Below are 55,595 nucleotides of genomic sequence, written 5' to 3'. Positions count from 1 at the left end.
AAGGCGATGCTATCCTCGGCGGCGGCGTCGCCGCCGTCACCGTCGGCCTCGAAATCCTGCGCCTGCGCGCCGCACAGCAGAGCCCGGCCATTCCTTCCGAAACCGCGCTTTCGATCGCCAATTTCCTGCGCGGCCTAGCGCGGGAACTGCTGTTTCGCACACCCGGCGATCCGCAGACGGCGACCGTCGCCGTCGCCCGGCAATACGCAGCCAGCCTCAGCGAACGCAGCGGCAGCGCCGACACGCTGCAGATCGCAGCCTCGCTGCGCATCATCGCCGCCGCGATCGAGGATTTCCCGGATTTTTTCACCAAGGATCGCGACTAGGGTCTCAGGCCGCCGCTATCGCCAGCGCATGTCCACGCGCGTTTTCGCGCAAGGCGTCGAGATGGATGGACTTGACCAAACCGGCGAGATCGCCCTCGGTGGCCTGGCCGCCGAGCTCCTTCAGCATCAGCCAGCTGACTTCCTGCACGCCGGCGACGCGCTTGCCGTTGGCGACTTCGCGCCAGATCTTGAGCGCGCGCAGGATGATGGCGTGGGTGGGAGCGGCAAGGCCGGCACTGCGAAACAGCGCCTGCAGCGCAACGTCGTGTCCGCCGGCGAGCAGCGCCCGCACCCGCTGCTCCGACTGCTGGCTGAGCGCGACCAGGGTCGAGCCGAAAAAGTCGACCTTGCCATGGGCGATGGTGCGGATAATGAAGCTCGCGGTCAGGTCGCCGCGCAGGCGCAGATGTTCGATGAGTGCCGCATGTTCATCCGTGCGCGTGCCTTCAACCAGCCGCACCGAAGCCTTGACGCAGGCATCGCGCGTGACGCGCTCGGCTCTGGCCGCCCCCATCAGCGCCATCACCAGCGGCGAACCCTTCAGCGTTTCGCCGAGCTTGACCAGCAGCATATGCCGGCAGTCGGCAGGCAGCCGCACGTCGGTAACCATTGCCTCGCGCAAATGGGCGACATGGCCATGCCGCTCGGCCATGCGGCGAAAGCTGAGCGACGCGATCTCGGCACCGTCATTGGCGAGCAGCGCGGCGCACGCTTCCGGTTCGCCGATCTCGGCAATGGCAGCGGCAACCGCCATCGAGACGACCGGCCGGTCGGCGATCAGTTTTTGCGTCGCCTTGTGACCGGCGGCAACGCGGTCGATCAGGTCGGCATCGGTGAGCAGCGGCGAGCGCGCCAGCACCATGGCGGCCACTTCCGGTTGATCGGAGGCGAGCGCGCTGATGATCTGCAGCGGGGCGTGATGGCTCATCGACAGCGCCTCGGCCAGCGCCAGCCGCACCTTCGACGAGGCGTCGTCGAGCAGCAGCGTCAGCGCGGCCTCGGCGGCGCAGCGGTCCTCGAAAGGCAGGTCGGAATTGATGTAGGCGCGGGCCAGGGCGCTCGCCGCCGCGGCACGCTCAGAAACCCTCGCCGTGTAGATCCATTTGAGAAAATGCGAGACAACCATACTGCCTGCTTACGCCCCTTGCCGGAAAGCTTCCGGCCCCAGGAATGACCCTAGGCAGAAAAGGTTTACGAACGGTTCACCATGTTTATTAACTGGCTTGCGGGCGGGATAGGCAGCGCCTATCAACCGTCAATCGGATGAGGAGGAAACAATGGCCGGGCTTTATCTTGAAGAGTTCGTCGTCGGCCATGTCTTCCAGCACACGCTGCGCAAGACCGTCACCGAGAGCGACAACATGCTGTTTTCGGTGATGACGCTGAACCCGCAGCCGCTGCACATCGACTTCGACTTCGCCGCCAAGAGCGAGTGGGGCAGACCGCTGGTCAATTCACTGTTCACGCTCGGCCTGATGATCGGCATTTCGGTCAATGACATCACCGTCGGCACCACGGTTGCCAATCTCGGCATGAAGGAGACGGTGTTTCCCCACCCGGTCTTCCACGGCGACACCATCCGTGTCGAGACGACGGTGCTTTCGGTCAGGGAATCGAAATCGAAACCGGACCGCGGCATCGTCGAGTTCGAGCATCGCGCCTACAATCAGAACGACGTGCTCGTCGCCAAATGCACGCGCCAGGCGATGATGATGAAAAAGGCGGTGTGATGCGCTCGCTGCTGTTTGTACCCGGCGATTCCGAAAAGAAGCTGGAGAAAGGCTTTGGCGCCGGCGCCGACGTGGTCATCGTCGACCTCGAGGATTCGGTGGCGCCACAAAACAAGGCGTCGGCACGCGAGATCGCGGCACGCTTCATTGCCGGCAACAGGCGTCAGACAAGCTCCGCCATCTATATCAGGGTCAACGATCTCTCGACCGGATTGACCGACGGTGATCTGGCAGTGCTGGTGGCAGTCAAACCCGACGGCATCATGCTGCCGAAGTCGAACAGCGGCCAGGACGTGCAGCAGCTCTCGGCAAAGCTCCGCGTGCACGAAGCCGAGAACGGATTGCCGGACGGCGGCATAAAAATTCTGCCGATCATCACCGAGACCGCTGCCGGCGTGCTTGCCGCCGCGACCTATGCGGGCGCAAGCGCCCGGCTTGCCGGCCTCACCTGGGGTGCCGAGGATCTTTCGGCGGCGGTCGGCGCGCGCGCGGCGCGCGACGAGAGCGGCCGCTACACCGATGTCTTCCGCCTTGCCCGCACCATGACCATCCTCGCCGCCGGTGCGGCCGAAGTCGCGGCGATCGATACTGTTTTCCCCGGATTTCGCGACATGGCCGCCTTCGAAGCCGAATGCACCGAGGCCGAGCGTGACGGTTTTACCGGCAAGATGGCGATCCATCCGGCGCAAGTGCCGGTCATCAACGCCGCCTTCACGCCGTCGACCGAGGTGGTGGAACGCTCGCGGGCCATTGTTGCGGCCTTCGAGGCGGCCGGAAATCCCGGCGTGGTCGCCATTGACGGCAAGATGTACGACCGTCCGCATCTGCGACTGGCCGAACGGCTTCTGGCTCGCGCCAGGGCAGCCGGGGATTCCGCTTAGGGCGGTTTTCTTCTAGGCGGCGCCGAATTCCGTGGCCGCTGCGAAGATGAGGACGTCCTACAATAAGCGGCTGTCCTGACCGGCCGCCTCTTTAAGCCACTGGACGAAATGCTCTGTCTTCTGTCTCCCCGACCGGGGCACCTGCACTGCATAAATGTAGTTGCTATCCACTGACCCAAAGGGCGCGCGCAACCGACCGCAGGCAACGTCCTCAGCCACCAGATGCCAAGGAGCGATTGCGACGCCGAGGCTGTTGAGCACAGCCTCGATAGTCATGTGGTAATGGTCGAAAATTCGGGTCCCACCAATTTCATGGAGCCCCTCCTTACACGTCAGACGCGCCCATTCGCGCCAGGCATCAGGCCGTGTCCGTGTTTCCAAGCGAGGCAGCGAGAACACATCAGTCCGGTCATCCGCTGCAAGCGATGGCGCGACGACCAGCGCCAGCTTCTCGCGGAAAAGCGTTGAACAGTTTTCCGGCGGTGCTGCGTCCGGCGGCAGAACCAGAATCTGGGCATCGATGTGGCCGCGGGGGTGCCGGTCATCGGTTGCCAGACGCACATCATAGCGGGGATACTTGGCTGTAAAGTCGTGAAGGCGTGGAATAAGCCAGCGCATGGCAAAGGTACTGAGGCAGGCCACATCCAGAATGCTGCCATCGCCCCGGCCTATGATGCGAAGTGCGTCCTCGATCTGGTCGAATGCAGCAGTGAGCGCGAAGCCGAATACCCGTCCCTCTGCGGTGAGCTTCGGACGGTTTCGCGCTCCCTCAAATAGCGGTGCTCCGACAAACGCCTCAAGATGGCTGACATGGCGGCTAACCGCCCCATGAGTCACCCCGAGTTCTTCGGCTGCTGATGACATTTGGCCATTCCGTGCGGCGGCCTCGAAAGCTCGTAGAGCGGCAACAGGGAGGTTTTTACGATGTTTCATTGTGAGCCATACTCACGCTGAAACGGCTAAACTGTCAATAAATGGAGGGCATTGGGGATGATAGATCATGCCTCATTGGAACGATGAGGTCAGCCATGCCATTTGTCAGAACAGCGATGCCCAAAGGAACGGAGCAATCACGAAAGCTCCGGATCGTGCAGGGGATACACGAAGCCTTGGTCGAGGGCATCGGAATGCCGAAGGATGAGCTATTCAACCTTGCGACCGAATATGGAGACGGCGAGTTCTTCTATGATCGAAGCTTCAACGGCATTGCCCGTTCCGAAAACCTGATTGTCGTGGAAATCACGATGCGCAGGGGCAGAAGCGATGCCATGAAACGCGATCTCTATGCGGCCATCACCCGAAACCTCGAAGTGACGGCGACTGTGTCGCCCAAGGACGTCTTCATTTTCATGCACGAGAATGATTATTCGGACTGGAGCGTCGGAAATGGTGTGTTCGCTATGGCGATAGCCCAGCAACGCGGCGCCGACGGTCAGACTAATCCCGCGCCAGGACGATGACCCGGTCCTCCGGCAGGTAGGCCAGCGCTTCCGACTTCAGCGGATTGACGGTGACGCCGCCCAGCGCCCGCTCATCGGTCTGCGCGGCGCGGACGCGCCGGTACCCGATGGCGATCTCGCTACGCAACCGCGCCGATTCCGCGATCGTCCAGAAGGTAACCGGCTGGTCGATGGCGACATAGTCGCCAACCGGACGCATGTAGATTTCGGAGCCCTCCTCGTCGAGCAGGTCATCGAAGATCGCGGCGAGATACTGGTTCTCCGACGCCTGCGCCAGCATCAGGCTGACCAGCCTGTTGCTGACGACGAAGTCATCGGCCTTGGTCACCGCCGCAAGCTCGCGGTTGCGCACGTCGATCATCTCACTGACGATGCTGATATGCGTGCCGGCATCGTCCGAAATCTTGCGCAGATGCAGCAGCGTCACCAGCGTGCGCGTATCGGCGGGCTGCGCCGCCATGGTCTCGCTGTAGCCGAGGACGAGCACGTGATCGTAGGAAGGCACGTCCAGGCTTGCCAGCTCGGTGCTGCTCGACGTGTCGGTGATGCGGCAGGACACCGACAGATTGTCGCCGACGACCGGCAGTCCGGCAACTTCCTGCTCGAGGCCGGGCGTATCGGCGGCAATGGTCAGGATCGAACCCGGCGCGACGTAGCGCGACAGTTCATAGGTGATGATCGGGCCGCGCCGATTCCAGCCGAGGATCAGCGTGCGCTCCGGCTTGGCTTCGATGGGCTGATGGCCAAGGATCGCCGCGGCATCGATCTTTGCCCCGGCGCCTTCCAGCTTGATGGCGGCATCGTCCTCGGCAATGATGATGGCGCGCATGTCCTTGCCGATCATCAGATCCGACGACGGGTTCAGATTGACGCGCCCCTTCTGGTCGCAGAGCCCGATCAGCGTGCAATGCTCATACGCCATCACCGCCTCGCCGAAGGTCTTGCCATTGAGGTCCGGCTGCTCAGTCGTGTAGATCTCGCAGCCGTCGAAATCGAGCAGCTCCGAATAGACACCGCTGAGACCCGACTGCCGGCTCGAATGCACGACGATGCGCGAGATCAGCTGATCAGCCAGCACGAGCTGCACCTCGGCGCCGCCGACGACGCGGGCGACCTCGGCGTTCTTGCCGTCGCGGATCTCGGCGGCGATGTTATAGGGCGCCGTGCGCCGGTTCGGGTCGTTGGCCAGCGCCAGCACCGTCTTGATCACTTGCGAATCCGGATCGTCGCCGTTCGGCGACAGCACGATGACCGACCGCGAAGTCTGCGGGTTGACGATAGCGAGATCGTAGAGGTCAGTCGGGTCGCCGCTGCGGCAGATGATGCGTGTGTTGCCCAGTTTGTCGACCTTGGCCGCGATCTCGTCCTCCATCGCGACCTTGTCCATATTGGCCATGACGACAATGCGCGGATGGCGGCGGCTGGCATTGGCAATGACGAGCTCGGAGATGACGTCGAAGATCGACGGCGACCAGTTGAGGATGATGGTGTGGTCGCTCTCAAGCACCCGCGAACGGCCCTTGCGCAATTCATCGAGCTTGCTGTCGACGCCCGCGCTGAGCACGCCGATGAGAGCCGACACGACGAAGATGCCGGCAAGCGTGACAAACAGCATGACGAGGCGGAAGGCCCAGCCGGTGTCGCCGCCCATCGTGCCGGAATCGAGTGTACGCATCAGCGATTCCCAGAACGCTTCGAAGAAGTTCAGCGGTTCGCCACCCTCGGGCGCGATACGGGTCACTGCAAGGAAAGCCGCGGCGGCGATGATGATCAGCAGCGAAGCGACCGCAAGCCAGCCGATCAGCGCGATCGGGCCGGCGGCCATGCTCTTGTCGAACCCGTAGCGCAGCCGGGTTGCCAACGAGTCTCGTTTCTTCATGCCGCCGACGCCCCCGCAATCCCAAGGCCGATGCGCCAGCGCATCGCCCAAGCCGCCCTCTTAGCGTGTGTGTGGATGAAGGGCATCGCTTTTCGCGTGTGCACGGCTACGGAATCCACAGGAATGTCGAACCCGCCACACGCGCCCGGCAAGCCGCCCCGAACCGGCTCACCGTGGCTCTCTGACCATTCAGCCGTTCCAAGGTCCCGCATAATCGGCATAGAGCTTTGCCGGATCGGGCCGCGGCCGTTCCGGCGCCGGCCCCTGGTAGGAGCCGATATGGATGAAGCCGATGACACGTTCCTGCGGCGCCAGCCCCAGCAGCGCCCTGCCCTCGGCCACGTCGGAATACCAGTTGCTGATCATGTTGGTGCCGTAACCCAGCGCATTGGCTGCGATCATCAGGTTCATCGCCGCCATGCCGCCGGACAGGAACATTTCCCATTGCGGGATTTTAGGATTTTCCTTCGGGCTGGAGACCACGCCGATCACCAGTGGCGCACGCGAAAACCGCGCCAGCTCCTGGTTGCGGCGGTTTTCCGGTAGCGGCCCTTCGCGCTGTTCGGCAAGGGCGGCTAGCTTCCTGCCGATCTCGACGCGCGCCTCGCCGCGATAGAGGATGAAACGCCAGGGCTCCAGCCGTCCATGATCTGGCACGCGGCTTGCGGCGGCGATCATGGTCGCAACATCGGCATCGCTGGGCGCCGGTTCCTTCAATTCAGGAATCGGTGCGGAGTTTCGGGTCAGCAGGAAGTCGATGATCGGCGACGCCATGGGGGCCTGGTCTCCTAAAGCACTCGATTTTGAGCTGAAGCGCGCCGTTGCGGATCGGGGCGGCTCGGGCATTGGCGCGAAAGCGCCGGACGAAAGAGCCTGTTGCCAAGGCGGATCGGACTCTTAAGCCTTGAAATTGCCACCGCCTTGGGCTTCAACGCAAGGCATGTTTGAGGGGACATTGCGCCTTTTCCTGATTTGGCTCGCCGCAGCGCTGTTGATGGTGCCGGCCTCAATGGCCATGGCGCAGAATGCCGACGGCATCAGCAATCTGAAACTCCCCGATATTTCGAGCTATGCATCGCCCAAGAGCAGGACATCGTTGGCGCTCAGTGGCGGTGGCGCCATCACGCTGTCGGCCCAGCTTACCGACAAGGGCGCCGACATCACGCGCGGCATCGTCTGGCGCGTCTTCAAGCCCGAGGCCACCAGCGACGGCAAGCTGCCGATGGTGGCGTCCGCGCACGGCGGCACCGCGGTGTTCCAGCTCGAACCCGGCAGCTATCTGGTCCACGCCTCCTACGGACGCGCCGGCGCCACCAAGCGCATCACCGTCGGCAAGGACGCCAAGCGCGAAAGCCTGGTGCTCGATGCCGGCGGCCTCAAACTCGACGCGGTGCTGTCGGGCGGCGTGCGCATTCCGCCGAAAAAACTGCGTTTTTCGATCTATGAGGGCACCGCCGAGGCCAATGGCGACCGCGCTTTGGTCATCCCCGATGTCGAGCCGAACAGCGTCGTACGGCTCAACGCCGGCGTCTACCATGTCGTCTCCACCTATGGCGCGGTGAATGCCGTCATCCGCTCCGACATCCGCGTTGAGGCCGGCAAGCTGACCGAAGCCACGGTCGAACATCGCGCGGCCGAGATGACCATGAAACTGGTGCGCGAGACCGGCGGCGAGGCCATCGCCGACACATCCTGGTCGCTGCTCAACGAATCCGGTGATCCGATCAAGGAAGCCGTCGGCGCCTTCGCCTCGATGGTGCTGGCCGAAGGCCAGTACACCATCATCGCCAAGAACCGGGACCGCATCTACCAGAAGGATTTCACCGTCGTCGCCGGACAGAACCAGGAGATCGAGGTCCTGGCCACAGAGGCCTCGGCGATCGATCCCGAGGAAGGCGCCGACTAGAGCAGCTCCAGGAAAAGTGTGAGTGTTTGATCCCAAGCTTTGATGGGGCATCCTTATCCTCCGAATCGAGGGATGCACTATGGGCCAGGTTCTTCATGGGAGCGCCACGACGACAGAGGCAATCCGTCGAGCGATACAGCATAGTCAAGAGAGCCTGAGGACGCTGGCCAAGCGCTACGGCATCAATCAGAAGACTGTCGCCAAATGGCGGGAGCGGACTTCGGTGACCGATCTGCCGACCGGTCCGAGAGAGCCGGGATCGACGGTTCTGTCTGTCGAGGAAGAGGCCGTCATCGTCGCCTTCCGCCAGTACACGCTGCTGCCGTTGGACGATTGCCTCTACGCCTTGCAGCCGACGATACCATAGTGAACCTACGACCGAGGTCGTGACTGGCTGGGGTCACAAGCGTGGAAGATCACAAGTGGTCACTCAATACATGCCCCAGTCAACGGCACCACCTCTCCGGATGTACTTGATAAATAACATGAATCTGGTCATAGTGGTTTGATGCACAAGATGCCCGCGCGATACCCCACTCGCGTGCCCCGCCGCATCCCGCAGTTCGCGCATACGTCCGCTATTGATAGGAAAAAAGGAAGTAGTCGCCGTGAGCCTTTCAGTTCATCAAGGGCCGAGCGGGTCCGGAATGTCCGCTTTTGGGGTTAAACCGGATCTACGGCGGATATCGCAAAATCGACGCGATTGACCCATCGCGGAAGTCGGGTTGAATAGACTCCACGCCAGATTACCAATACATTCCAGATGCTGGGTTTTCTGAAAGTATTCAACCCACATGGCCGAGATTCGAACCCAACGCCGCCTTGCCGCGATTCTGGCCGCCGATGTCGTTGGCTTTTCGCGCCTCATGGAGCACGACGAGGCTGGCACACTGGCCGCTCTCAAAGCGCGGCGGCGCGATGTTCTGGTTCCATTGGTTGCCCAGCACCACGGCCGCGTGGTCAAGGTGATGGGCGACGGTGTGCTGGTGGAATTTGGCAGTGCGGTTGATGCCGTCCAATGCGCCGTCGAATTACAAAAGGGTTTTACCGGGGCCAACGAGAGCGTGGCGGAGGCCTACCGCATCGTCCTGCGTATCGGCATCAATCTGGGCGACGTCATCGTCGAGGGCAGCGATCTCTATGGCGACGGCGTCAACGTGGCAGCCCGGCTGGAGGGTCTGGCTGAGCCCGGCGGCATCTACGTCTCCGCCACCGTGCACGATCATGTCACTGGCAAGCTGACATTGGCGTTCGACGATCTCGGCGAGCACGCGCTCAAGAATATCGCAAAGCCGGTGCAGGTTTACCGCGCCGGAACAGGGGGGACCCGCAAACGCGCGGTGCAACCCGTGCCTCAACTCCCGGATAGACCCTCGATCGCGGTTCTGCCCTTTGTCAACATGAGCGGCGATCCCGAGCAGGAGTACTTTTCCGACGGCATCACCGAGGACATTATCACCGACCTTTCGAAAGCGTCCGGACTCTCCGTCGTCGCGCGCAATACCGTCTTTACCTTCAAGGGCAAGGCGGTATTGATCGAGGAGGTGGCGAAGAAGCTGAATGTCGCCTACGTCCTGGAAGGAAGTGTACGCAGGGCTGGAGGGCGAGTGCGTATCACGGCTCAGCTAATCAATGGTCGTGGCGGTGACCATATCTGGGCCGAGCGGTATGACCGGACGCTGGACGATATCTTTGCCCTTCAGGACGAGATATCCAAAAGCATTGTCGACGTGCTCAAAGTGAAGCTGTTGCCCGAAGAACTGGCGACAATTACAAACCGCTCGACCGACAACCCAGAGGCTTACGAGACGCTGTTGATGGGCAGGTCGTTCCTCAATAGGGGAGTCGAGACCAAGTTTATCAAAACAGCGCAGCGACTGTTTGCCAGAGCTGTTGAAATTGACCCAAATTATGCGCGCGCTTATGCCGCTTTGGCTGATTGTGAGTGGCTTCTGTTGACTTGCAACGATCCCGACGCCAGCTTCGAGGCAGTCCTTTCCAACAGCACACGGGCGCTGGAACTTGAGCCAGGTCTCGCCGACGCCCACGCATCACGCGGCGGGACCTTGTTCGTAAATGGCCGGTATGCCGAGGCGGAAGTGGAGTTCGAGCGAGCTTTAGAGTTAGACGCCAGTTCTTCCGATACCTATTTCTCTTACGGCCGGAATTGTTTCATTCAAGGTCAATACGAGAAAGCTGCCGCGCTGTACCAGCGTGCCGTATCGTTGTCACCCGATGACTATCGGATCTGGACCAATCTAAATATGGTCTATGTTTCACTTGGCCGCAGCGACGACGCCAAGGAAGCAGCAAGGCAAGGTGTGCTGGGAGTGGAAAAGGAAGTCAAAGCGCATCCCGACAATGCCACCGCGCTATGTTACGGCGCCTCAATGCTGGCGGAAATTGGCGAGATTGAACGCGCGCTGTCGTGGGTCTCCCGTGCTGAAATGTTCGCCGGAGACAACATTGCGGTTCAGTACAACATAGGCTGTTTTTATGCGAGGCTGGGCAAGGGGGAACAGGCTATCGATTGCCTGGAACGTCAGCTAACTGCATCACATGCCTACCTCATTTTGCGCATGCCTTGGATGCGCCAGGATAGCGACCTCGACTCGCTCCGCTCTCATCCCCGTTATGTCGCGCTTGTCAATCGGATGGAGGCCCAAATAGCCGCGACTAGAAGCCTGACTGAGTAGTGACTGGTCAAGAGGGGGCGAGTCTGATTCCTTGCTGGGTTATGAGCAAGGAATTTCGGCCCTGGAAGATCGATGAGGCACAGCTTCTGCCGGCGAGCGTGCACGACTACTATGAGAACCACGATCAGCTCCGGCAGCACCTCACCGACTTCGTCGCTGCGTACAACTTCGCCCGCAGGCTCAAGACAAAGGGCCTCACGCCCTACGAGTTCATTTGCAAGGCATGGGCTGCACAGCCAGAGCGCTTCAAGCTTGATCCGCTCCAGCAAATGCCGGGACTAAACATCTAGTCTAGCGGGCGTCTCTTCAGGCGGCCTTGCGCAGGCGGCGCGGCAGGAAATGGACGCGGCCACGCGGTGCATCGGGCGCCAGATCGAAGACGCCGCGATGAAGGCGGTCGAGCAAGGCCTTGCGGTCGCGCAGCGGCTCCAGTTCGTCCCAGCGCAGCACGTTGCCGACGCGCACGTCGATCGCCTTGCCGGACAGTCGCGCGAATTCGCGGATGAGCATCGAAAGGCGCAGCGTCAGCGACGCCTTGCCGACGAATTTCGCCACCCTTCCCTCACGCTCGGCCATGTTCATGGGACCGCTGACCAGATGGAACAGCCGCCCGTTCTGTCCGGAAAAATGCATCGGCACCACCGACGCCTTGGCGTCCTGCACGAGGCGCGCCGGAAACATCTTCCACGGCAGATCGCGCGCCCGGCCAAATCCTTTCGGCGCGGTGGCGACGCCGCCAGCCGGAAACACAACGATGGTGACGCCCTCTTTCAACAGCCGCACCGCCTCGTGGCGCACCGCCATGTTGTTCTTCACCGCGTCCTTGGTCTCGGAAAAGTCGATCGGCAGCGAATAGGGTTCCATCTCGCGGATCTTGAGCAGATCCTTGTGGATCATGACGCGGAACGGACGCCCGAGCTGCTCGGCCAGCGACAGCACGGCAATGCCGTCGCCGATGCCGAACGGATGGTTGGCGACGATCACCAGCGGTGTGTCGGGCAGCCTGGCCGGCGGCCATTGATCGGCGCTGCGCACCTTGACGTCGATCAGCTCCAGCATGCGGCTGAACACACGCTCGCCCGTCGGCACCACCTGGCGGCGCCAGAAATCGTAGAGCGCGGCATACCGGTCGCGCCCCGACAGGCCTTCAATGGAATGGATGAACCAGCGCGTCAGCGCCGGCTGGCTCGCATTGGCGTAGGAGAGCTCGGGAAACGGTCTTTCCCGCATTTTCAGCTTGAGCATGGGGGCTCGTTACAGGGCTGGCGTGACAGGCATGTGAAAATGGCGGTGGATCACTCCACCGCCATTCCTAGAGATATCGACGGTTCAGGCCGCGCGCCGTCTCCGGTCAGGCGAAGTGGCCTCGTCGGACAGCGACTTGAGCGCATCGGCCAGCTTGAGCGATTCCTGGTCGCGCGAGCCGAGCCGGCGCATGTTGACCGTCTCCTCCTCCGCCTCGCGCTTGCCGCAGACAAGGATCACAGGAACCTTGGCCAGCGAATGCTCGCGCACCTTGTAGTTGATCTTCTCGTTGCGCAGATCCGCTTCGGCGATAAGCCCCGCCGCCTTCAGCTGCGCGACAACCTTTCGCGCATAGTCGTCGGCATCCGACGTGATCGTCGCCACCACCACCTGCAGCGGCGCGAACCACAGCGGGAAATGACCGGAATAATGCTCGGTCAGAATGCCGAGGAAGCGCTCCATCGAGCCGCAGATGGCGCGATGCACCATCACCGGCTGCTTCTTTTCCGAATCCGAGCCGATGTAGAAGGCGCCAAAGCGCTCCGGCAGGTTGAAGTCGACCTGCGTGGTGCCGCACTGCCATTCGCGGCCGATGGCGTCCTTCAGCACATATTCGAACTTTGGTCCGTAAAAGGCGCCCTCGCCCGGATTGATCGAGGTCTTGATGCGATTACCCGACCGCGTGCGGATCGTGTCCAGCACGCTGTTCATGATCGCCTCAGCATGGTCCCAGGCCTCGTCGGTGCCGACGCGCTTGTCGGGCCGCGTCGACAGCTTCACGCTGACCTCGTCGAAGCCGAAATCGGCATAGGTCGACAGGATCAGGTCATTGATGCGCAGGCACTCCGCAGCGAGCTGATCCTCGGTGCAGAAGATATGCGCATCGTCCTGCGTGAAGCCGCGCACGCGCATCAGCCCGTGCAGCGCGCCGGATGGTTCGTAGCGATGCACATTGCCGAATTCTGCAAGCTTTACGGGCAGATCGCGATAGGATTTCAACCCATGCTTGAAGATTTGCACATGGCCCGGACAGTTCATCGGCTTCAGCGCGAACACGCGGTCGTCGTCGGTATCGTCGCCCGCCACCGTCACCTTGAACATGGCGTCGCGATACCAGCCCCAATGGCCCGACGTCTCCCACAGGCTCTTGTCCAGAACCTGCGGCGCGTTGACCTCCTGATAGCCTTGCTCGTCGAGGCGACGGCGCATGTAGTTGACCAGGTTCTGGAACATCTTCCAGCCCTTGGCGTGCCAGAAGACGACGCCTGGCCCCTCTTCCTGGAAATGGAACAGGTCCATCTCGCGGCCGAGTTTGCGGTGGTCGCGCTTTTCCGCCTCCTCCAGCATCGTCTGGTAGGCATCGAGCTCAGCCTGCTCGGCCCAGGCCGTGCCGTAGATGCGGGTCAGCATCGGGTTGTTCGAATCGCCGCGCCAATAGGCGCCGGCCACCTTCATCAGCTTGAAGGCGTTGCCGATCTGGCCGGTCGAGGCCATGTGCGGGCCGCGGCAGAGGTCGAACCAGTCGCCCTGGGCATAGATCTTGAGATCCTGGTCCTCGGGAATGGCGTCGATCAGTTCGAGCTTGTAGCGCTCGCCCTTCTCCGCAAAGACCTTTTTCGCCCTGTCGCGCGACCAGATTTCCTTGGTGAACGGCTTGTTGCGCGCGATGATCTCGCGCATCTTCTTTTCGATCACCGGGAAATCGTCCGGCGTGAACGGCTCGTTGCGGGCGAAGTCGTAGTAGAATCCGTTCTCGATCACCGGCCCGATGGTCACCTGCGTTCCCGGCCATAGCTCCTGCACGGCTTCCGCCAGCACATGCGCCGCGTCATGGCGGATGAGTTCCAGCGCGCGCGGATCGGTGCGGGTGATGATCTCGACCTTGCCGGACTTGCCGAGCGGGTCGGAAAGGTCGCGCACGGTACCGTCGATAGCGTAGGCCACGGCCTTCTTTGCCAGCGACTTCGAGATCGATTCGGCCAAGCCCGCACCGGTCATCGCCGCGTCGTAGTCGCGGACGGAGCCATCGGGAAATGTCAGGGAAACGGAATTCAGCATCAGGGTTCTCCTATCCAGTCCCGCAAACGAGCGCGGGTGGTAAAATGAGCCGGAGGCGTCAATTGGGCTGACGACAACAGCGGGCGGGTTTTAGAGGCAGCACGGTAAGAGGTAAAGGGCCGTCATTGGCGCAGCCGTCAGGAAATGGCGCGACAGATGTCGCAGTGGGGTCGCGAAGACTTGCGAAAATCCGCGACATAAACTCGAATTGCCTGCATGGAAGACGCAAAACCCAGCCGAACCGCCCTGGGCGTCGCGCGCATGCGGGCCCTCCACCAGTTCTCGCCGCAGGCGGCGCTGTTTCGCGACCCATATGCGAGTGCGATTCTGGGCGATGCCGCACCGACGGCGCAGGACCTCGAGCAGGAAGATGAACGCAGCCGGCGCATGCGCCTGTTCGTGGCGGCGCGTGCCCGTCTCGCCGAGGACTGGCTGGCCGCGGCGGTGTGCCGAGGCGTCCGGCAAGTGGTGATGCTCGGCGCCGGCCTCGACACGTTCTCACTGCGCAATCCGTACCCGGATGTCGCGGTGTTCGAAGTCGACCATCCGGCAACGCAGGCATGGAAACGCAAATGCCTCGCCGATGCAGGGCTTGCCGAGCCGCCGGCCACGACCTTCGTGCCGGTCAATTTCGAGCGGCAGCGCCTGACGGATGAACTGGCATCAGCCGGTTTGAGGCCGACCGAGCCCAGTTTCTTCATCTGGCTGGGTGTCGTTCCGTATCTGAGCGAGGAAGCGATCTTCAGCACCCTGTCCTGGATTGCCGCCATGCCCGCCTCGGAGGTCGTCTTCGACTATAGCGAGCCGGCCGAGAACCGCGATCCGGCGGGACAGGCTGCCCTCTCCTTCCATGCAGCGCGCGTTGCCGCTGTCGGCGAGCCCTGGATCAGCTTCTTCGTCCCCACCGCATTGAAGCAATCGCTGTGCGAACTCGGTTTCGATGAGATCGAAGATCTGGAAAGCAGCGACATCGCCGCTCGCTTCTCCAGGGCGCCAAAGGCGGATGCAAGGAATTCCGGCGGCCACCTCATCCGTGCCCGCCGGAGCGCTTAAGGCCAAAGCATGGTCACTTCACCAGCTGTGGCAAATCCTTCAGGAACGCCGCGCGTGTCGCCGGGCCTTTCGGCGTGTCGATCGGCTTGGTGTCGACGACCAGCCGGGCAAAGACGATCCGGCGTTCGCCCTTTTCGGCCCAGCCGACGAACCAGCCCAGCGAACGCTTGTCCTTGTTGTTGCCGAGCCTTGTGCTGCCGGTCTTGCCCTGCACCGTCCAGTCGCCGGCCTGGAAGGTCGGCAGGATGGCTCTGGTTATCTCGTGCGCCTTGGTAGAAACCGGCATTTTGCCGGCAAGCAGCCGGCGCAGGAAGGCTGTCTGCTCGACCGGTGAAATCTCAAGCGACGAATTTATCCAGGATTGCGTGAGCCCGTTGTCCTTGCCGGCGTCGCCCGAGACATCCATGTTGCCATAGCCGAATTTCGAGACGTAGCCGGCAAAGCTTTTGGCGCCTAGCCGGCGCACGATTTCGCGCGAATACCACACGATCGAGTCGCGTTCCCAGATAATCGGGTCGACGGTTTTGTGGTCGCGCATCACGGCCTTGAACTCGGGCTTGTAGTCCCAGCTCGGCGTATGCGCGTCGCTAAGGATGCCGCTGTCGTAACCGATCAGCGCCAGCGGCACCTTGAAGGTCGACGCCGGGCTGACGCGCTGGTCGCAGACGCCGTTCTGATAGAGCGTCTCGCCGCTCGCCGCGTCCTGGATCAACGTGCACGCGACATCGCCGAGCGGCGCCGATTGCGCCCGCATCGGAAAACCCAAATACCAAGCCAGGAGGAACAGGATAGCGGCAATGATGAAGGGATGGGTTTCGATCCGACGCATGTGAGCTCTCCTGGGAATGACAGGAGGCGCTTAGCGAGTTGTCTTGGCTCGATTTTGACTCAAATGCGCAGTCTTTGTGCAGGCTGTTGTTAACCCTACCGGATCGTAAAGAATTCGGCTTTTGGCACCTGGATCAGCACCCAGCGCCGGCCGTCAGGCCTCCGCCTCGCCGCGCTTCTTGCCGACCCGCCAATAACGCCATGGGATGAACCAGACATAGCGCGCGGCCAGCACCTCGGGCACGCGGTCTATACCATGCGTGCCGAACGGCCCGCAGCGCAGCACCCGAAAAAACCCCATCCAGCCGCCGGCCCAAAGGCCGTGGCGGGCAATCGCCTCATGCGCGTATTCGGAACAGGTCGGCAAATGCCGGCAGGAATTGCCGACAAAGCCGGACAGCGTCAGCTGGTACAGGCGCACCAGCGACGTGCCGAAAATGCGGCCAGGCGTTCTGCGCCAGGGACCGGGCCAGTTGCGCCCGCGCGGGGTCTGTCCGGCGGCATGCGCATGCCGATGTTGGTCGCCCACCACGGTCTCTTTCTGAACGTGACCCCGAAACCGATTTCGGGATCAGCTTGCGTTTCCAAACCGATAGATGTGAGCTTCGGCAGGCGAACGCAATCCCTCTCATTCGCGCGTCCCATTGTCGGCTTCATTGTCGCACGCGGCGAAACGGGTGCCGCTCAGCCGGCGTCGCCCAGCGACTGACGCTCGCCGGCCGCTCCTCGCGGCACGGGTCATGCCGCCTGTCGCCACGCCATTGAAACGTCGCGATCCGCATCACATCGCCAAAGATTTCCAGAAACTGGATCATGTCCGTGTCTCCTCTGAGAGCGGATTAGACGCCCACTGGCCATCGCCTTCAAACGAGTATAATTTCCGTTTCGGATAACTTTGGGTTATGCGAATGAAGCGCGGGTGGCTGCCTCTGACAGCGTTGCGAAGTTTCGAGGCAGCCGGCCGGCAATTGAGTTTCAGCCGCGCCGCCGAGGAGCTGTTCGTCTCGCAGGCCGCTATCAGCCGGCAGATCCGCGAACTCGAGCAGTTCCTGCGCCAGCCCCTGTTCCACCGCCATCACCGCCGCGTCGAGCTGACTGAGGCGGGTCGACGCCTGCTCGATCAGTTGGTCAGAAGCTTCGACGACATCGACAGGCTGCTTTCCGAGTTGGCGACGGCCCCGGCGCAGTCCGTCGTCCGCGTCAGCGTCGAACCATCGCTGGCCTCGATATGGCTGTTGCCGCGGCTCAACCGCTTCAGCAAGTTGCGGCCCGATATCGACGTTTCTCTCGAAGTCGACCCAAGGCCGATCGAGTTCCGCAGCGATCAGCCCGAACTTGCACTGCGGTTCAGCGCACATAACACCTCATGGCCGCGCAGCGAGGCCGAATGGCTTGCATCGACCGCCGATTCACCGGTCCTGTCGCCGGCCTTGCTGGCGTCGGGCCCTGCCCTGGAAAGGCCGCTCGACCTTGCCCGCTACATGCTGTTGCACGAGGAAAACCGCCAGGGCTGGGCGCGCTGGTTCGAGGCCGCCGGCGTGGCCCCCGATGCCATTCCGGCGCGCGGCCCGATGCTGGCGGATGTGTCGCTGTCCAAGCAGGCAGCCCTGCTCGGCCACGGCGTGGCGCTGGGCGACCTCTTGCAGATCGGTGAGGAGATTGCGTCCGGCGCGCTGATCAAGCCGTTCGACATCGACGTCGCATCCGGCGCTTACTGGCTGGTCGCCAGGAGTTTGAAGGATCTGCCGGAGCCGGCCAAGGCTTTTGCCGACTGGATCCGCAACGAATTTGCAGAAAGCCGCCGCGCTCTGGACGGATAGGGTCAAGCCGCCTGTTCGGCGCGTTTCTTCTCGATTTGGCCGATCGCATCGACGACCGCATCGAAGGTCAGCATGGTCGAGGCATGGCGCGCCTTGTAGTCGCGCACCGGCTCCAGATATTTCAAATCGGCAAAGCGGCCTTGCGGCGGCGCGCCGTTTTCCTTGAGCATCTTCAGCATGGTGTCGCGCACCGCGCGCAATTCGTCAGCGTTGGCGCCGATGACATGCTGAGCCATGATCGAGGACGAGGCCTGGCCAAGCGCGCAGGCCTTCACGTCATGAGCGAAATCGGTGACGACGCCATCGTCCATCTTGAGATCGACGGTCACCGTCGAGCCGCACAATTTGGAATGGGCCTTGGCCGTTGCGTCCGGACGATCGAGCCGGCCGATGCGCGCGATGTTTCCGGCAAAACCCAGAATTTTCGCATTGTAGACATCGTCAATCATATTTTTCCAATCCGTCGCCGCCAAGCGAACAGCGATTGCCGCTGTAGCGTCTTTCATTCGCCGGGCACGACCATATATAATGCTGGCAGTCGGGTATCGACAAGGCAACGCAAAGCCATCGTCCTTGCCCAATTCGTTCACGCCGCTTGCGGGCTGGAAACAGGGCGAGTTTTCAGCAACCCGAAAGGTCGTGGTCCGTTCAACTCGTTCCTCCTGAGAGAGGAACTACGGGAGACGCCTTTATGGATGCCGTCATCAAGAAAATCATGCCCCCTTCCGACTATCTGGACAAGCCGGTCACCGACAGGCCGAGCGAAGCCGAGGTCGAGGCCGCCGTGCGCACGCTGTTGCGCTGGACCGGCGACAATCCGGACCGCGAGGGTCTGATCGACACGCCCAAGCGCGTCACCAAGTCCTTCCTCGAAATGTTCAACGGCTATGACATGTGCCCGGCCGAAGAACTTGGCCGTACCTTCGAGGAGGTCGCCGGCTATGACGATCTCGTCATCGTCAGGGACATCCAGTTCCATTCGCATTGCGAACACCACATGGTGCCGATCATCGGCAAGGCGCATGTCGGCTATCTGCCGGACGGCAAGGTCGTCGGCCTGTCCAAGATCGCCCGCGTCGTCGATATCTTTGCCCATCGCCTGCAGACCCAGGAGGCCATGACCGCGCAGATCGCCGGCGTCATCCAGGACGTGCTCAACCCGCGCGGCGTCGCCGTCATGATCGAGGCCGAGCATATGTGCATGGCCATGCGCGGCATCCGCAAGCAGGGCTCGACCACACTGACCTCGACCTTCACCGGCGTGTTCAAGGACACGCCCGAGGAACAGGTTCGTTTCGTCACCATGGTGCGCGGCCTCGGGGCGTAAGCCCCCTCGCCGGCATCGCTAGATAAGGACCGGCGATGTCGGCACTGCATTTTCCCAAGGCTCCATCGGACAAGAAGGCTCTTGAAGAAGGCGCGGTGTTTTCACCGCGCTTTGACGCCAACGGTCTCGTCACCGTCGTGGTCACCGATGCCGAAGACGGCATGCTTTTGATGGTCGCGCATATGAATGCCGAGGCGCTGGCGCTGACGCTGGAAACCGGCATCGCCCATTACTGGTCGCGCTCACGCAACGCGCTGTGGAAGAAGGGCGAAACATCCGGCAACCTCCAGACCGTCGTCGAGATCCGCACCGACTGCGACCAGGACGCCTTGTGGCTTCGCGTCAAAGTGTTGGGCCACGACGCAACCTGTCACACCGGCCGGCGTTCATGCTTTTATCGGACGGTGGGGCTGAACAACGGCAAAGCAACGCTTGCCGACGATGGTAGCACGCCGCTGTTCGATGCGGAAAAGACGTATCGGAAGCCAGCGTGAACCATTCAACAGTCGCAAACCACTCATATTCACTATTCTCAAACGTCCTTCCTGTAGAACGGACGCGGGACAAGGGAGATCATGATGCTCGAGTGGGCGTCATTGCGTAACAGACCGGACATGCGGGAGGCCAATGGCCCCTCATCGTCCGGTGGCGTGCCTGACCCGCAACCTGCGGGGAAGACAGGCATTTCGCTCGCGCTGGGCGGCGGCTGCGCACGCGGCTGGGCACATATCGGCGTGCTGCGCGCGCTCGACGAAGCTGGCATCGAAGTCTCGATGATCGCCGGCACCTCGATTGGCGCGCTGGTCGGCGGCTGCTATATCGCCGGCAAGCTGGACGAGCTCGAGGAGTTCGCCCGCAGCCTGACCAAGCGCCGCATTTTCGGCTTGCTCGATCTCAATCTGCGCGGTAGCGGCCTGTTCGGCGGCATGAAACTGGACGCTAGGCTGCGCGAGCACATGGCCGGCATCCGCTTCGAGGACCTGACGAAACCCTTCGTCGCCGTCGGCGCGGAAATCCGCACCGGCCATGAGATCTGGCTGTCGAGCGGCTCCCTGATCACCGCCATGCGCGCTTCTTATGCGCTGCCCGGCGTTTTCGAGCCGGTGAATTGCAACGGCCGCATCCTGGTCGACGGCGCGCTGGTCAACCCCGTTCCGGTCTCGGTCTGCCGCGCCTACGAGCAGCCGCTCGTCGTCGCGGTCAACCTTCACTACGATCTATTCGGCCGCGCCGCCGTCATCAAGCACAGCGCCGGGGAACTGCTCATCGAGAAGGATGCGCCTCGGCCAGGCCAGGCCGCCCCTGACCACCAGGCGCACCAGAGCCGTCTCGGCGTCACCGGCGTCATGGTCGAGGCCTTCAACATCATCCAGGACCGCATTTCGCGCGCCAGGCTCGCCGGCGATCCGCCCGACATGTCGCTACAGCCCAAACTCAGCCATATCGGCCTGACCGAATTCCACCGCGCCGATGAGGCCATCAACCTCGGCTACCAGGCGACGATGGCGCAAATCGGCGAGTTGAAGCGGCTGCAGACGGTTCTGGCTTAATTCGGCGATCTCAGGCCTTTGCCGCATCGGTGATGCGAAACTGCACCGTGCGATTGCCGTTCCAGTAATTACCCGACAGCGAACCGGCGACATGGACCGTCTTGCCGCGGTTCTTGAACAGGAATTCGCCGAGCGCGGTATCAACGGCGCGAAAGGCGATGGCCTGGATGCGGCCGCCGCTTTCCGACTGCAGATCGGCGCGGATGTGGTTGGTGCCGACCGCCCGCGCGTCGGCCAACCGATGACGCGGCAGCGCGAACACCGGTGCGACATGGCCGGCGCCGAAAGGGCCGGCCTTTTCCAGCGCATCGAGCAGAGCGAGCGTCGCGCCTTCGGCCGCAAGCGCGCCGTCTATGGCCAGGCTTTCCTCATCCTGCAGCCGGAACACTTCGGCCGCCGCGCGCTCCCCGAAGAAGGCTCTCAGTTCGCCAAGCTTTGCGCGCTCCACCGTGATGCCGGCCGCCATGCTATGGCCGCCGCCCTTGACGATCAGCCCTTTGTCGGCCGCCTCGCGCACCAGCCGCCCGAGATCGAAACCCGACACCGAACGCCCCGAGCCGGTACCGATGCCATTGGCGTTGAAGGCGATGGCGAAGGCCGGCCGCCGCGCATGATCCTTCAGCCGCGAGGCGATCAGGCCGACAATGCCCGGATGCCAGTTGGTGCTGGCGGTAACGATGATGGCCGGACCATTGCCGCCGGCAAGCTCGGCATCGGCCTCGGCGCGCGCCGCGGCCAGCATCTCCAGTTCCATCTGCTGGCGTTCCTGGTTGAGCCGGTCGAGCGTCTCGGCAATGGTGCCAGCCTCGACCGGATCGTCGGTGGCGAGCAGCCGGCTGCCGAGCGCGGCGTCGCCGATGCGCCCGCCGGCGTTGATGCGCGGGCCGATCAGATAGGCGAGATGAAAGGTGCTGATCGGCTCGCCGATGCGCGACACCCGCGCCAGCGCGGCCAGCCCCTCATTCTTCTGCTGGCGCGCCATCTGCAGCCCCTTGACCACAAAGGCACGGTTGACGCCGATGAGCGGCACCACGTCGCAGACCGTGGCCAGCGCCGCCAGATCAAGCAACGACAGCAGGTCCGGCTGCGCAGAGTCGGGCAAGCGGCTGCGAAGGATCCTGGCCGTCTGCACCAGAGCGAGAAAGACGACGCCGGCGGCGCATAGGTGGCCTTGCCCCGACAGATCATCCTCGCGGTTGGGATTGACGACCGCGGTCGCCTCCGGCAGCGCGCCGCCGACCTGATGGTGATCGAGCACCACCACATCGGCGCCGGCCGCCTTGGCGGCATCGATGGAGACGGCACTGTTGGTGCCGCAGTCGACGGTGACGATCAGGGTCGCGCCGCGCGAGACCAGTTCGCGCATCGCCTCCGGATTGGGGCCATACCCCTCGAAAATGCGGTCCGGAATGTAGATTTCAGACGGCACCGCAAAGTGCGTCAGGAAGCGTTTGAGCAATGCCGACGAGGCGGCGCCGTCGACATCGTAGTCGCCGAAGATCGCCACCTTCTCCTTGGCCATGACAGCTTCGGCAATACGGGTGGCGGCCTTGTCCATGTCGGTCAGCGATGCCGGGTCCGGCAACAGGTCGCGGATCGTCGGATCGAGGAAGCGCTCAGCCTGGTCGGCGGTGACGCCGCGCCCGGCAAGCACGCGCGCGACAATGTCGGGCACGCCATGGCCTTGCGCGATGGCAAGCGCCGTCATGTCCTGCCGTTCGCTCAACCGGTGTTCCCAGGAAACACCGGTCGCCGACTGCCTGACATCGAGGAAGAGGCGTTTGTCGCCCGTCATAGGACGCGTCGTCTGCAGATTGTCATTTGCGGCAATATGCGACGGCTAAACAGGAAAGTCTCAAAACTTTTCCAGATCCTGGTGGCGCGCCTTGATCTCGCGCACGGTGCGCGACGACGAGCGCAATACGATGGTGTGCGTGGTGATGTAATTGCCGCCGAACTTGACGCCGGCCAGCATGTTGCCGTCGGTGACGCCGGTCGCCGCAAACAGCACGTCGCCGCGCGCCATGTCCTCGGCGCGATAAATCCGCTTCGGATCGGCAATGCCCATCTTGGCCGCGCGCGCCACCTTTTCTGCCGTGTCGAGGATCAGCCGGCCCTGCATCTGGCCGCCGGTGCAGCGCAGCGCCGCCGCGGCCAGAACGCCTTCCGGCGCGCCGCCGGTGCCGAGATAGATGTCGATGCCGGTCTCTTCCGGATCGGTCGTGTGGATGACGCCGGCGACATCGCCGTCGCCGATTAACCGGATCGCCGCACCCGTGGCCCGCACCGCCTCGATCAGCCTCTCATGGCGCGGTCGGTCGAGGATGCAGGCAGTGATTTCGGATATTGCGACGCCCTTGGCCCTGGCCAGGCTGGCAATGTTTTCGGCCGGCGAGGCATCGATGTCGATGACGCCTTCGGCGTAGCCCGGGCCGATGGCAATCTTGTCCATATAGACGTCGGGCGCAAACAACAGGCTGCCCTTTTCGGCAATGGCGATGACGGCCAGCGCATTGGGCAGGTTCTTGGCGCAGATCGTCGTGCCTTCGAGCGGATCGAGCGCGATGTCGACCGCCGGACCGATGCCGCTGCCGACTTCTTCGCCGATATAGAGCATCGGCGCCTCGTCGCGCTCGCCCTCGCCGATCACCACCGTGCCCTTGATGGCGAGGCGATTGAGCTCCTGGCGCATGGCGTCGACGGCGGCCTGGTCGGCGGCTTTTTCATCGCCGCGCCCGCGCAATCTGGCGGCCGCGACAGCGGCGCGCTCGGTGACGCGCACAACTTCCATGGTGAGTATCCGGTCGAGACCGGCGACAATGTTCTGGGCCACGTTCATCGGGAGAAATCCTCGTTCACGACGCGCCTCCGCTAGAGCCGGATGATTTCAGGTCTGTTCGACCTGAGATCTGAATCCGGCTCTAAATCAAAGAGATAGAGCATGATGTCGTCCGAAAACCGCTTCACACTTTTCGGCACCATGCTCTAGAGGCGCGCTTCTTGTGTCAAAGCTCCATGACAAGGGCAAGACTTGCTGCGTCAATTTTTCGAAATCGAAGCAATATCAATCGATTAAAGGCGAAAGATGACTTTCCTTACCCGGCTCGCTCGATGCGGATGACCTGCGGCTTGTCAGTTAGATGGCCGTCCTTGGTGATGCCGTCGACGGCCTTGCGTACCGCCGCTTCCGTGGTCTCGTGGGTGACCAGGATGACGGTCTTTTGCGCATCGGTTTCCGGCCCGGCCGCGTGCTGGACGATCGATTCCAGCGAAATGTCGTTGTCGGCCATGCGCTTGGCGATCGCGGCAAACACACCGATGCGGTCATGCACGGTCAGCCGGATGAAGTATCCGCCGGCATGGCTGCGCATCTGCGCCTTCTTGTAGGGGCGCAATTCCTTGGCCGGCAGGCCGAACACCGGACCGTGCTGGAAACCCGGCCGGCTCTTGGCGATGTCGGCGATATCGCCGACCACGGCCGATGCGGTGGCGTTACCGCCCGCACCCGGGCCGGAGAGCAGAAGCTCGCCCAGAATGTCGGTTTCGATGGCCACCGCATTGGTGACGCCATGCACCTGCGCGATCACCGAAGCCGTCGGCACCATAGTCGGGTGCACGCGCTGCTCGATGCCGCTGTCGGTGCGCTGGGCGACGCCAAGCAACTTGATGCGGTAGCCAAGATCGCCGGCGGCGCGGATGTCGGCCTGGCTGATGTTGGAGATGCCTTCCATGTAGATGTCGTTGGCGGCGATCCTGGTGCCGAAGGCCAGGCTGGTCAGGATCGACAGTTTGTGCGCGGTGTCATGACCCTCGATGTCGAAGGTCGGGTCGGCTTCGGCATAGCCCAGCCGCTGCGCGTCCTTCAGGCACTCGTCGAAGGAGATGCCTTCGGCCTCCATACGGGTCAGGATGTAGTTGCAGGTGCCGTTGAGGATACCGAAGACGCGGGTGACCGAATTGCCGGCCATCGCCTCGCGCATCGTCTTGATGACCGGGATGCCGCCGGCCACTGCCGCCTCGTAGTTGAGCAACACACCCTTCTTCTCGGCGATTTCTGCCAGCGCCACGCCGTGTTTGGCGAGTAACGCCTTGTTGGCGGTGACGACATGGCGTCCGGCTTCAAGTGCTGCCTTGACCGAGGATCGCGCCGGCCCCTCGTCGCCGCCGATCAGTTCGACAAAGACGTCGATATCGGCGGTCTGCGCCATCTTCACCGGATCATCGAACCATTTGGCGGCGCCGAGATCGACGCCGCGATCGCGCTTGGGGTCGCGGGCCGAAACGGCAGTGACAATCACGTCACGGCCGCACTGGCGGGTCAGTTCGGCCGCCTTGTCGCGCAGCACGCGCGCCACCGAGGCGCCGACAGTGCCCAGACCCGCAATTCCAACACGCAACGCTTCAGCCATGTCCGGCGACGCCCCTCAAAAACCCTGCTCAAATAAGATGTGCGGCGACCTTAGCGATGCGCGGCGAGCGGCACCACATTGTTCGGCTGCTTGGCGCTGGACGCCAGGAAGCGCTTGATGTTGCGCGCCGCCTGCCGGATCCGGTGCTCGTTCTCGACCAGCGCGATGCGCACATGATCGTCGCCGTGCTCACCGAAGCCGATGCCCGGCGCCACCGCCACGTCGGCGTGCTCGATCAGGAGCTTGGAAAATTCGAGCGAGCCGAGATGCTTGAACGGCTCCGGGATCGGCGCCCAGGCAAACATCGAGGCCGCGGGTGCCGGAATGGTCCAGCCGGCGCGGCTGAAGGCGTCGACCATGACGTCGCGGCGCTTCAAATAAACCTCGCGAACTTCGGCGATGTCGGCGCCGTCGCCATTCAGCGCATGCGCCGCCGCCACCTGGATCGGCGTGAAGGCGCCGTAGTCGAGATACGACTTCACCCGGGTCAGCGCCGAGATCAGCCGCTCGTTGCCGACGGCAAAGCCCATCCGCCAGCCGGGCATGGAAAAGGTCTTCGACATCGAGGTGAACTCGACGCAGACATCGATGGCGCCAGGCACCTGCAGCACCGAAGGCGGCGGATTGCCGTCGAAATAGATCTCCGAATAGGCAAGATCCGACAGGATGATGATGTCGTTCTTCTTGGCGAAGGCGACGACATCCTTGTAGAAATCGAGCGAGGCGACCAGCGCCGTCGGGTTCGACGGATAGTTGAGGATCAGCGCCAAAGGCTTCGGGATCGAGTGGCGGACACCGCGCTCGAGTGCCGGAATGAAGCCGTCATCCGGCTCGACCTGAAGCGAACGGATGACGCCGCCCGACATGATGAAGCCGAAAGCATGGATCGGATAGGTCGGGTTGGGGCACAGGATGACGTCACCGGGCGCGGTGATCGCCTGCGCCATGTTGGCGAAGCCTTCCTTCGAGCCGAGCGTGGCCACCACTTGCGTGTCGGGATTGAGCTTCACGCCGAAGCGGCGCTGATAGTAGGCAGCCTGGGCGCGGCGCAGGCCAGGAATGCCGCGCGAGGAGGAATAGCGATGGGTGCGCGGATCGCGCACCACTTCGCACAATTTGTCGACGATCGCCTTCGGTGTCGGCAGGTCCGGATTGCCCATGCCAAGGTCGATAATGTCGGCGCCGCGCGAACGGGCACTGGCCTTCAGCCGGTTGACCTGCTCGAACACATAAGGCGGAAGCCGGCGGACCTTGTGAAATTCTTCCATGTCAGTTCCAGACGATTAGAATTGGCTTTGGCAGAGTGGCTAAGCGGACCTTGGCAAAGGCGGCTTTTGGCGCGCCGTATAGCCTCATTTGCAGGTAGGGTCGAGGGCGGGGTCGCATTTGGCCTCGATCTGCTTCAGCGTATCGTTGCCATGGTTCTTCGCCAGCGAGTTCAGCGCCGCCGGACTGGTGGACGGAACACCGCCGCCGCCTTTGCCCGCCTGCGCCTGCTGCTCGGCTTTCAACTGGGCAAGCTTGGCCTTGCTCTCCTCAGGGGTGAGCTGCGTTGCCGCTACTTGTGGCGGGATGTTGAGATTGGGATAGGAGCCAGTGTCCTGGGCGCCCTGGGTCAAGCCGACATCCATCCCGTTGCCGGTGTTGGCGCTCGTGCAGCCACCTGCTGCCAACAGCCCTGGCGCCAGACAGGCGATCGCAACCGCGATGCGGCAAAAGCGGCCTGCCCCCGAATAAATGGTCTTGCCGGTGTTAATCGTCATATTGTTTTCCTGGCAGCCGGGGTACAGCGCATTGGACCCGGTCAGATGTCCCATGATAATATGTCAAGAAAACGCCTCGGGAGGAACCCCGCGAGCCATGTCCAAAACACCTGATTCGAGCAAAGCGGAAGTTGATCAATCTTCGACCGTCGAGCAATATCTGGTGAAAGACCCGGAACGCTTCGCGTTGAACATGGCGCGCATGGTCGAACAGGCCGGCAAAGCGGCCTCCGCCTGGGCCGAGCCGCGCGAAAAGGGTGAGGTGCGCGATCACGTCGCCGAGCCCGTGGTCGACATGGTCAAAACCTTCTCCAAGCTCAGCGAATACTGGCTGGCCGACCCGCAGCGCGCGCTGGAAGCGCAGACGCGGCTGTTCGCCGGCTACATGACGGTCTGGGGCAACGCCATCCAGAAGGTCAGCTCGAATGCCGAAGCGCCGGACGATGCGGTCAAGCCCGAGCGGGGCGACAAGCGTTTCCAGGACCCCGAATGGGGCCGCAACGCGTTCTTTGATTTCCTCAAACAGGCCTATCTCGTCACCTCGCGCTGGGCGGCCGACCTGGTCGAGCACGCAGAAGGCCTCGACGACCACACCCGCCACAAGGCGAGCTTCTACGTCAAGCAGGTGTCCAACGCCATCTCGCCGTCGAACTTCATTCTGACCAATCCGGAGCTGTTTCGCGAAACCGTCGCCTCGAACGGTGAAAATCTGGTGCGCGGCATGAAGATGCTGGCCGAAGACATCGCCGCCGGCAAGGGCGACCTGAAGCTGAGACAGGCCGACTATTCGCCCTTCGAGATCGGCAAGAACGTTGCGATGTCACCCGGCAAGGTGGTCGGGCGCAGCGATGTCGCCGAGATCATCCAGTACGATCCGACGACCGAAACGGTGCTGAAGCGGCCTCTGCTGATCTGCCCGCCATGGATCAACAAATACTACATCCTCGATCTCAACCCGCAGAAATCCTTCATCCGCTGGGCGATCGAGCAGGGCCACACCGTCTTCATCATTTCGTGGATCAACCCCGACGAGCGCCACGGCGCCAAGGGCTGGGAGGCCTATATCCGCGAGGGTCTGCAATACGGCCTCGACATGGTCGAGAAAGCCACCGGCGAGAAGGAGGTCAACGCCATCGGCTACTGCGTCGGCGGCACGCTTTTGGCGGCAGCCCTCGCGCTCCTGGCGCAGGAAGGCGACAACCGCATCAAATCGGCGACCTTCTTCACCACGCAGGTCGACTTCACCCATGCCGGCGACCTGAAGGTGTTCGTCGACGAGGACCAGGTGGCGGCGGTCGAGAAATCGATGAACGAGAAGGGCTATCTCGACGGCACCAAGATGGCGACCGCCTTCAACATGCTGCGCTCGGGCGACCTGATCTGGCCCTATGTCATCAACAACTACATGCGCGGCAAGGATCCCCTGCCCTTCGACCTGCTCTACTGGAATGCCGATTCCACCCGCATGGCGGCAGCCAACCATTCCTTCTATCTGCGCAACTGCTATCTCGAGAACAATCTCACACGCGGCGTGATGGAGTTGGCCGGCCGTATTGTCTCGCTGGGAGACGTCACCATCCCGGTCTACAATCTGGCGTCGAAGGAAGATCACATCGCACCGGCGCTTTCGGTGTTCCTCGGCTCGCAATATTTCGGCGGCGACGTCGAGTATGTCATGGCCGGTTCCGGTCACATCGCCGGTGTCGTCAATCCGCCGGCGGCCAACAAGTACCAGTACTGGACCGGCGGCAAGCCGGTGGGCGATTTTGGCCAGTGGTTCGCCGCGGCGATAGAGCATCCCGGCTCCTGGTGGACGCACTGGCAGCACTGGATCGAGACCCAGGATGACACCCTCGTTCCGGCCCGCAAACCGGGCAAGCATATGAAAACCCTGGGTGATGCCCCCGGGACCTATGTCAAGGTGCGTGTGTAACGGACTGTAATGTCTGGTGAGTTGACGGGCCGGCAAAACGGGGCGAAATGGTGTCGTCAACCATCAAGAAGCCTCAATTCGCCTCCAACGAGCGATTAATTCAGAGGCTTGCAGAATTGACACAAGTCTCGTTTCCGGTTTGGGAACACAGGGCTATTGGACATAAACGTTTCGACGCCGCACCGATAGCAGACCGACCGGACACCGAGGGGGAATTTAGTTTTGAAATCAGTAGGATCGCGTCTCGCGGGGAGAGAGGGTCGCACTATAGCGGCAGCACTTTTCTCCGTGCTTCTGGCGTCCTGCACCTCCGCCGGCGACCCGACAATGTCGGTTGGTATGCCCGGCTACAACGCCACCGCTTCTGACATTGCGGCAGCTTCCGGTACGACAACAACATCCGATTCGACCGCACAGATCACACCGACAGGGCCGCAGATGATGATGACGGCCGCGGGCGATGCGACGCTGCCCGAGCAGGTCGCCTACGTGCCGGTGGCCAAGCCCGGCACCAGCTTTCCGGTCGATGTTCCCGCCGGCTCCGAAACCATCGCCGGCCAGACACCGCAATCGCTGCAGCAGCCGGCGCAGACCGCGGCCGCAACGGACGACGTGGCGCAGAAGATTGCTACAGCCGATGCCGGCGTGAGCGCACCGCAACCGGCGGCCGCCGCACCTGCGACCAACGAGGTCTACGTGACGGCCGCCGCCCCCCAACAGGTCGACGCGCCGAAGAAGGGCTTCCTCGCTTCGCTGTTCAGCACAGCGCCAGCCTCGGCTGCGCCAACTCCGCTGATCAACTCCCGCTCGGGCGAACAGCCTGCGGTTACGGCTCAGCCCAAGCCATCTCCGGCAAAGCCGATCGTCACGCTGGCCTCTGCCAGTTCGGCCGACAAGCCGGTGCAGCTTGCCTCGCTCGGCGATGACAGCAGCAACCACATCACGGGCAGCGACGCGCTGCCCGGCGTGCGCCAGACGGCGCTGTTCGAGATCAAGCGCAAATCCGGCATCGACGACGAAAGCGACGTCGACCTGAACGAGGACGAAAGCTCGGGCGGCGCCTATCAGGTGGCCTCCGCCGCCGGCCTCGCCCGGCTGGCGCCCAACGGCCTGTTGAAGCAGAACGAAAGCGTCGACGTCGCCTGCCTGAAGCCGTCGCTGGTGCGTGTGCTGAAGACGATCGAAGGCCATTACGGCCGCAAGATGACGGTCACCTCAGGCTATCGCGACCCGGCCCGCAACCGCCGCGCCAACGGCGCCAAGAATTCGCTGCACATGTATTGCGCCGCCGCCGACATTCAGGTTCCCGGCGTCTCCAAATGGGAGCTGGCAAGCTACATCAGGACCATGCCCGGCCGTGGCGGCGTCGGCACCTACTGCCACACCGAATCCGTCCACGTCGACGTCGGCCCCGAGCGCGACTGGAACTGGCGCTGCCGCCGTCGCGGCTAAGTTTTTCTCCGCTCTCACCCGGTGTTTGAAAAAAGTTGTCGCATCTGGCGGCTGATGGGTTGCCGGTTGGCAACAACGCAATTATAAGCCGCTTCGTCTGAGCGCGCCCATCGTCTAGCGGTTAGGACACCGCCCTTTCACGGCGGTAACAGGGGTTCGATTCCCCTTGGGCGTACCAGATCTTTCAAGCACTTAGCGACCTCCCCGTTTTTAGTGTCCAATTTTTGGCCAATATCGCCTGGAGCCGGCTGATTCCAGGGAAGTCAAATATGGCAAAACAAAAAGTTTCGCGTGCTCGATTGATCGAGTTACGGGACGAACATCTGCAATTCCTGGAGTCCTCAGCTGCCGCATTTGACGCCGGGTTCATTGGTGAGGCTAAGCGGATGGCGGTATCGCTACGTGTTCTCTTTCACGAGACTGCGCAGTCCCATTCCATATTGGCCCAGCTTGGCGAGCGGCAGCGGCACATGTTCGACAGCTCGCATCCATACAACCCCAACAACCTTGCGTCGCATCACGGGCTCGTCGCGATGAAGATTACCGGCGGAGAATAAATCAAGTTCTTTGCTCCGCTCAGCGATCGAGCAATAGCTCCGCGGCCGAGGCGATTCGGTGACTGGTGGGAGAAGGACATCGTTATCAAAGAGGACCAGAAGGGTACAACCTACACTCGGCGCAGCTTGGTTCTCTTCGCGGCAAACAAGGATGGCGGGGCGCATGTCGATCCTCACTTGGACACAAGCTTTGAGGGCCTCAAGGAGGGAAGCGGGATCGGGTGGGTTGTTTCGGGTTTCAGCAGCCAGGCGGACGGCAGCTTTATCCCGGATGTGCAGGCTCACTCGATCAGGCAGATCACCTATGAGGTGCAGCTAGCCCGCCACCGAAGCAGCGGGCCAGCCTTAGCGGCGTATGATGAATTACAGGACCTTGCTCGGCCCGTGATGATGCACCAGCGGTCTGCTTATTTTGCTGGGGATTTGTAGGAAGAAGCGATTTTGCCCGCCTTCTCTTGGGCCGCTTTGAACTCCGCGCCGGTATACGCTCGCACGGTTTTGACATTCGATACTGCTCCCGATGCGCCGACGACGAGAAGTGCGGGGATCAGGTCAGCACCGTCGCCGAATTCGGTGATCGCCATCCAGTCAGTTTCGCCCGTCGTGATGTAGAAAGAATGCAGTTTCCCGCCTGCTGCCTCAAAGATGGCACGGGCCGCCTTTTCTCGGTTCGACGGATTGTCGATCATTCCACTCGCTGCCGTGGCTGAATAGGACCCTGTAACTATGAACGTTGGCATAGGACATCCTCCCTCGATATTCGGGCAGGTCGGGTGATCTGCCCGAATATAAGCAATATCTCATATTTTGGCGTTGGACGAGCGTTGGGCTGTCGCCCGACCGGCGCAGAAAAGCCCACCACCGCGCCGGCTCTTAGCGACACCAGCACTTCCTGCGACTTCAGGTCGTCGGGCCAGATCACAGATTCACCGTAGACATCCGGGCACGGTTCGGCGTCGCCGCCTTCTTCGTCGTCGCAGTTGTCCATTTCGAGGTCGAGCACGTCACCTGCCGGAAGGTTCGGCGCAAGGTATGATGCTGAACCATGTCCTCCCCGCTCCGTCCAGCCAAGGGACGGCTCGTCGTCGTCCGTGCTCTCCAGATCGCAATCGGCTTCCATGAGTTCCAGCGCTGTTATCAGGCTCATGGCGCGGTCCAGAAGGTCATTCAGACGCTTCTCGACTGACCGGCGCCATGTGCGCGGATCTAAGGCATACGCCGGCATTTGTGAAATACATGGAGCGGGAGTTCGGCTTAGTACCTGTTTGATTCCAGTTTGTCAGGCGCTGCGGCGATCCCCTCAAACGGAGTTCGCTATCCCATTGGCCAGAACCAAACCTTCCAAGCATCTTTCACAGAGCTAAAAGAAAAGCCCGGCTTGAAACCGGGCTTTGGAGGTAACTCAGGAACACCGACTTGGGAGGATCGCGCCCCTTCGGTCAGCTAAATTAGCATCACCTTCATGACGGTTGAATGAAGCCGCTGTTAGCAGGAAACGGGTGGCGATGGCTTTTGGCTGGGGTGAGATTGGGCGACCTTAACAAGAGGTCGCTGCCATGTTTTCCCTGTTACGCACGCTTCATGTCTGCGCCTCAAAATGTAGCCAGCTGGCTGTTGCCGAACCGCCGGCCAGGATGCGAGTTTCGCGTGAACATATCAGTTCGAGGGTGAGGCCCATGTCCATGCGCCGAATTATTTCGATGACAGCAGCGATCATGTTTGCCGCGACCGGCATAGCCAACGCCCGGCCGGACACGCGCAAGATGAGTTGCGGAGAGCTTCAACAGATGATCCAGAGCCGCCACGCCGTGGTGCTGTCCACCGGACCAAACACCTATGACCGCTATGTCAGGCAGTTCGGCAACGAGTGCGACTGGCCGCAGGTGCCGATGTCGGCCTATGTCCAGACCCGTGACGGACGCTGCCCACTCTACCGCTGCGACGAGCCGGTTGGCCGCATCCCATGATGGCGACTGCCGTCCGAAAGACACGGAGCCGTTGCGGCAGAAGCCAGCCTGATTGGTTACTTGCATTTTAGCTAAATTAGCTGCGTCAGTGGTCATGGAAATTCGAGCGGGGGCTCATGATCACAGACCTATTTCTCACCGGTGTCGCGGCATTCGCAATGCTCGTCCCGCTCTACTTCATCCTGAAGTGAGGCGCATTAGACCTTCTAAGCCTCACCCAACGCACGCGCTGACCTATAGCGTCCTGTTTCTCTGCTTCACGCGCCAGCCTGTATACCTCAGGCAAGGGCTGCCAGTCGGCCGGCTTGAGCTTCATCGTCCATTTCTCTTGGCGGTAGGCTTCGCGAAGCAGGGGCTAGTTGGTTCAGGTCGATTATTTTGAATGGCTGGACCGCCACAACTGTTTTAGTGCCGCTTATCATCCCATCAGCCGCCCGATGCCGGCGCAGGTGTGGCCTTAAGTCGCAAACTATTGGCTTCAAAAGCAGGGCGTCGGGCTTCATTGAAGGTGCGACCAGCACCATATGGTGATGCAAAGCCCTCCAAAACGAGAGAAGCTCGCCCGACGGGTCGCACTGCGGCTGTCAGCCAGCAATGGCTGTGAACCAAGGAACCTGAAAACCATCATGCCTGAAAATGTCAGACTAACTTCGAGAGACGTTCCCCTCATTCAGCTCGGCGTCTATCAGTGCCGCTTCCCGGTGAGCGAAGACCCGTCAGTACCTGGCGGCTACCGTTTTTGTGCCGGGCCAACTTCGCCGGATCGTGTCTACTGCGATCACCACCACACCATTGTGACCGCCGTGGACCCTCGTCGAGCCCGTCCGGGTCTTCATATCCCCCAACGGCGCGCCGCTTAGGTTACGAAGCCTCACAAGCCCCTACCGGCGGCGTCACGTCCCGGTAGCTTGTCCAATAGACAGCCGCAAGACAATCGCTGAATTTCACCAGGGGTGGAAACGCGCTGTTAACGTCGTTCGCGGATGACGGTATGTCGGCATCTGTTCGAAAGTGTAAGTTCCATTCGCTCTCAGCCGTGGAGGCCGGGAATGAACTTGCTGCGAACAGCGCTTTTGTGCGCGGCCATGATCGGCCTGGCAGGACTATCGGTCGTTCGCGCCGAAGATCAGCCTGTTTCGCCGAACGCCACAGCGACACCAGAGCAGCCGCCAGTTCATTGCGAGGGGCAAAATTGCTTGCCGCCGGCGGAGGACCACGTCGAGCAGTGCAAGGGGCAAGATTGCACGCCGGTGCCCGCGACCGACCAGGCGCCTGCTCCGGAGATCGAACAGGTCAAGTGAGCAGCATCAGCCGGTATCCTGGACTCCCCAGCGAAAGCGGCGCCGCCGCCTATCAGTTCGGAACCAGTGGCGACGCCTCTTCGCACCGATAAACCATGCACTGACCGTCACTGGCCGGCACATACCTAACCCTTGGCACGGAAGGAGCATCGCACTCATTGCCGAATTGGCGGACATAGCGGTCATAGGTGTTTGGTCCGGTGGACAGCACCGCGGCGTGCTGGCTCTGGATCAGCGCCTGGGTTTGCGAACACGTCATCTTGCGCGTGTCAGGCCGGGCGTCGGCGAAATTTGTAGCGGCAATGACGATCGCTACCGAGCAAAACACAATCTTGCGTAAGGGCATGGTGGCATCCAAGCAGAACATCGTATCGCTAATTCGCATCTTGCGACGCAGTTGCGCAACGGTCACGCGGTCACGAATCGGCGAGCGAGGCCGACGTCTGTCCGCGCAACCAATCCCAGGTCCCCAGCACGTCGACATCCCGAAGCCGATCCTGGGTCGAGATTGCATACCATCCGCGACCGGCATCTAGGACATGGTCGAACGGCAGCACGAGCAGCCCTGATACCAGCGACGGCGCCGCCAGAAACAGGCTGCCCAGCGCCACGCCCTGGCCATGCTCGGCGGCCGCGAGCGCCAGGTCGCTGTCGCTGAAATTGGTGCCGTGCCAGGTGCCGTTCGGCTCGACGCCGGTGCTGCGCAGCCAATCCGCCCAGCCGGTCGGACGCTCATCGTGGATGAGCGATGCGCCGAGCAGGTCGGCGGGGGTGCGTAGCGTGCGAGCCCTATCCTTCGTCGCAACGGGCGACAGAAAGTCCCGGGCGATCAGCAGGCTTTCGCAGCCTTCCGGCGGCGCGTCCGCGTAGACGATTGCGAGGTCGAGTTCCATTGTCTCGAAGTCGACAGCGCCGCCGCTGGTGTCGAGCCACGGTTCGCAGGCCGGCACGGCCGCGCGCAACGCCGGCAGGCGATGCAGCAGCCAGCGCCGGCTGAAATCGCGCGGCGCGTAGATCACGACGCTGCCGGGCTTTCGATAGGGCTCGAGACGCCGATACCCCTCCTCCATCAATTCGAGGCACCGGCGCACGGTGCGCTGATAGTCGCGCCCGGCATCGGTCAGCCGCACTTCGCGGCCGAAGCGCATGAACAGAGGCTGGCCGATATGACCTTCAAGCAGCCGCATCTGGTGGCTGATCGCCGACTGGGAGAGGCCAAGTTCTTCGGCGGCGCGGCTGAAACTTTCCAGGCGTGAGGCTGCCTCGAACCCCTTCAGGAACTGCGTCGGCGGAATATGCCGGAATTTCACCATTCATGAATTCCATTCACTGAATTCGGGAATCCTTCTCAGTTGTACGGCCGCCGAAGGCGATTAACAATGAGTTCGATACATGAATGGAGAGTTTGATGAACGCCCTCGATTGGCCGGCGCAGCAGTTGAAGATCCGCCGTCCGGCGGAGTTCGAGCCGCATGCCCGGACATGGATGGCCTGGCCGCACAGGCACGACATGTACGGCGCTACCCTCCCCGCCATGCAAAAGGCCTATGCCGATGTCGCCCATGCCATCGCCCAGTTCGAGCCTGTCACCATGGTGGCCCATCCCGACCATGCCGGCGTCGCCCGTGCCCAGCTTGGAAACGGCATCGAGGTGGTCGAAATCCCGATCGACGATTGCTGGATCCGCGATTCTGGTCCGACCTTCCTGAAATTCGCCGATGGCGGCCTAGCCGGCGTGTCCTGGCGCTTCAATGCCTGGGGCCGCAAGCACGAGCCCTATGACCAAGACAATGCGCTGGCTGAACGGCTGCTCGCCCGCGAGGACGCGTCCGTCCTGCGCTCCTTCCTGCATTGCGAAGGCGGCTCGCTGACCACCGACGGTCAAGGCACGCTGATCGCCACCGAAACCAGCCTGCTCCATTCCAACCGCAACCCCGGCATCTCCAAGGCCTGGGTGGAGAAGGAATTGTTGCGCATGCTCGGCCTTGAAAAAATCGTCTGGCTTCCCGGCGATCCGCTGGATCTCGAGACCGACGGCCATGTCGACGGTATGTGCTGCTTCGTTCGGCCCGGCGTGGTGATGTTCGAATACAATCCCGACCCTTCCGACTTGCATGGCCGCATCCTGGCCGACAATCTTGCAGCGCTGGCCAGCCAGACCGACGCGCGCGGCCGCAATTTCGAGGTCATTCCCATCCCAGAGGCCTATGACGTGGAGGCTACGAGCGCGGTGTTTGCCCGCTCCTACATCAATTTCGCGCTCGCCAATGGCGGCGTCGTCATGCCGGGCTTCGGGCGCCCCTCTGGCGAAGAAGCCAAGGCGGCCGTGGCCCGCGCCTTCCCCGATCGCCGCATCGTCACCGTCGATGTCGGCGCCGTCGTGCCGGCGGGCGGCGCCATCCACTGCATTACCCAGGAACAACCGGTGTGATGAGGACATCATGGACACGACGTCACGCCATCATGGCGGCAGCAGGGTGGGCACTCATGCCTGAGATCGCGATCAAGGCGGCCAGGGCCGACAGCTGGAAAGCCACCGTGCCTTCCGAGGCCGAGCCGCATGCCCGGACCTGGATGGCCTGGCCGAGCACGCCGGCCGTCTATGGCGGACCGGGCGCCTATTACGAGAGTGTGCAGGAAACGTTGGGCCGGCTGGCTGCTGCGATCGCCGAGAACGAACCGGTGGCGATGGCCGCCTCCGCGGATCAGCACGAACTCGCGGCAAAGCTGTGCGGTCCAAAAGTCGAGCTCGTCGATATCGACACCGACGACATGTGGATGCGCGATTCCGGCCCGGTGTTCGTGCGCACCGAGAATGGCGCCGTTGCCGCCGTCGACTTCCGCTTCAACGGCTGGGGCGACAAGCAGGCGTATGCCAGCGATACCGGGATCGCCGGCAAGGTTGCGCAACACCTCAATGTGCCCCGCCATGTCGCTGCAATCCGCGGCGAAGGCGGCGGCATCGAATATGACGGCGACGGCACCTTGCTTTTGGCTGAAAGCTGCTGGGTCAACGACAATCGCAACCCGGGGATCGGCCGCACCGATATCGAACGGCATCTGAAAACCATACTTGGCGTGGAGACAGTGATCTGGATCTCCGGCGTGCGCGGGCTCGACATCACCGACGGCCATATCGATGGCTCGCTCCGCTTCGTCAAACCCGGCCTGCTCATCGCCAGCAACCTAACCGGCGACACCTCCGAATGGGGCCGCGCTCATGTGGAAGCACTTGCCATTCTGGCGCGCTCCAAAGATGCGCGCGGGCGCAGCTTCGAGGTGGTCTCCATCCCCGCCGCCACCGACGTGCGCTCGACCAGCGACGACTTTCTGACCAGCTATGCCAACTACTACATCGGCAACGGCGCGCTCTACACGCCGCAGTTCGGCGACAAAAAGGCCGATGCTTTTGCCCAGGAAACGCTTGGCCGGCTGCACCCGGACCGCCGCATCGTCGAGCTCGACATGGACCGCATCTACGAGAATGGCGGCGGCATCCACTGCGTCACCCAACAGCAACCCTTGTGAGGTGAGCCATGCGCCAGCTGATCGCCGCCGCTGTCCAGATCACTTGCACCGATGAGGTCGAAAGCAACCTCGACAGACTGGAAAATCACGTCCGCGAAGCTGCACGGCGCGGTGCCGGGCTCGTCGTGCTGCAGGAGCTGTTCGAAGGCGTCTACTTCTGCATGGACGAGGATAGGCGCCACACCGCTCGCGCCCTCCCCCTGGATGGGCACAAGACCATCGCACGGATGGCTGCGCTGGCGCGCGAGACGGGCGTCGTGCTGCCGGTTTCGCTGTTCGAACGCGACGGCTCAGCCTTGTACAACACGCTGGTCATGATCGACGCCAACGGCAAGGTGCTCGGCCACTACCGCAAGAGCCACATTCCAAACAGTCCGGGCTATTCCGAAAAGCTCTATTTCGCCGATGGCGACACCGGCTTCCGCGTCTTCGAAACCGCCGCCGGCAAGATCGGCGCCGGCATCTGCTGGGACCAGTGGTTTCCGGAAGCGGCCCGCGCCATGGTGCTGATGGGCGCTGAGGTGCTGATCTATCCCACCGCCATCGGCTCGGAACCATCCTTTCGCGGCTGGGATTCCCGCGACCATTGGCAGCGCGTCATGCAGGGTCATGCCGGCGCCAACCTGACCCCGGTCATCGCCGCCAACCGGGTTGGCGTCGAGAAGGGTGAGACCAACGAGATTGTCTTCTACGGCTCGTCCTTCATCGCCGACCACACCGGCGCGAAGCTCGCCGAAGCCGACCGCGTCTCCGACGGCGTGATCACGGCAGCGCTCGAGCTCGACGAGATTGCGGAGGCAAGGCGCAGTTGGGGGGTGTTCCTCGACCGGCGTCCTGACCTCTACGGCGTGCTGCTGGAGCCGACGCCGGAACGCCTGCTTGCCAGAAATGCAGCCTGACTGAACGGCCCCGATCAGGGTCCACCAAGGGAGGAAACGATGAAACATTGGCTCGCGCTCGCCGCGGCATGCCTTTTTGCGACCTCGGCCCAGGCCGAGGAAAAGATCCTGCATCTCTATTCCTGGGAGTCCTATTTCGGGCCCGGCACCATCGAAAAATTCGAGGCTGAAAGCGGCATCAAGGTCACCTACGACATGTTCGATTCCAACGACATCGTCGAAACCAAGCTGCTCACCGGCGGCTCGGGCTACGACCTCGTCACCATCAATCTGGCGCCGCATCTGCAGCGCGAATTGCCGGTCGGCGTCTGGGCGGCGCTGGACAAGAGCCGGCTTTCCAACCTCGGCAATCTCGACCCGGCTGTCGCCGCCCGTCTCGACCAGGTCGACGAGGGCGGCGCGCATGGCGTGCCGTGGATGTGGGGAACGACCGGCGTCGGCTACAACGTCGAAAAGATCCACGCGATCATGCCCGATGCCCCGGTCGACTCGCTGCGCATGCTTTTCGACCCTGAGATCGCCGCCAAATTCGCACCGTGCGGCATCACCATGCTCGACGACGCCGAGCAGGTTCTGGGTCTTGCGCTGATCTATCTCGGGCTGGATCCGGACACCACCAATCCCGACGAGCTACAGAAAGCGGTGGACGTGGTCGCGAAGGTCCGCCCTTACGTGCGCAAGTTCCACAGCTCCAGCTACATCAACGACCTCGCCGAAGGCGATGCCTGCCTGTCGCTCGGCTTTTCCGGCGACATGCACATAGCCGACATCAGGGCCAAGGAAGCGAAGCGGCCGTTCACCATCACCTATCGCCTGTCGAAGGAAGGCAATCTGGTGTGGGCCGACATATTGGCGATCCCGAGCGACGCCCCGCACCCGGAAGCCGCCCTCGCCTTTATCGACTTTGTCCTGCGTCCCGAAATCGCCGCATCTGCCGCCACGGATACCGGCTTCTCGACCGCGAACAAGGCGGCGCTCCCGCTGCTCGACGAGACATTGCGCGCCGACCCGAATCTCTACCCTTCTGAAGAAGCCCAGAAGCGCCTGCATCTGCCGAAGGCGCTAGACCAGAAGTCACTCAGGATGTGGTCGAAAGCCTGGGACCGCGCCAAGGGTCTGGAATAGCAATCGACGAACAAGCATTCCTCCCGTGATGCATCCGCCCTACGTTTGGCAACGCCGTCTTTACCGGCGGATGTCAAGGTCCAGCTGTCATTGTGCCTTCATCGATGACGGCGAATTGTGGCGGGCGCCACGGGTGGGATCGGCAGGATGCGGGCTTGGGAGACATCGCAGGCGGACCAGCGGCAGGCCGGCGGTTGGAGTAGTCTGCAACCCTGCTTCGCCTTCCTCGCCCTGATGGCCGTCTTTGTGCAACCCGCAGGGGCAGGTGAGCGAACCTCGCATGTGCTTGATCGCACCAGCACAGCCTCGGCCTATGCGACCGAATCGGATCTCGTCACCGCCTATACGACGGGGATGGCGCGCAGCCGGCTGAACCTTGCGGGACGCGCCAGCCAGACCGGCCTGGCAGTCCCGCTCGAGCCATGGTCCTTGCGAGCGGAATTCCGGGCGCGGACATGGCGCGCGGCGGACGGCAGCCTGCTGCAGGGTTTTGCAGGCACTGGCGGCTTCCGGGTGACCGTCGGAAATTGCCTTGCCCGCTTTTGCGCCGCCAGCGAATGCAGCGATGTCGGTTGGCCGCTCTACAGCTGCAGCGACGGCCGCAAACGAAAGATGTCGGCCACCGACTTTGTGACGGCAAGTTTCGATGGCGTCTCCTACCGGCGGTTGAGCGCCGCCAAGGAGTAACGCTGAGGCACTGCGAAAAATCCTTACCCTTGGTCGTGCGCCACCTGCGGCCAGCGCTGCAAGGCGGCGTGCCCCACCTCGGTCAGCGCATAGACGCCGCGCTCGGCCCTGGCGAACCATCCATAGACATTGTCCAAGAGGATGCTGGCCGCGCGCGGCGAAATGCTTTTCAGATCGCGCGGGCGCTTCGGGCCGTCGGTCATGGCGGCGGCGCAGGCCAGCGCATCCTGCCGGTAGGCGGTCATGATTGGCGCGCGCGAACCGCCGCCGACCACCGGATCGCCGCGCCGGCGCCGGTGCTCTTCCATCAGCCGCGAGCGACGCTTCGGATCGCGGCGCGGCGCCAAGGCGGCAGGACTGAGCAGCAATTCGACCTCGTCCTTGCTGCCGACCGCTAGCAACCCGAAGCCGAGCCGCCGGCAGAGCGCGCGAAAACGGCGGTCGTGTTCACGGCCCTTGCCGCGCGCCGACATCCGCGCTGCCAGCCACACCTCGTCGCAGGCGGCGGCGCGATCGACGCCTTGCAGCACGAGTTCCAGATTGAACTGCAGTTTCAGTTCGCAAATGACCAGCACCGGTGGCTCGCCATCGCGCACCGCCACGATATCGCAATTGCCGATTTCGCCCTTTACCGTGAATTCCAGGCTCTCAAGAAACCGCTTCACCGGGACGTAGAGAGACGTTTCCTGCATGGCGCAGGCATAGCCGATTCGGACCCACCCGGCACAGGATTGCCGAAAGGCTAATGCCGCGCGCTAAACCGCCTTGAACACCACCGTCTGCAAAAGCCCGCCGCCGGACAAGTTTTCCAGCGTGATGGTTCCGCCATAGCGCTCGACGATTTCCTTGGCGATCGCCAAGCCCAGGCCGGCACCTGGGATCGACTGCCAGCGGGCGGGGTTGACGCGGAAGAACGGCTCGAACGCCTTGTTGAGCAATTCCGTTGGAATGCCGGGGCCATGATCGGCGATTGCCAAGACCGCACGGCCGTCGGTAGCGGTGAGCGAAACGCTGCAACCCTTGCCGTGCGTGGCGGCGTTGACGATCAGATTGCGCAACGCCCGGCGCAGGCCCAACGCCCCTGCCCGCACCGAGACCTTGTCGAGACGGTCGGCGGAAACCTGATGTCCGAGCGATCGCATCTCGGCCGCGATGTCGCGGACCAGCCTTTCCAGGTCGACCGGTTCGACCGCGTCCTGGTTGACCTCCTCGCGCACCAGCCGGATCGCGCTGTCGGCGATGCGGTCGAGTTCGTCGAGGTCGTGCAGCCATTTTTCACGGTCGTCGTCGAGGAATTCGGCGCGCAGCCGCATGCGCGTCATCGGCGTGCGCAGATCATGGCCGGCGGCGGCGACGAGCCGCATGCGGCTTTCCATGGCCGTCTTCAGCCGGGCGGAGAGCTGGTTCAAAGCATGCGCGGTCGCCTTGACCTCGGCCGACCCCACTTCCGGCACCGACGCCAGCACGCCGTCCGAGCCGATCTTGGAGACCGCGGCCTCCAGCATTTCCAGCGGCCGGATCAACACGGAGGTGAAATAGACGGACACCGCCGTGGCGCCGGCCACGATCAGCGAGATCCAGCCGGCCAGAACCAGCCATTCGCGCCTTGGCGGCTTGACGTGCGGCACCTCCATGATCGCCCAGCGACCATCCGGCAACTGCACCGATGCGAGCTGGCCAGGTTCGTCCGCCTTCTCGCTGACGATGGCTGGGAGGTCGAAGCCCCGGCGGCGCAGTATGTCGTTGAGCATCGCCGTCTCGGCACGGGCGACCTTGCCGCCGGCGAGATGATCGGTGAACTGCACGTTCAGCACATCAGGGACAGGACCGGGCAGCAGCCGCACCACAAGTTCCATCTGCTGCGCAATCCAGGGCACGGTCAGTTCCGGTGGCGGCCCGCCGCCGCGCACGCTGATCACGGCGGTGGTAGCCAGGCCAACCACGCCGACGATCGAAGCGACCAGCAGGATGATCAGGCGCCGGCGCAGCGAATTCATGCCTCGGTCTCCGCCGTCTCGACGCGGGTGGTGAGCTGGTAGCCGCCATTGCGCACCGTCTTGAACAGCGGTTCCTCACCAGTCTCGGCAAACTTGCGGCGCAGCCGGCTCATCAAGACGTCGACGGATCGGTCGAGCGGATCGCGTTCGCGGCCTTGGGTGAGATCGAGCAGTTGGTCGCGCGACAACAGCCGGCCGGGCCGATCGAGAAACACCTGCAAGAGGTCGAATTCGGCGCCGGTCAGATCGACGGGAACCCCTTCCGCATCCGTCACCTTGCGGATGTCTGGCTCCAGAGTGTAGCTGGCGAAGCGGTAGATGCGCGCGCGCGGTGCCGCAAACTCCTCAGGTGCTGCCCGACGCAGCACGGCGCGGATGCGGGCGGTGAGCTCACGCGGGTTGAACGGCTTGCCGATATAGTCGTCTGCGCCGAGTTCCAGGCCGATGATGCGGTCGACATCCTCTTTCAGCGCCGTCAGCAGGATGATCGGAATATGCGGTTTGCGGTCGCGCAGTCCCCGGCAGATATCAAGCCCGGAGCCATCGGGCAGCATGACGTCGAGCACGATCAGGTCGAATTGGCCGGCGCCGAGCTTCTGTTCGCATTCGCGGCGGTCCGCCGCCATCGAAACGCGAAAGCCCTGGCCGTCGAGATAGCGCCCGAGCAGCGTCCTGATCTCGCGGTCGTCGTCGACGACGAGGATATGGGGTTGCGATTGCATTGCCTGCGATGTGCCCTTTGCCGGTTTATGACGCCGATTATAGGCAAGCCGCCGGCGCACAGCAGATAAAATTGCAACCGAATGTTGCCAGCAATCCGGCAGAAACATTCCGAAACAAATCTCCCTTTGCTGGAAACCTTCGGCAACACACCGAAGCAAAGCGGAAAAAGAGGCCCCCTATTCTGCTGCCATCCGATGCATGTGGGAAAGGATTACGTCATGCAAAGCAGACTTCTGGCGCTCGGCTTGTTCTCCGCGGTCGCCATTCATCCCGCCCTTGCGCAGCAGGCCGGCCCCGCGCCCGGCGAGCAGCCACAAATCCTGGCGCTGCAGGACGACCCGGACCAAGGTACCCCGGATCAAGGTCCTTGGCCGCACCGGCCGACATGGCACGGCCCGGAAGGCTTCGGCCTGCATCGCATGGGGCCGCCGCCGCAATTGCTCGCGGCTCGGCTTGCGACGCTCGAAACCCGCATCGGCGTGCGCAGCGAACAGCTCGATGCCTGGCGCGACTATACCAGCGCGCTGCAGGCGGTGCTGGCGCCGCCCGGGCCCGATCATGGCTTCGGTGGCTCCGGTGGTCGCGGTCCCGATGGAAGTGGCGCGGAGGACCACGGCGGCAAAGCCGATCAGGGTCCCCGCGATCCCTTTGCCTTCCAGGAAAGACTGGCCGACGATGTTACCAAGCGTGGCGCGGCGGCCGCCAAGTTGAAGGACGCGATCACAGCGCTGCGCACCAAACTGACGCCCGAACAGCTTGAAATACTTGCCTCGGCGGAGCCACCTCACGGCCCACCCCCCGGTCCCTGGGGCCATCCGCCGGACGCAGCCGGCCCAGGAGGTCTGCCTGGCCATGACAGACACGCTCCCAATGCCCTACCCCGGACTGACGAGCAACTCTGACCGGCTGCGCCGGCCGGCCCGCTGCCCCCCGGTATCGGGCCGGCCGGTTTCACCCCAAGAGCAATTCCAGGAAAAGTGTGAAGCGGTTTTCCGTCCGGAATTGCGTAAAGCAATGTGGTCGGTTCCGGCCGCCATCAAGCAACGAAAGCACCACAATGTGGGAAGCCCTGATGATGCTGCGGCTGATCGCAGCGTATGGCCCAGTCGGTGGCCGAGTCAGTTCGCCCGGCCATGGCGCGCGAAGCGTGCAGCCGACGCTGCCGGCGGACACGCTCAAGGGTGAGATTCGGCTGAGCTTCGCTGCCTGGCGCCTTTCGCTGCCGCTTTCGACGCAGTCGAGCGCCGCCCTTCGTGACAAGAAAATTGCGTAAAGTCCGCCCATTGCTGATCACAGGCAAAGCGCTTGGCGCAATGCCGCTTAGTGGCCTATTGATGTGCTGGGCATCGCGGCCAAGACTTAATTCTGCTTGTCGAATACGCCCTGGTCGCCGAGAAGGAGCGCAAGATGAGCCGCTTCGAGGCATTGCTCGACGCCCCGCGCAAGCGGGCGCAGCCGACTGCCATGACCTTCCGATTGCCATGACCTTCGACTGCAACTCCAGCGAAAGATGATCGACGCCATGCGACTCCCATCCAGCCAGTCCTATCTGCCGTCGCGCCTTTCCGCCTCCTGGGTCGCGATGCTGGGTGCCGCGCTCTTTCTCGCAGCCTGCTCCCAGGAAGAGGGCAAGGCTCCGGCAGGCATGGGCGCCGCCGGCCGACCCGAGGTCGGTGTCGTCACGCTGCATCCGCAGTCGGTTGCCATCACCGCCGAACTGTCGGGACGCACAACCGCTTCGCTGACCGCCGATGTCCGCCCGCAGGTGAACGGCATCATCCAGGCCCGGCTTTTCCAGGAAGGCAGCGAGGTCGTGGTCGGCCAGCCGCTTTATCTCATCAACCCCGCGAGCTACCAAGCATCTCTGGACAGCGCGAAAGCAGCGCAGCAGAAGGCTGAAGCGGCGGTGCCTACCGCGCAGTCCAAGTTCGACCGCTACGCCGGCCTGCTGGCGCAAAAGGTCGTCTCGCAGCAGGATTACGACGACGCTGCCGCCACGCTGGCACAGGCGCAGGCGGACGTGGCGTCGGCCAAGGCGAGCGTGGAAACCGCACGCATCAATCTCGACTACACCAAGATCACCGCGCCGATCGCCGGCCGCATCGACAAGTCGTCGCTGACGCCGGGAGCGCTCGTCACCGCCAACCAGGACACCGTGCTCACCACCATCCGCGCGCTCGATCCGATCAATGTCGATGTCACGCAATCAAGCACCAATCTGCTCAATTTGCGCCAGGCCATCAATGAAGGCCGGCTGAAGTTCAGCGGCCCCAATGTCAGCGTCAAGCTCAAGCTCGACAACGGCGCCGTCTATACACAGACCGGCAAAATGGAATTCGCCGGCGCCAATGTCGACCAGTCCACCGGCACCTTCGCGCTGAGAGCGCAGTTCCCCAACCCGGATCGCCTGTTGCTGCCCGGCATGTATGTGCGCGCGCTCATCGAGGAAGGCGTCGCCCAGAACAGCTTCCTGGTGCCGCAGCGCGCCGTCAGCCGCAACACCAAGGGTGAAGCGACGGCCATGGTCATCAACGCTGCCGGCAAGGTCGAGCAGCGTGTGCTCGCCGTGCGCAACAGCGTCGGCAACAGCTGGCTTGTGGATTCCGGCGTCGGCGATGGCGACCGCGTCATCGTCGAAGGCGTGCAGCTGGTACGCCCCGGCGGCGATGCGACCGGCGTCGAGGTGACGATCGACGAGGCAACCGGCGAGGTCAAGGACCGCGCGCAGACCTCCTCGGCCGTGCCCGCCGCCTCGGAAGTGGCGGCCAACGCCCAGAAGACCGGGAACTGAGCCGATGTCCGCATTCTTCATCAACCGGCCGATCTTCGCCTGGGTGATCGCCATCGTGATCATGCTGGGCGGCCTGCTCGCGCTCACCACGCTGCCGATCTCGCAATACCCGCAGATTGCGCCGACCACGGTCAACATAAGCGCGACTTATCCCGGCGCTGACGCGCAGACGGTCGAAAACTCGGTGACCAAGGTCATCGAGCAAGGCATGACCGGCATCGACAATCTCGACTACATGACGGCGACGTCGACCTCGACCGGTGCGGCCTCGATCACGCTGACCTTCACTACCGCGGCCGATCCCGATACCGCGCAGGTGCAGACCCAAAACAAGCTGCAGCTGGTGCAGTCGCAGTTGCCGCAGGTGGTGCAGAGCAACGGCATCACCGTCTCCAAATCCTCGACCGGCTTCCTGATGGTCATCGGCTTCGTCTCCAGCGACGGCAAGATGAACTCGACCGACCTTGCCGACTATGTCGACTCGACTATCAACGACACGCTGAAGCGCGTCGAAGGCGTCGGCTCGACGCAGCTTTTCGGGTCCGGCTATGCCATGCGCATCTGGCTCGACCCCGACCAGCTCGCCAAATATGCCCTGATGCCGAGCGACGTGGCCGCCGCGATCGAGGCGCAGAACACGCAGGTGTCGGCCGGCCAGCTCGGCGGCCTGCCGCAACGCAAGGGCCAGCAGCTCAACGCAACGGTGACCGCCAAGAGCCGGCTGCAGACCGCCGAACAGTTCCGCAACATCATCCTGAAGAGCCAGACCGATGGTTCGCTGGTGCGGCTCAACGATGTCGCCACTGTCCAACTCGGCGCCGAGAGCTATACGACGCAGGCCAATTTCAACGGCAAACCGGCAGCCGGCGTCGCCATCAACCTGGCGACCGGCGCCAACGCCATCAGCACGGCGGAAGCGGTGCGCACGACCATAAACCGCCTGAGCTCGACCTTCCCGCAAGGGGTCGAGGTCGTCTACCCCTACGACACCTCGCCCTTCGTGCGGCTGTCGATCGAGGAGGTGGTCAAGACGCTGCTCGAGGCGATCGTGCTGGTGTTCCTGGTGATGTTCGTCTTCCTGCAGAATCTGCGCGCCACCATCATCCCGACCATCGCCGTGCCGGTGGTGCTGCTCGGCACGTTCGGCGTGCTGTCCTTCTTCGGCTATTCGATCAACACGCTGACCATGTTCGCCATGGTGCTGGCCATCGGCCTGCTCGTCGACGACGCCATCGTCGTGGTCGAGAATGTCGAGCGCGTCATGCAGGAGGAAGACCTGTCGCCGAAAGAGGCGACGCGCAAATCGATGAACGAGATCACCGGCGCGCTGGTCGGCATCGCCACCGTGCTGTCGGCCGTGTTCGTGCCGATGGCCTTCTTCGGCGGTTCGACCGGCATCATCTACCGGCAGTTCTCAGTGACCATCGTCTCGGCGATGATCCTCTCCGTTCTGGTCGCGCTGGTGCTGACGCCGGCGCTGTGCGCCACCATCTTGCGGCGGCCAAAGGACCACGCGACGCAGACCGGTCCGTTCGGCTGGTTCAACCGCGTCTTCGACCGCGGCACGACGGCCTATCACGACGGCTCGCACGGCATTATCAACCGCTCCTGGCGTTTCCTCGCCGTATTCCTCGCCATCGTCATCGCCATGGGCTGGATGTTTGCCCGGTTGCCGAGCTCCTTCCTGCCGGAAGAGGACCAGGGCATCCTGATCACCAGCGTATCTCTGCCGGTCGGAGCGACGCAGGACCGCACCGAGCGCGTGCTGAAGCAAGTCACCGACCACTATCTCAACGACGAAAAGGACGCTGTCGCAGGGGTGTTCACCGCTTCCGGCTTCGGCTTCGGCGGCGCCGGCCAGAATGTCGGCATCGCTTTCGTGCCGCTGAAGGAATTCAGCCAGCGCAAATCACCAGCCTTGGCGGCGCAAGCGGTCGCCGGCCGCGCCATGGGCGCCTTCCGCAAGATAAGGGATGCGCAGGTCTTTGCCCTTGCCCCGCCCGCCATCCAGGGTTTTGGCAACACCAACGGCTTCGATTTCTACCTGCAAGACGTCAACGGCGCCGGCCATGACGCGCTGATCCAGACCCGCAACCAGCTCCTGGGACTTGCCGCGCAGAGCAAGCTGCTCACCGCCACAAGGCCCAACGGCCAGGAGGACCAGCCGCAATTCTCGGTCGACATCGACCAGGAGAAAGCCAGCGCGCTTGGCGTCAACCTCGCCGACATCAACAACACGCTGTCGGCCGCCTGGGGCAGCGACTACGTCAACGATTTCATCGATCGCGGACGGGTCAAGCCGGTCTATTTGCAGTCGGACCCGAACTTCCGCATGCAGCCGGAAGACCTGGACAAATGGCAGGTCCGCAACTCCGCCGGCACCATGGTGCCGTTCTCCTCCTTCGCCTCCAGCCACTGGACATTCGGCTCGCCGCGGCTCGAACGCTACAATGGCTCGGCCGCAGTCGAGATCCAGGGCGCCGCGGCCGCCGGTATCAGCTCCGGCGCCGCGATGGACGAGATCGACAGGCTGGTGGCGCAGCTGCCGCCCGGCTACTCCCATGAATGGACCGGGCTGTCGCACCAGGAACGGCTTTCCGGCAACCAGGCGCTGTCGCTCTACGCGATCTCGGCATTGGTGGTGTTCCTGTGCCTGGCAGCACTTTATGAGAGCTGGTCAATCCCGTTCGCGGTCATGCTGGCTGTGCCGATCGGCATCTTCGGCGCGCTGCTCGCGGCAAGCCTGTTCGGCCAGACCAACGACGTCTATTTCAAGGTCGGCCTGTTGACCACGATCGGCCTCGCCGCCAAGAACGCCATCCTTATTGTCGAGTTCGCCATCGAACGGCAGACGGCCGGCATGGGTCTCGTCGAGGCGACACTGGAAGCGGCGCGACAGCGATTGCGGCCGATCCTGATGACGTCGCTGGCCTTCATCCTCGGCGTCACGCCGCTGGCGATCGCCAACGGCGCCGGCTCAGGCGCGCAGAACTCGGTCGGCATCGGCGTCATGGGCGGCATGATCGCGGCGACGGTGATCGGCGTGTTCCTGGTGCCGCTGCTGTTCGTCACGGTGCGGCGCATCTTCAAGGGCGGGGCGGCTAAACAGGGCGAAGCGCCAGCAGCAGCCAACCAGCAATAAGGGTTCTTCCATGACAGGTTTTGAACGTGGCTCGCGGGCCGCGAGGCGGGCGCTTGCGCCTATACTTACCGCCGCCGTGCTCTCCGGCTGTGTCGTCGGCCCGGACTATGAGAAGCCGTTTCTGGCAATGCCGGCGGCATGGAGCGACCAGAAGTCATCCAAAGCCGCCAGGCCACCGCAACTGTCGCAATGGTGGCAGCGCCTGCGCGATCCGCAGCTGGACAGCCTTGTCGGGGAAGCGGTTGCCGGCAATCTCGATGTCGCCACTGCCAAGGCCAAGATCCGCCAGGCGCGCGCCAGCTACCGCCAGAGCGCCGGGACGTTGTTCCCGACGGCCGACGGTTCCGGCTCTGCCACCCGCAGCAAGACCGCTGCGACCACGGAAGGCGGCGCCGCCAGCGATGCCTACAGCTATTACCAGGCCGGCTTCGACGCCAGCTCGGAACTCGATCTGTTCGGCGCCAACCGCAGAGGCGTCGAGGCTGCCCGCTATGGCGTGGACGCTTCCGAGCAGGAGCTGCGCTCGACGCTGCTGACCTTGGTCGGCGACATTGCCTCCTACTGTGCCCAGGCGCGCGGCTACCAGGCGCGCATCCAGCTGGCACGGCGCACGGCCGCATCGCAACAGCAGACCGCCGCACTGACCCGCACCATGCTGCTGGCCGGTACGGCAACGGCGGCCGACGTCGCCAAAGCCCAGGGACAGGCAAGCGCCACCGAGGCCGATGTGCCGACGCTGGAGGCCAGCTACGCCGAAGCCGTGCATCGGCTTTCCGTGCTAACCGGCCGCCCGCCGGCGGCGCTGAACGAGCGGCTGAAGCGCGGCGCACCGATCCCGACGCCGCGCCTGCCGCTGCCGACCGGCATTCCCGCCGATATCCTGCTGACCCGGCCCGACGTGCGCATGGCTGAGCGGCAGTATGCCCAGTACACCGCCAAGGTCGGCCAGGCCGAGGCGGCCCGTTATCCCGCGGTCAGCCTGACCGGCAATATCGACACCTCGGCCTTCAAGCTTGGCGACCTCGGCAAGAATTCCACCATCGGCTGGTCGTTCGGGCCGACGCTCAGCGTGCCGATCTTCAATGCCGGGCAGCTGAAGGCCGCGGCCGACGTCGCCAGGGCCGAGCGCGACCAGTATTTCATCGCCTACAAGGCGTCCGTGCTGACGGCGCTCGAAGATGTCGAAAACGCCATCGTCGCGCTGCGCCAGGAGCGCATCAGGAACAGCAAGCTTGCGGCTTCGGTGAAATCCTATGGCGAGGCGGCAAATCTCGAGCGCACGCTGTTCAAGGCAGGCGAAGCCAGCCTTCTCGATGTGCTGGATGCGGAGCGTTCGCTCTACTCGGCCGAGGACGATCTCTTGCAAAGCCGCATCGCCATCGCCACCGACTATGTCGCACTCAACAAAGCGCTCGGCGGCGGCTGGGACGGCACGATCGACAGCGCAAAACCCGAGATCGTCGACGTGAAGACGGGGCCAAGGCTGGCGTCGGCGGCCGAAGAGCCGTGATGAGCGTGTCAGTGTGCTTCTACTTAGAGGCGGGTCCGCGTCTGGCGCTGTCCTGGTAAAGCATCGTCCACCTTGAAATGCATCTCGTCCTGGACGGCGGCGAAAAACCGGCGGACATCGTTGGCCGCCGAAGCCGCATCGCTGCCGGCCGCGATCGCCTTGTCGAGGAGTTCGCGCGCCGTGGCTTTCCAGAAGCAGGTGGCCGTGTCGCCATGCAGCCTGCCCAGCCTTGCGGCGACCTCACGTACCAGCATGGTCTGCCGGTCTAGCGGAAAGGCGCGCACATTTGCTGAGGACATATTTTCTGCACCATGACACTGACGCAACGAATCAGACGCTGCTCTATGCCGTCATGACTAGCTGTGAAGTCGGAAACGGAACCTTAACGGCGCGGAGTCCGTGCCGATCAGAGCGAGTCGGTTGGTCGGCCTCGAGGCCAGGCAGAACTCTAGATCCGCAGGCCCCTCGCCTCGCCGCCGCGCTTGGCCATCACCATCATGTCCCTGGCCAGCAGGCCGCTCACCCGGCAAAACGCCATGAAGGCGCGGCAGGCATCCTCGGTTTTGACCACGTCCACAGTCGCGCCGAAGCAGGCGTTGAACGCCGCCTCATAGATCTTGCCCTGTCGCTTCTTCGGCCAGTCATGCAGGACATCCAGCGCCTGTTCGACGCTGTAGATCTCCTCTACCGGCAGCCCGGGGGCAGGCGCGATGCGCACCGGCACCTCGAATTGCAATCTGTCCATTTCCAAGTCTCCCGAACTGGCATCGTGCACAGCAACGCCGCTCGTCGTCAAAAGTTGCTTTGACCGCTTGTCGCGCAAAAATGTGTCGTCACTGCGATCACGGCAAGTAAGCCGGGCGCGATGCACCTGCCGGGCTCATCCGCATGTCATCAGCTTTGCGGCCTGAATGCCGCGCAAGGACACCTCAAACGCTGAATATTGCCGGCGTTTGCTATCGGTCCGGCAGTTCGTCCTTGAACCTTGCGGCTTCCAGTGCCAAATCTGGAGAGATTTTCGAACGGGCTGATATGCATTGCCCGCTTACAGGCAAAACGGACACTATGGTCACCTATCTCGACGCCGCCACCGCACCCCTCAGGAACACCGGCCAGATCCGCCTCTATGGCGAGGAAGGCTTTGCCGGCATGCGAAAGGCCTGCGATCTCACCGCGCGCTGCCTCGACGAGCTGGTGCCGATGGTCCAGCCCGGCGTCACCACCGAGACCATCGACCGTTTCGTCTTCGAATTCGGCATGGACCAAGGCGCGCTGCCGGCAACGCTCAATTATCGCGGTTACACCAAATCGTCCTGCACCTCGATCAACCATGTCGTCTGCCACGGCATTCCCGACAACAAGCCGTTGAAGGACGGTGACATCGTCAACATCGACGTCACCTATATCCTTGATGGCTGGCATGGCGATTCCTCGCGCATGTATCCGGTCGGCACCATCAAGCGCGCCGCCGAACGCCTGCTCGAAGTCACGCATGAGTGCCTTATGCGCGGCATCGCGGCGGTCCGGCCCGGCGCCCGCACCGGCGCCATCGGCGCCGCCATACAGACTTTTGCCGAGGCCGAACGCTGCTCGGTGGTGCGCGATTTCTGCGGCCACGGCGTCGGCCAGCTGTTTCATGACGCGCCAAACATCCTGCACTACGGCACTGCCTCGGAAGGCGTTGAGATGAGGCCGGGCATGATCTTCACCATCGAGCCGATGATCAATCTTGGCCGCCCGCATGTGAAAGTGCTGTCGGACGGCTGGACGGCGGTGACGCGCGACCGCTCGCTGTCGGCGCAGTACGAACACACGATCGGCGTCACCGAGACAGGCTGCGAGATTTTCACCCTGTCGCCAAACAAGCTCGACCGCCCCGGCCTGCCGGCCTGAGCGGTCGATATTTATCGGGGGCCGATTGACGCCCCACTAACTCACACCCGTCGCCTCAGGCAACAACAGCCGGGTGAAGCAGGTCTTCGAGGCCGATGTTGCGGTAGATCTCCCGGCGCACCCGGTCGGCAACGCCGTTGACGATCTCGGCGCCGTCCTGTGACGGGTCGACATGGACGCGGAACGGCCGTTTGCCGAACGGCATGTCCACGACGCGGACGATCTCGCGCGCCACCTCCGACGGATCGGCGTCGGCGGGCTCGAGGCCGGCCAGCCCCTTCAGCGCCCGATCAGCGATTCCGGCATAAGGCCCCGCTTCATATTCGGCCGCCCGCGCCGCATCGGACGGCTTGCCGGAATGGGCGAAGTGATTGGTGCCCTTGGTGAAGGCACCGGGAACCATGATGGTGGTTTCTATGCCCCACAGAGCGAGCTCGGTGGAGTAGGACACAGCCAGTGCATCCATCGCCGCCTTGGCGGCAAAGTAAGGCGCCAGGAACGGCGGCGTACCGCCGCGTGTCGAGGACGAGCCGACCCAGACCAGCAGGCCCTTGCCTTGCCCGCGCAGATGCGGAAGTGCGGCGCGATTGACACGCTGAGACCCCAGAACGTTGACGTCGTACTGCTGGATGAACTGGTCGGGGGTAAATGCCTCGGCGGGACCGAACACCATATGACCGGCATTGTGGACAATGACATCCAGCCGGCCCGCCTCGGCGATGATGTGGGCGATGCCGGCCTCGGCCGAGGCGTCCGATTGCACGTCGAGTTCAGCGCTGCGCAGGTCGGCCTTGTGCTCAGTGGCCCAAGCGGCGACGGCAGCGACCTGGGGTGCATTGCGCCCGGTGGTCTCGCGCATCGTGGCGTAGACGGTGTGGCCGGCTTCGGCCAGCGACTTGGCGGTCATCAGGCCGAAGCCCGAGGACGCGCCGGTGACGAGGATGACGAATTTGGACATGACGATGGTTCCTTGATTGAGGTCGATTGAAGCGGTTTAGGGTTGCCGGGCCGGCCGGATCAGATGATCCCGCCATTGGCCCGAAGGGTCTGGCCATTGATCCAGGCGCCGTCCGGGCCGGCGAGGAAGGCGACTGCGTCGGCGATATCCTTAGGCTGGCCAAGACGTTCGAGTGGGGCCAATTTGGCCAGGCGATCGACAAGGTCCTGCGGCTTGCCATCGAGGAACAGCTTCGTTGCAGTCGGCCCAGGCGCAATGGCGTTGACCGTGATGTTGCGGCCGCGCAATTCCTTGGCGAGCACGCTGGTCATCGCCTCCACGGCAGCCTTGGTGGCGGCATAGACGCCATAGGTCGGCTGCAGAAGGCCGACGACGCTGGACGAGAAATTCACGATCCGGCCGCCGTCGCGCAGGCGCTTTGCCGCTTCGCGCAATGTGTTGAAGGTGCCCTTGAGATTGACGGCGATCGTGCGGTCGAACAGCGCATCGTCACTGTCGGCGATGGTGGCGAGGTTCATGATGCCGGCATTGTTGATCAGCACGTCGACGCCGCCGAAAGCGGTTTCGACCGTGTCGAACATGCGGGTCACAGCGGCTGCGTCCGAGATGTCGGCCTTGGCCGCGACCGCCCTGCCCCCGGCCGCTTCGATCCTGGCGACAACCGCCTCTGCGGCAGCCGCATTGCCGGCATAGTTCACCACGACGGTGAAGCCGTCCCTGGCGAGGCGCTCGGCAACGCCGGCGCCGATGCCACCCGAGGCGCCGGTGACGATGGCAATCTTACTGGTCTGGTTGGTCATGGTCTGTCTCCTTGTTGGATGCCGTTGATCGGCTGCCAACAAGATGCGCCTTCCCGCCTTGCGGATAATCGGGCATAATCCGACATCATCATTCGAAGGTTCGAACAATGGATCGCTTCGACGCCATGCGCGTCTTCATCCGCATCGTTGAGCGGCGCAGCTTCACCAAGGCCGCCGACGATCTTGGTCTTCCCCGCTCATCCGTCACCGATGCGGTCAAAGGTCTGGAGGCGCGACTGGGCGTGCGGCTGCTGCAGCGCACGACCCGTCAGGTCAGCCCGACACTGGACGGTGAAGCCTATTATCAGCGCTGCGTCAGCCTGGTCGCCGATCTGGAAGACGCCGAGGGTGCTTTTGTCGGCGCCAAGCCGTCGGGCCTGGTCCGCGTCGACATGCATGGCACCCAGGCGCGGTATTTCCTGCTGCCGGGCCTGCCCCGCTTTCGTGAGCTGTATCCCGACATCCGGCTGCACATCAGCGAGATGCACCAGCCATTGGATATGATCCGTGAAGGGTTCGACTGCCTCCTGCGCGCCGGCGAACTGGCCGACAGCCCGCTGATCAAGCGGCGCCTGGCGACGCTGGAAAGAGGCACTTTCGCCAGCCCCGCCTATCTCAGCCGCTTCGGCACGCCGCAAACGCCCGGCGACCTCTCAGGGCACGAAATGGTCGGCCTGATGGCGCCGGACGCAGCCGAGATCATTCCGCTCGTCTTCAGCATCGATGGGAAACCCAGCCAGTTCACCTTGCCCGCCATGGTGACGGTGACCGGCCCCGAGACCAATGTCGCTTCCGCATGCCTGGGTCTCGGGCTGATCCAGGTCCCACGCTACCGGGTCGTCTCGGAACTGGCCAGCGGCGCACTAGTCGAGGTGCTCGCCGGCTTTCCACCTTCGCCCTTGCCGGTTCACGTCCTCTATTCGCCCACGCGGCAATTGTCGCCGCGCCTGCGCGTGTTCATCGACTGGATGGCGCAGCAGTTCCGCAATCGAACCGCGTCGGCGGAATGAAGCACCCCACGCCAGCTGCCTCATCCTCTGAGGCATCGATACGGCAGACGCAGTCCGTTCACCGCCGGCCATACGCCCGCCGCCGAAAAGCACTCGACCTCCGGCTGCCTGTCGCTCTAATCTTGCCGAAACCTCGGGGGGATGGATGGGGAAGAGTGGCGACGACGAACGGGGGTTCTTCTCCGAGCGGTGGATTGAACCGCCGGCGAAGGACAAGGCGCCAAAAGACAAACCGACGGAGAAGCCGCACTATCACGGTCATCGCGACCGCCTGCGAGAGCGCTTCGTCGCCGCCGGCCCCGACGCCCTGCCTGACTACGAACTCCTCGAACTGCTGCTGTTTCGCCTGATCCCGCGCGTCGACACCAAGCCGATCGCCAAGGCGCTGCTG

The 55,595-nt window shown here is 63.1% G+C and carries 55 protein-coding genes, 1 tRNA gene and 2 pseudogenes (2 of these 58 only partly in view); 32 read left to right on the top strand and 26 right to left on the bottom strand.

The features are described from left to right. On the top strand, positions 1–326 hold the 3' end of the coding sequence (locus AC1D1B_RS22865) for an FUSC family protein (RefSeq protein ID WP_477334644.1). 1,741 nt of this gene lie to the left of the window's left edge; 326 of the gene's 2,067 nt are visible here — the last part of the coding sequence; the start codon falls outside the window, past its left edge; it ends in the stop codon at positions 324–326. A gap of 4 nt (positions 327–330) precedes the next feature. Here AC1D1B_RS22865 and AC1D1B_RS22860 read toward each other — a convergent pair whose 3' ends face one another. After that, complete coding sequence (locus tag AC1D1B_RS22860) at positions 331–1,452, bottom strand: DUF2336 domain-containing protein (RefSeq protein WP_477334643.1); 1,122 nt, start codon at positions 1,450–1,452, stop codon at positions 331–333. Between the two features lie 151 nt (positions 1,453–1,603). Between AC1D1B_RS22860 and AC1D1B_RS22855 the strand changes: the two genes are divergently transcribed. Together AC1D1B_RS22855 and AC1D1B_RS22850 are read left to right on the top strand one after the other, a co-directional pair. Next, positions 1,604–2,056, top strand: a complete 453-nt coding sequence (locus tag AC1D1B_RS22855; RefSeq protein ID WP_477334642.1) for a MaoC family dehydratase — start codon at positions 1,604–1,606, stop codon at positions 2,054–2,056. Further along, the gene (locus AC1D1B_RS22850) at positions 2,056–2,937 is read left to right on the top strand and encodes an HpcH/HpaI aldolase/citrate lyase family protein (RefSeq protein ID WP_477334641.1); all 882 of its coding nucleotides are present in this window, start codon (positions 2,056–2,058) and stop codon (positions 2,935–2,937) included. Before AC1D1B_RS22855 ends, AC1D1B_RS22850 begins: the two co-directional genes overlap by 1 nt. A gap of 57 nt (positions 2,938–2,994) precedes the next feature. On the opposite strand, the gene AC1D1B_RS22845 is transcribed toward AC1D1B_RS22850, so the two are convergent. Further along, positions 2,995–3,870 carry a LysR family transcriptional regulator gene (locus AC1D1B_RS22845; RefSeq protein ID WP_477334640.1) on the bottom strand — a complete coding sequence of 292 codons (876 nt, stop codon included), beginning with the start codon at positions 3,868–3,870 and terminating at the stop codon, positions 2,995–2,997. Positions 3,871–3,965: 95 nt separating this feature from the next. Here AC1D1B_RS22845 and AC1D1B_RS22840 point away from each other — a divergent pair, with 95 nt between their 5' ends. Continuing rightward, entirely contained in the window at positions 3,966–4,397 is a 432-nt protein-coding gene (locus AC1D1B_RS22840; RefSeq protein ID WP_477334639.1) for a tautomerase family protein, read from the top strand. Here the strand turns inward: AC1D1B_RS22840 and AC1D1B_RS22835 are convergent. Continuing rightward, on the bottom strand, positions 4,375–6,276 hold the full coding sequence (locus tag AC1D1B_RS22835; RefSeq protein WP_477334638.1) for a CASTOR/POLLUX-related putative ion channel: 1,902 nt from the start codon (positions 6,274–6,276) through the stop codon (positions 4,375–4,377). The genes AC1D1B_RS22840 and AC1D1B_RS22835 overlap by 23 nt on opposite strands. 189 nt (positions 6,277–6,465) lie before the next feature. Further along, positions 6,466–7,050 carry a nitroreductase family protein gene (locus tag AC1D1B_RS22830; protein ID WP_477334637.1) on the bottom strand — a complete coding sequence of 195 codons (585 nt, stop codon included), beginning with the start codon at positions 7,048–7,050 and terminating at the stop codon, positions 6,466–6,468. Positions 7,051–7,216: 166 nt separating this feature from the next. Between AC1D1B_RS22830 and AC1D1B_RS22825 the strand changes: the two genes are divergently transcribed. The 4 genes and pseudogenes from AC1D1B_RS22825 to AC1D1B_RS22810 form a co-directional block, all read left to right on the top strand. After that, positions 7,217–8,182: a hypothetical protein gene (locus tag AC1D1B_RS22825; protein ID WP_477334636.1), complete on the top strand. Its 966-nt coding sequence runs from the start codon at positions 7,217–7,219 to the stop codon at positions 8,180–8,182. A gap of 79 nt (positions 8,183–8,261) precedes the next feature. Next, positions 8,262–8,546, top strand: a pseudogene (locus AC1D1B_RS22820) (IS481 family transposase); the annotation flags it as partial. A 430-nt stretch (positions 8,547–8,976) separates the two neighbouring features. Further along, a complete protein-coding gene (locus AC1D1B_RS22815; RefSeq protein WP_477334635.1) occupies positions 8,977–10,878 on the top strand; it encodes a tetratricopeptide repeat protein in 1,902 nt (633 codons plus the stop codon). A gap of 116 nt (positions 10,879–10,994) precedes the next feature. Then, positions 10,995–11,168, top strand: a pseudogene (locus tag AC1D1B_RS22810) (IS481 family transposase); the annotation flags it as partial. A 16-nt stretch (positions 11,169–11,184) separates the two neighbouring features. Here AC1D1B_RS22810 and AC1D1B_RS22805 read toward each other — a convergent pair. Both AC1D1B_RS22805 and thrS read right to left on the bottom strand, forming a co-directional pair. Next, positions 11,185–12,123 carry a lysophospholipid acyltransferase family protein gene (locus AC1D1B_RS22805; RefSeq protein ID WP_477334634.1) on the bottom strand — a complete coding sequence of 313 codons (939 nt, stop codon included), beginning with the start codon at positions 12,121–12,123 and terminating at the stop codon, positions 11,185–11,187. Between the two features lie 84 nt (positions 12,124–12,207). Continuing rightward, positions 12,208–14,181 (bottom strand): threonine--tRNA ligase, encoded by a 1,974-nt coding sequence (gene thrS / locus AC1D1B_RS22800; RefSeq protein ID WP_477334633.1) that lies wholly within the window; start codon positions 14,179–14,181, stop codon positions 12,208–12,210. Positions 14,182–14,397: 216 nt separating this feature from the next. On the opposite strand from thrS, the gene AC1D1B_RS22795 reads away from it, so the two are divergent. Further along, positions 14,398–15,234 (top strand): SAM-dependent methyltransferase, encoded by an 837-nt coding sequence (locus tag AC1D1B_RS22795; protein WP_477334632.1) that lies wholly within the window; start codon positions 14,398–14,400, stop codon positions 15,232–15,234. Between the two features lie 13 nt (positions 15,235–15,247). Here AC1D1B_RS22795 and blaOXA read toward each other — a convergent pair whose 3' ends face one another. The 3 genes from blaOXA to AC1D1B_RS22780 form a co-directional block, all read right to left on the bottom strand. Next, positions 15,248–16,063, bottom strand: a complete 816-nt coding sequence (blaOXA, locus tag AC1D1B_RS22790; protein WP_477334631.1) for a class D beta-lactamase — start codon at positions 16,061–16,063, stop codon at positions 15,248–15,250. Positions 16,064–16,216: 153 nt separating this feature from the next. Beyond that, on the bottom strand, positions 16,217–16,591 hold the full coding sequence (gene yidD / locus AC1D1B_RS22785) for a membrane protein insertion efficiency factor YidD (RefSeq protein ID WP_477334630.1): 375 nt from the start codon (positions 16,589–16,591) through the stop codon (positions 16,217–16,219). Positions 16,592–16,715: 124 nt separating this feature from the next. Next, complete coding sequence (locus AC1D1B_RS22780) at positions 16,716–16,877, bottom strand: hypothetical protein (protein ID WP_477334629.1); 162 nt, start codon at positions 16,875–16,877, stop codon at positions 16,716–16,718. Positions 16,878–16,970: 93 nt separating this feature from the next. On the opposite strand from AC1D1B_RS22780, the gene AC1D1B_RS22775 reads away from it, so the two are divergent. Continuing rightward, positions 16,971–17,882 (top strand): LysR substrate-binding domain-containing protein, encoded by a 912-nt coding sequence (locus AC1D1B_RS22775; RefSeq protein WP_477334628.1) that lies wholly within the window; start codon positions 16,971–16,973, stop codon positions 17,880–17,882. 2 nt (positions 17,883–17,884) lie between these two features. Here the strand turns inward: AC1D1B_RS22775 and AC1D1B_RS22770 are convergent, their stop codons facing one another. Further along, positions 17,885–18,331: an iron-sulfur cluster assembly scaffold protein gene (locus AC1D1B_RS22770; RefSeq protein ID WP_477334627.1), complete on the bottom strand. Its 447-nt coding sequence runs from the start codon at positions 18,329–18,331 to the stop codon at positions 17,885–17,887. A gap of 242 nt (positions 18,332–18,573) precedes the next feature. Here AC1D1B_RS22770 and folE point away from each other — a divergent pair, with 242 nt between their 5' ends. From folE to AC1D1B_RS22755, 3 genes are all read left to right on the top strand, one after another. Next, positions 18,574–19,209: a GTP cyclohydrolase I FolE gene (folE, locus tag AC1D1B_RS22765; RefSeq protein ID WP_477334626.1), complete on the top strand. Its 636-nt coding sequence runs from the start codon at positions 18,574–18,576 to the stop codon at positions 19,207–19,209. A 35-nt stretch (positions 19,210–19,244) separates the two neighbouring features. Then, a complete protein-coding gene (gene hisI, locus AC1D1B_RS22760; RefSeq protein ID WP_477334625.1) occupies positions 19,245–19,703 on the top strand; it encodes a phosphoribosyl-AMP cyclohydrolase in 459 nt (152 codons plus the stop codon). An 84-nt stretch (positions 19,704–19,787) separates the two neighbouring features. After that, positions 19,788–20,759 carry a patatin family protein gene (locus AC1D1B_RS22755; protein WP_477334624.1) on the top strand — a complete coding sequence of 324 codons (972 nt, stop codon included), beginning with the start codon at positions 19,788–19,790 and terminating at the stop codon, positions 20,757–20,759. Positions 20,760–20,769: 10 nt separating this feature from the next. On the opposite strand, the gene recJ is transcribed toward AC1D1B_RS22755, so the two are convergent. From recJ to AC1D1B_RS22730, 5 genes are all read right to left on the bottom strand, one after another. Then, a complete protein-coding gene (gene recJ, locus AC1D1B_RS22750) occupies positions 20,770–22,554 on the bottom strand; it encodes a single-stranded-DNA-specific exonuclease RecJ (protein WP_477334623.1) in 1,785 nt (594 codons plus the stop codon). A 60-nt stretch (positions 22,555–22,614) separates the two neighbouring features. Further along, complete coding sequence (glpX, locus tag AC1D1B_RS22745; RefSeq protein ID WP_477334622.1) at positions 22,615–23,598, bottom strand: class II fructose-bisphosphatase; 984 nt, start codon at positions 23,596–23,598, stop codon at positions 22,615–22,617. Positions 23,599–23,854: 256 nt separating this feature from the next. Beyond that, the gene (locus AC1D1B_RS22740; protein WP_477265344.1) at positions 23,855–25,168 is read right to left on the bottom strand and encodes a homoserine dehydrogenase; all 1,314 of its coding nucleotides are present in this window, start codon (positions 25,166–25,168) and stop codon (positions 23,855–23,857) included. A 50-nt stretch (positions 25,169–25,218) separates the two neighbouring features. Beyond that, positions 25,219–26,436, bottom strand: coding sequence for an LL-diaminopimelate aminotransferase (locus AC1D1B_RS22735; protein ID WP_023681615.1), 1,218 nt, complete (start codon positions 26,434–26,436; stop codon positions 25,219–25,221). 84 nt (positions 26,437–26,520) lie between these two features. Further along, entirely contained in the window at positions 26,521–26,931 is a 411-nt protein-coding gene (locus AC1D1B_RS22730; RefSeq protein ID WP_477334621.1) for a hypothetical protein, read from the bottom strand. A 97-nt stretch (positions 26,932–27,028) separates the two neighbouring features. Between AC1D1B_RS22730 and phaC the strand changes: the two genes are divergently transcribed. The 4 genes from phaC (at position 27,029) to AC1D1B_RS22710 (ending at position 30,873) form a co-directional block, all read left to right on the top strand. Then, a complete protein-coding gene (gene phaC, locus AC1D1B_RS22725) occupies positions 27,029–28,864 on the top strand; it encodes a class I poly(R)-hydroxyalkanoic acid synthase (RefSeq protein ID WP_477334620.1) in 1,836 nt (611 codons plus the stop codon). Between the two features lie 327 nt (positions 28,865–29,191). Continuing rightward, on the top strand, positions 29,192–30,316 hold the full coding sequence (locus AC1D1B_RS22720) for a YcbK family protein (protein ID WP_477334619.1): 1,125 nt from the start codon (positions 29,192–29,194) through the stop codon (positions 30,314–30,316). Positions 30,317–30,419: 103 nt separating this feature from the next. After that, positions 30,420–30,494, top strand: a tRNA-Glu gene (locus tag AC1D1B_RS22715). 91 nt (positions 30,495–30,585) lie between these two features. After that, positions 30,586–30,873 (top strand): hypothetical protein, encoded by a 288-nt coding sequence (locus AC1D1B_RS22710; protein ID WP_477334618.1) that lies wholly within the window; start codon positions 30,586–30,588, stop codon positions 30,871–30,873. A gap of 407 nt (positions 30,874–31,280) precedes the next feature. Here AC1D1B_RS22710 and AC1D1B_RS22705 read toward each other — a convergent pair whose 3' ends face one another. Beyond that, positions 31,281–31,562 carry a GYD domain-containing protein gene (locus tag AC1D1B_RS22705; RefSeq protein WP_477334617.1) on the bottom strand — a complete coding sequence of 94 codons (282 nt, stop codon included), beginning with the start codon at positions 31,560–31,562 and terminating at the stop codon, positions 31,281–31,283. Positions 31,563–31,597: 35 nt separating this feature from the next. Next, positions 31,598–32,020 carry a hypothetical protein gene (locus tag AC1D1B_RS22700; RefSeq protein ID WP_477334616.1) on the bottom strand — a complete coding sequence of 141 codons (423 nt, stop codon included), beginning with the start codon at positions 32,018–32,020 and terminating at the stop codon, positions 31,598–31,600. A 553-nt stretch (positions 32,021–32,573) separates the two neighbouring features. Between AC1D1B_RS22700 and AC1D1B_RS22695 the strand changes: the two genes are divergently transcribed. Then, the gene (locus AC1D1B_RS22695) at positions 32,574–32,840 is read left to right on the top strand and encodes a hypothetical protein (RefSeq protein WP_477334615.1); all 267 of its coding nucleotides are present in this window, start codon (positions 32,574–32,576) and stop codon (positions 32,838–32,840) included. Positions 32,841–33,364: 524 nt separating this feature from the next. Further along, entirely contained in the window at positions 33,365–33,700 is a 336-nt protein-coding gene (locus AC1D1B_RS22690; protein ID WP_477334614.1) for a GcrA family cell cycle regulator, read from the top strand. 493 nt (positions 33,701–34,193) lie between these two features. On the opposite strand, the gene AC1D1B_RS22685 is transcribed toward AC1D1B_RS22690, so the two are convergent. Together AC1D1B_RS22685 and AC1D1B_RS22680 are read right to left on the bottom strand one after the other, a co-directional pair. After that, positions 34,194–34,553 carry a hypothetical protein gene (locus tag AC1D1B_RS22685; RefSeq protein ID WP_477334613.1) on the bottom strand — a complete coding sequence of 120 codons (360 nt, stop codon included), beginning with the start codon at positions 34,551–34,553 and terminating at the stop codon, positions 34,194–34,196. A gap of 4 nt (positions 34,554–34,557) precedes the next feature. After that, the gene (locus tag AC1D1B_RS22680; protein WP_477334612.1) at positions 34,558–35,454 is read right to left on the bottom strand and encodes a LysR substrate-binding domain-containing protein; all 897 of its coding nucleotides are present in this window, start codon (positions 35,452–35,454) and stop codon (positions 34,558–34,560) included. Positions 35,455–35,549: 95 nt separating this feature from the next. On the opposite strand from AC1D1B_RS22680, the gene AC1D1B_RS22675 reads away from it, so the two are divergent. The 5 genes from AC1D1B_RS22675 (at position 35,550) to AC1D1B_RS22655 (ending at position 40,380) form a co-directional block, all read left to right on the top strand. After that, positions 35,550–36,572: an agmatine deiminase family protein gene (locus AC1D1B_RS22675; RefSeq protein ID WP_477334611.1), complete on the top strand. Its 1,023-nt coding sequence runs from the start codon at positions 35,550–35,552 to the stop codon at positions 36,570–36,572. A gap of 56 nt (positions 36,573–36,628) precedes the next feature. Beyond that, the gene (locus AC1D1B_RS22670) at positions 36,629–37,669 is read left to right on the top strand and encodes an agmatine deiminase family protein (RefSeq protein ID WP_477334610.1); all 1,041 of its coding nucleotides are present in this window, start codon (positions 36,629–36,631) and stop codon (positions 37,667–37,669) included. A gap of 8 nt (positions 37,670–37,677) precedes the next feature. After that, positions 37,678–38,568: an N-carbamoylputrescine amidase gene (aguB, locus tag AC1D1B_RS22665; protein ID WP_477334609.1), complete on the top strand. Its 891-nt coding sequence runs from the start codon at positions 37,678–37,680 to the stop codon at positions 38,566–38,568. A gap of 39 nt (positions 38,569–38,607) precedes the next feature. Next, complete coding sequence (locus AC1D1B_RS22660) at positions 38,608–39,693, top strand: extracellular solute-binding protein (protein ID WP_477334608.1); 1,086 nt, start codon at positions 38,608–38,610, stop codon at positions 39,691–39,693. Positions 39,694–39,975: 282 nt separating this feature from the next. After that, on the top strand, positions 39,976–40,380 hold the full coding sequence (locus AC1D1B_RS22655) for a hypothetical protein (protein ID WP_477334607.1): 405 nt from the start codon (positions 39,976–39,978) through the stop codon (positions 40,378–40,380). A gap of 23 nt (positions 40,381–40,403) precedes the next feature. Here AC1D1B_RS22655 and AC1D1B_RS22650 read toward each other — a convergent pair whose 3' ends face one another. From AC1D1B_RS22650 to AC1D1B_RS22640, 3 genes are all read right to left on the bottom strand, one after another. Beyond that, positions 40,404–41,072, bottom strand: a complete 669-nt coding sequence (locus AC1D1B_RS22650; RefSeq protein WP_477334606.1) for a DUF2161 domain-containing phosphodiesterase — start codon at positions 41,070–41,072, stop codon at positions 40,404–40,406. A gap of 63 nt (positions 41,073–41,135) precedes the next feature. Beyond that, positions 41,136–42,377, bottom strand: coding sequence for an ATP-binding protein (locus tag AC1D1B_RS22645; protein WP_477334605.1), 1,242 nt, complete (start codon positions 42,375–42,377; stop codon positions 41,136–41,138). Further along, positions 42,374–43,099: a response regulator gene (locus tag AC1D1B_RS22640; protein ID WP_181061239.1), complete on the bottom strand. Its 726-nt coding sequence runs from the start codon at positions 43,097–43,099 to the stop codon at positions 42,374–42,376. Before AC1D1B_RS22640 ends, AC1D1B_RS22645 begins: the two co-directional genes overlap by 4 nt. A gap of 219 nt (positions 43,100–43,318) precedes the next feature. Here AC1D1B_RS22640 and AC1D1B_RS22635 point away from each other — a divergent pair, with 219 nt between their 5' ends. From AC1D1B_RS22635 to AC1D1B_RS22615, 5 genes are all read left to right on the top strand, one after another. Further along, on the top strand, positions 43,319–44,002 hold the full coding sequence (locus AC1D1B_RS22635) for a hypothetical protein (RefSeq protein WP_477334604.1): 684 nt from the start codon (positions 43,319–43,321) through the stop codon (positions 44,000–44,002). A 170-nt stretch (positions 44,003–44,172) separates the two neighbouring features. Next, positions 44,173–44,373 (top strand): hypothetical protein, encoded by a 201-nt coding sequence (locus AC1D1B_RS22630; RefSeq protein ID WP_477334603.1) that lies wholly within the window; start codon positions 44,173–44,175, stop codon positions 44,371–44,373. A 249-nt stretch (positions 44,374–44,622) separates the two neighbouring features. Next, on the top strand, positions 44,623–45,891 hold the full coding sequence (locus AC1D1B_RS22625) for an efflux RND transporter periplasmic adaptor subunit (protein WP_477334602.1): 1,269 nt from the start codon (positions 44,623–44,625) through the stop codon (positions 45,889–45,891). Positions 45,892–45,895: 4 nt separating this feature from the next. After that, the gene (locus AC1D1B_RS22620; RefSeq protein ID WP_477334601.1) at positions 45,896–49,033 is read left to right on the top strand and encodes an efflux RND transporter permease subunit; all 3,138 of its coding nucleotides are present in this window, start codon (positions 45,896–45,898) and stop codon (positions 49,031–49,033) included. A 10-nt stretch (positions 49,034–49,043) separates the two neighbouring features. After that, a complete protein-coding gene (locus AC1D1B_RS22615; protein WP_477334600.1) occupies positions 49,044–50,543 on the top strand; it encodes an efflux transporter outer membrane subunit in 1,500 nt (499 codons plus the stop codon). 23 nt (positions 50,544–50,566) lie between these two features. On the opposite strand, the gene AC1D1B_RS22610 is transcribed toward AC1D1B_RS22615, so the two are convergent. After that, positions 50,567–50,842, bottom strand: a complete 276-nt coding sequence (locus AC1D1B_RS22610) for a DUF6074 family protein (protein ID WP_477334599.1) — start codon at positions 50,840–50,842, stop codon at positions 50,567–50,569. Positions 50,843–50,991: 149 nt separating this feature from the next. Further along, positions 50,992–51,288 carry a DUF982 domain-containing protein gene (locus AC1D1B_RS22605; protein WP_477334598.1) on the bottom strand — a complete coding sequence of 99 codons (297 nt, stop codon included), beginning with the start codon at positions 51,286–51,288 and terminating at the stop codon, positions 50,992–50,994. A 320-nt stretch (positions 51,289–51,608) separates the two neighbouring features. Between AC1D1B_RS22605 and map the strand changes: the two genes are divergently transcribed. Beyond that, positions 51,609–52,436, top strand: a complete 828-nt coding sequence (map, locus tag AC1D1B_RS22600) for a type I methionyl aminopeptidase (RefSeq protein ID WP_477334597.1) — start codon at positions 51,609–51,611, stop codon at positions 52,434–52,436. A gap of 55 nt (positions 52,437–52,491) precedes the next feature. Here map and AC1D1B_RS22595 read toward each other — a convergent pair whose 3' ends face one another. Both AC1D1B_RS22595 and AC1D1B_RS22590 read right to left on the bottom strand, forming a co-directional pair. Further along, positions 52,492–53,394, bottom strand: a complete 903-nt coding sequence (locus AC1D1B_RS22595; protein ID WP_477334596.1) for an SDR family oxidoreductase — start codon at positions 53,392–53,394, stop codon at positions 52,492–52,494. 59 nt (positions 53,395–53,453) lie between these two features. Further along, positions 53,454–54,194 (bottom strand): SDR family oxidoreductase, encoded by a 741-nt coding sequence (locus tag AC1D1B_RS22590; protein WP_477334595.1) that lies wholly within the window; start codon positions 54,192–54,194, stop codon positions 53,454–53,456. A gap of 107 nt (positions 54,195–54,301) precedes the next feature. Between AC1D1B_RS22590 and AC1D1B_RS22585 the strand changes: the two genes are divergently transcribed. Both AC1D1B_RS22585 and radC read left to right on the top strand, forming a co-directional pair. Continuing rightward, on the top strand, positions 54,302–55,204 hold the full coding sequence (locus tag AC1D1B_RS22585; RefSeq protein ID WP_477334594.1) for a LysR family transcriptional regulator: 903 nt from the start codon (positions 54,302–54,304) through the stop codon (positions 55,202–55,204). Between the two features lie 145 nt (positions 55,205–55,349). Next, positions 55,350–55,595, top strand: the 5' end (the start) of a protein-coding gene (radC, locus tag AC1D1B_RS22580) for a RadC family protein (RefSeq protein ID WP_477334593.1). The gene runs 522 nt beyond the window's last position; 246 of the gene's 768 nt are visible here — the first part of the coding sequence; its start codon is at positions 55,350–55,352; its stop codon lies off the right edge, out of view.

Source organism: Mesorhizobium sp. P2_C5_2, assembly GCF_056404535.1.
This window is presented reverse-complemented; position numbering and strand designations above follow the sequence as displayed.

Coding starts and splice junctions, on each gene's coding strand:
- AC1D1B_RS22860 (WP_477334643.1), bottom strand. CDS start 1,452: ATGGTTGTCTCGCATTTTCTCAAATGGATCTACACGGCGAGGGTTTCT.
- AC1D1B_RS22855 (WP_477334642.1), top strand. CDS start 1,604: ATGGCCGGGCTTTATCTTGAAGAGTTCGTCGTCGGCCATGTCTTCCAG.
- AC1D1B_RS22850 (WP_477334641.1), top strand. CDS start 2,056: ATGCGCTCGCTGCTGTTTGTACCCGGCGATTCCGAAAAGAAGCTGGAG.
- AC1D1B_RS22845 (WP_477334640.1), bottom strand. CDS start 3,870: ATGAAACATCGTAAAAACCTCCCTGTTGCCGCTCTACGAGCTTTCGAG.
- AC1D1B_RS22840 (WP_477334639.1), top strand. CDS start 3,966: ATGCCATTTGTCAGAACAGCGATGCCCAAAGGAACGGAGCAATCACGA.
- AC1D1B_RS22835 (WP_477334638.1), bottom strand. CDS start 6,276: ATGAAGAAACGAGACTCGTTGGCAACCCGGCTGCGCTACGGGTTCGAC.
- AC1D1B_RS22830 (WP_477334637.1), bottom strand. CDS start 7,050: ATGGCGTCGCCGATCATCGACTTCCTGCTGACCCGAAACTCCGCACCG.
- AC1D1B_RS22825 (WP_477334636.1), top strand. CDS start 7,217: ATGTTTGAGGGGACATTGCGCCTTTTCCTGATTTGGCTCGCCGCAGCG.
- AC1D1B_RS22815 (WP_477334635.1), top strand. CDS start 8,977: ATGGCCGAGATTCGAACCCAACGCCGCCTTGCCGCGATTCTGGCCGCC.
- AC1D1B_RS22805 (WP_477334634.1), bottom strand. CDS start 12,123: ATGCTCAAGCTGAAAATGCGGGAAAGACCGTTTCCCGAGCTCTCCTAC.
- thrS (WP_477334633.1), bottom strand. CDS start 14,181: ATGCTGAATTCCGTTTCCCTGACATTTCCCGATGGCTCCGTCCGCGAC.
- AC1D1B_RS22795 (WP_477334632.1), top strand. CDS start 14,398: ATGGAAGACGCAAAACCCAGCCGAACCGCCCTGGGCGTCGCGCGCATG.
- blaOXA (WP_477334631.1), bottom strand. CDS start 16,063: ATGCGTCGGATCGAAACCCATCCCTTCATCATTGCCGCTATCCTGTTC.
- AC1D1B_RS22780 (WP_477334629.1), bottom strand. CDS start 16,877: ATGATCCAGTTTCTGGAAATCTTTGGCGATGTGATGCGGATCGCGACG.
- AC1D1B_RS22775 (WP_477334628.1), top strand. CDS start 16,971: ATGAAGCGCGGGTGGCTGCCTCTGACAGCGTTGCGAAGTTTCGAGGCA.
- AC1D1B_RS22770 (WP_477334627.1), bottom strand. CDS start 18,331: ATGATTGACGATGTCTACAATGCGAAAATTCTGGGTTTTGCCGGAAAC.
- folE (WP_477334626.1), top strand. CDS start 18,574: ATGGATGCCGTCATCAAGAAAATCATGCCCCCTTCCGACTATCTGGAC.
- hisI (WP_477334625.1), top strand. CDS start 19,245: ATGTCGGCACTGCATTTTCCCAAGGCTCCATCGGACAAGAAGGCTCTT.
- AC1D1B_RS22755 (WP_477334624.1), top strand. CDS start 19,788: ATGCTCGAGTGGGCGTCATTGCGTAACAGACCGGACATGCGGGAGGCC.
- recJ (WP_477334623.1), bottom strand. CDS start 22,554: ATGACGGGCGACAAACGCCTCTTCCTCGATGTCAGGCAGTCGGCGACC.
- glpX (WP_477334622.1), bottom strand. CDS start 23,598: ATGAACGTGGCCCAGAACATTGTCGCCGGTCTCGACCGGATACTCACC.
- AC1D1B_RS22740 (WP_477265344.1), bottom strand. CDS start 25,168: ATGGCTGAAGCGTTGCGTGTTGGAATTGCGGGTCTGGGCACTGTCGGC.
- AC1D1B_RS22735 (WP_023681615.1), bottom strand. CDS start 26,436: ATGGAAGAATTTCACAAGGTCCGCCGGCTTCCGCCTTATGTGTTCGAG.
- AC1D1B_RS22730 (WP_477334621.1), bottom strand. CDS start 26,931: ATGACGATTAACACCGGCAAGACCATTTATTCGGGGGCAGGCCGCTTT.
- phaC (WP_477334620.1), top strand. CDS start 27,029: ATGTCCAAAACACCTGATTCGAGCAAAGCGGAAGTTGATCAATCTTCG.
- AC1D1B_RS22720 (WP_477334619.1), top strand. CDS start 29,192: ATGTCGGTTGGTATGCCCGGCTACAACGCCACCGCTTCTGACATTGCG.
- AC1D1B_RS22710 (WP_477334618.1), top strand. CDS start 30,586: ATGGCAAAACAAAAAGTTTCGCGTGCTCGATTGATCGAGTTACGGGAC.
- AC1D1B_RS22705 (WP_477334617.1), bottom strand. CDS start 31,562: ATGATCGACAATCCGTCGAACCGAGAAAAGGCGGCCCGTGCCATCTTT.
- AC1D1B_RS22700 (WP_477334616.1), bottom strand. CDS start 32,020: ATGAGCCTGATAACAGCGCTGGAACTCATGGAAGCCGATTGCGATCTG.
- AC1D1B_RS22695 (WP_477334615.1), top strand. CDS start 32,574: ATGACAGCAGCGATCATGTTTGCCGCGACCGGCATAGCCAACGCCCGG.
- AC1D1B_RS22690 (WP_477334614.1), top strand. CDS start 33,365: ATGGTGATGCAAAGCCCTCCAAAACGAGAGAAGCTCGCCCGACGGGTC.
- AC1D1B_RS22680 (WP_477334612.1), bottom strand. CDS start 35,454: ATGGTGAAATTCCGGCATATTCCGCCGACGCAGTTCCTGAAGGGGTTC.
- AC1D1B_RS22675 (WP_477334611.1), top strand. CDS start 35,550: ATGAACGCCCTCGATTGGCCGGCGCAGCAGTTGAAGATCCGCCGTCCG.
- AC1D1B_RS22670 (WP_477334610.1), top strand. CDS start 36,629: ATGCCTGAGATCGCGATCAAGGCGGCCAGGGCCGACAGCTGGAAAGCC.
- aguB (WP_477334609.1), top strand. CDS start 37,678: ATGCGCCAGCTGATCGCCGCCGCTGTCCAGATCACTTGCACCGATGAG.
- AC1D1B_RS22660 (WP_477334608.1), top strand. CDS start 38,608: ATGAAACATTGGCTCGCGCTCGCCGCGGCATGCCTTTTTGCGACCTCG.
- AC1D1B_RS22650 (WP_477334606.1), bottom strand. CDS start 41,072: ATGCAGGAAACGTCTCTCTACGTCCCGGTGAAGCGGTTTCTTGAGAGC.
- AC1D1B_RS22645 (WP_477334605.1), bottom strand. CDS start 42,377: ATGAATTCGCTGCGCCGGCGCCTGATCATCCTGCTGGTCGCTTCGATC.
- AC1D1B_RS22640 (WP_181061239.1), bottom strand. CDS start 43,099: ATGCAATCGCAACCCCATATCCTCGTCGTCGACGACGACCGCGAGATC.
- AC1D1B_RS22635 (WP_477334604.1), top strand. CDS start 43,319: ATGCAAAGCAGACTTCTGGCGCTCGGCTTGTTCTCCGCGGTCGCCATT.
- AC1D1B_RS22630 (WP_477334603.1), top strand. CDS start 44,173: ATGATGCTGCGGCTGATCGCAGCGTATGGCCCAGTCGGTGGCCGAGTC.
- AC1D1B_RS22625 (WP_477334602.1), top strand. CDS start 44,623: ATGCGACTCCCATCCAGCCAGTCCTATCTGCCGTCGCGCCTTTCCGCC.
- AC1D1B_RS22620 (WP_477334601.1), top strand. CDS start 45,896: ATGTCCGCATTCTTCATCAACCGGCCGATCTTCGCCTGGGTGATCGCC.
- AC1D1B_RS22615 (WP_477334600.1), top strand. CDS start 49,044: ATGACAGGTTTTGAACGTGGCTCGCGGGCCGCGAGGCGGGCGCTTGCG.
- AC1D1B_RS22610 (WP_477334599.1), bottom strand. CDS start 50,842: ATGTCCTCAGCAAATGTGCGCGCCTTTCCGCTAGACCGGCAGACCATG.
- AC1D1B_RS22605 (WP_477334598.1), bottom strand. CDS start 51,288: ATGGACAGATTGCAATTCGAGGTGCCGGTGCGCATCGCGCCTGCCCCC.
- map (WP_477334597.1), top strand. CDS start 51,609: ATGGTCACCTATCTCGACGCCGCCACCGCACCCCTCAGGAACACCGGC.
- AC1D1B_RS22595 (WP_477334596.1), bottom strand. CDS start 53,394: ATGTCCAAATTCGTCATCCTCGTCACCGGCGCGTCCTCGGGCTTCGGC.
- AC1D1B_RS22590 (WP_477334595.1), bottom strand. CDS start 54,194: ATGACCAACCAGACCAGTAAGATTGCCATCGTCACCGGCGCCTCGGGT.
- AC1D1B_RS22585 (WP_477334594.1), top strand. CDS start 54,302: ATGGATCGCTTCGACGCCATGCGCGTCTTCATCCGCATCGTTGAGCGG.